This window comes from Grimontia sp. AD028, assembly GCF_000973155.1.
In the GTDB taxonomy this organism is placed as follows: domain Bacteria; phylum Pseudomonadota; class Gammaproteobacteria; order Enterobacterales; family Vibrionaceae; genus Enterovibrio; species Enterovibrio indicus.
Map to the genome: position 1 here is coordinate 1 of NZ_LASY01000043.1, position 56985 is coordinate 56985.

Annotated in this window: 55 protein-coding genes and 1 pseudogene; 30 read left to right on the top strand and 26 right to left on the bottom strand. The window is 48.0% G+C overall.

Annotation, left to right across the window (positions count from 1 at the left end; all coding sequences use genetic code 11):
• Nucleotides 1-77: 77 nt before the first annotated feature.
• Nucleotides 78-722 (bottom strand): hypothetical protein, encoded by a 645-nt coding sequence (locus RN22_RS10445; protein ID WP_046304229.1) that lies wholly within the window; start codon nt 720-722, stop codon nt 78-80.
• Between the two features lie 140 nt (nt 723-862).
• On the opposite strand from RN22_RS10445, the gene msrB reads away from it, so the two are divergent.
• Nucleotides 863-1306: a peptide-methionine (R)-S-oxide reductase MsrB gene (gene msrB, locus RN22_RS10450; protein ID WP_002542438.1), complete on the top strand. Its 444-nt coding sequence runs from the start codon at nt 863-865 to the stop codon at nt 1304-1306.
• A gap of 256 nt (nt 1307-1562) precedes the next feature.
• A complete protein-coding gene (locus RN22_RS10455; RefSeq protein ID WP_046304230.1) occupies nt 1563-2942 on the top strand; it encodes a sensor domain-containing diguanylate cyclase in 1380 nt (459 codons plus the stop codon).
• Between the two features lie 7 nt (nt 2943-2949).
• Here the strand turns inward: RN22_RS10455 and RN22_RS10460 are convergent, their stop codons facing one another.
• Nucleotides 2950-4341, bottom strand: a complete 1392-nt coding sequence (locus tag RN22_RS10460; protein ID WP_046304231.1) for a lyase family protein — start codon at nt 4339-4341, stop codon at nt 2950-2952.
• A gap of 188 nt (nt 4342-4529) precedes the next feature.
• On the opposite strand from RN22_RS10460, the gene RN22_RS10465 reads away from it, so the two are divergent.
• Entirely contained in the window at nt 4530-4802 is a 273-nt protein-coding gene (locus RN22_RS10465; protein ID WP_002542441.1) for a hypothetical protein, read from the top strand.
• Between the two features lie 82 nt (nt 4803-4884).
• On the opposite strand, the gene RN22_RS10470 is transcribed toward RN22_RS10465, so the two are convergent.
• A complete protein-coding gene (locus RN22_RS10470; RefSeq protein WP_046304232.1) occupies nt 4885-5349 on the bottom strand; it encodes a DUF3429 domain-containing protein in 465 nt (154 codons plus the stop codon).
• Nucleotides 5350-5406: 57 nt separating this feature from the next.
• A complete protein-coding gene (locus tag RN22_RS10475) occupies nt 5407-5670 on the bottom strand; it encodes a DUF5062 family protein (protein ID WP_039850626.1) in 264 nt (87 codons plus the stop codon).
• Between the two features lie 147 nt (nt 5671-5817).
• Between RN22_RS10475 and RN22_RS10480 the strand changes: the two genes are divergently transcribed.
• A complete protein-coding gene (locus tag RN22_RS10480; protein WP_046304233.1) occupies nt 5818-6285 on the top strand; it encodes an ASCH domain-containing protein in 468 nt (155 codons plus the stop codon).
• 80 nt (nt 6286-6365) lie between these two features.
• Here the strand turns inward: RN22_RS10480 and RN22_RS10485 are convergent, their stop codons facing one another.
• Nucleotides 6366-7583, bottom strand: coding sequence for a diguanylate cyclase (locus RN22_RS10485; RefSeq protein ID WP_046304234.1), 1218 nt, complete (start codon nt 7581-7583; stop codon nt 6366-6368).
• A gap of 477 nt (nt 7584-8060) precedes the next feature.
• Between RN22_RS10485 and RN22_RS25130 the strand changes: the two genes are divergently transcribed.
• The gene (locus tag RN22_RS25130) at nt 8061-8225 is read left to right on the top strand and encodes a hypothetical protein (protein WP_197076283.1); all 165 of its coding nucleotides are present in this window, start codon (nt 8061-8063) and stop codon (nt 8223-8225) included.
• A gap of 54 nt (nt 8226-8279) precedes the next feature.
• Here the strand turns inward: RN22_RS25130 and pepT are convergent, their stop codons facing one another.
• Both pepT and dcuC read right to left on the bottom strand, forming a co-directional pair.
• Complete coding sequence (pepT, locus tag RN22_RS10490) at nt 8280-9527, bottom strand: peptidase T (protein WP_046304235.1); 1248 nt, start codon at nt 9525-9527, stop codon at nt 8280-8282.
• A gap of 85 nt (nt 9528-9612) precedes the next feature.
• Nucleotides 9613-10974, bottom strand: coding sequence for a C4-dicarboxylate transporter DcuC (gene dcuC / locus RN22_RS10495; RefSeq protein WP_046304236.1), 1362 nt, complete (start codon nt 10972-10974; stop codon nt 9613-9615).
• A gap of 472 nt (nt 10975-11446) precedes the next feature.
• Here dcuC and RN22_RS10500 point away from each other — a divergent pair, with 472 nt between their 5' ends.
• Entirely contained in the window at nt 11447-12040 is a 594-nt protein-coding gene (locus RN22_RS10500) for a LysE family translocator (protein WP_046304237.1), read from the top strand.
• Nucleotides 12041-12053: 13 nt separating this feature from the next.
• Nucleotides 12054-12884, top strand: coding sequence for an AraC family transcriptional regulator (locus RN22_RS10505; RefSeq protein ID WP_046304238.1), 831 nt, complete (start codon nt 12054-12056; stop codon nt 12882-12884).
• Here the strand turns inward: RN22_RS10505 and RN22_RS10510 are convergent, their stop codons facing one another.
• Entirely contained in the window at nt 12885-13673 is a 789-nt protein-coding gene (locus RN22_RS10510; protein ID WP_046304239.1) for a class III extradiol ring-cleavage dioxygenase, read from the bottom strand.
• Nucleotides 13674-13822: 149 nt separating this feature from the next.
• Between RN22_RS10510 and RN22_RS10515 the strand changes: the two genes are divergently transcribed.
• The 3 genes from RN22_RS10515 (at nt 13823) to RN22_RS10525 (ending at nt 16528) form a co-directional block, all read left to right on the top strand.
• On the top strand, nt 13823-14452 hold the full coding sequence (locus RN22_RS10515; protein WP_046304240.1) for a LysE family translocator: 630 nt from the start codon (nt 13823-13825) through the stop codon (nt 14450-14452).
• Nucleotides 14453-14538: 86 nt separating this feature from the next.
• Complete coding sequence (locus RN22_RS10520) at nt 14539-15198, top strand: response regulator transcription factor (protein WP_046304241.1); 660 nt, start codon at nt 14539-14541, stop codon at nt 15196-15198.
• Nucleotides 15188-16528, top strand: a complete 1341-nt coding sequence (locus tag RN22_RS10525) for an ATP-binding protein (RefSeq protein WP_046304242.1) — start codon at nt 15188-15190, stop codon at nt 16526-16528. Before RN22_RS10520 ends, RN22_RS10525 begins: the two co-directional genes overlap by 11 nt.
• Nucleotides 16529-16615: 87 nt before the next feature.
• Here RN22_RS10525 and RN22_RS10530 read toward each other — a convergent pair whose 3' ends face one another.
• Together RN22_RS10530 and RN22_RS10535 are read right to left on the bottom strand one after the other, a co-directional pair.
• On the bottom strand, nt 16616-17893 hold the full coding sequence (locus RN22_RS10530) for an LssY C-terminal domain-containing protein (RefSeq protein ID WP_046304243.1): 1278 nt from the start codon (nt 17891-17893) through the stop codon (nt 16616-16618).
• Between the two features lie 41 nt (nt 17894-17934).
• Nucleotides 17935-18666, bottom strand: coding sequence for a glycosyltransferase family 2 protein (locus RN22_RS10535; protein ID WP_046304244.1), 732 nt, complete (start codon nt 18664-18666; stop codon nt 17935-17937).
• A 214-nt stretch (nt 18667-18880) separates the two neighbouring features.
• On the opposite strand from RN22_RS10535, the gene RN22_RS10540 reads away from it, so the two are divergent.
• The 3 genes from RN22_RS10540 (at nt 18881) to gltS (ending at nt 21468) form a co-directional block, all read left to right on the top strand.
• On the top strand, nt 18881-19663 hold the full coding sequence (locus RN22_RS10540; RefSeq protein ID WP_082111394.1) for a bifunctional 2-polyprenyl-6-hydroxyphenol methylase/3-demethylubiquinol 3-O-methyltransferase UbiG: 783 nt from the start codon (nt 18881-18883) through the stop codon (nt 19661-19663).
• Nucleotides 19664-19741: 78 nt separating this feature from the next.
• Nucleotides 19742-20074, top strand: coding sequence for a DUF4144 family protein (locus tag RN22_RS10545; protein ID WP_046304245.1), 333 nt, complete (start codon nt 19742-19744; stop codon nt 20072-20074).
• Between the two features lie 164 nt (nt 20075-20238).
• Nucleotides 20239-21468 (top strand): sodium/glutamate symporter, encoded by a 1230-nt coding sequence (gene gltS / locus RN22_RS10550; protein WP_046304246.1) that lies wholly within the window; start codon nt 20239-20241, stop codon nt 21466-21468.
• Nucleotides 21469-21545: 77 nt separating this feature from the next.
• Here gltS and RN22_RS10555 read toward each other — a convergent pair whose 3' ends face one another.
• Nucleotides 21546-22094, bottom strand: coding sequence for a YbhB/YbcL family Raf kinase inhibitor-like protein (locus RN22_RS10555; protein ID WP_046304247.1), 549 nt, complete (start codon nt 22092-22094; stop codon nt 21546-21548).
• A 127-nt stretch (nt 22095-22221) separates the two neighbouring features.
• Between RN22_RS10555 and yqfB the strand changes: the two genes are divergently transcribed.
• On the top strand, nt 22222-22542 hold the full coding sequence (gene yqfB, locus RN22_RS10560) for a N(4)-acetylcytidine aminohydrolase (protein ID WP_046304275.1): 321 nt from the start codon (nt 22222-22224) through the stop codon (nt 22540-22542).
• A 57-nt stretch (nt 22543-22599) separates the two neighbouring features.
• Here yqfB and RN22_RS10565 read toward each other — a convergent pair whose 3' ends face one another.
• Both RN22_RS10565 and RN22_RS10570 read right to left on the bottom strand, forming a co-directional pair.
• Nucleotides 22600-23838, bottom strand: coding sequence for a cysteine desulfurase-like protein (locus RN22_RS10565; protein ID WP_046304248.1), 1239 nt, complete (start codon nt 23836-23838; stop codon nt 22600-22602).
• Complete coding sequence (locus RN22_RS10570; RefSeq protein WP_046304249.1) at nt 23816-24451, bottom strand: 2OG-Fe dioxygenase family protein; 636 nt, start codon at nt 24449-24451, stop codon at nt 23816-23818. Before RN22_RS10570 ends, RN22_RS10565 begins: the two co-directional genes overlap by 23 nt.
• Before the next feature lie 324 nt (nt 24452-24775).
• Between RN22_RS10570 and RN22_RS10575 the strand changes: the two genes are divergently transcribed.
• Together RN22_RS10575 and RN22_RS10580 are read left to right on the top strand one after the other, a co-directional pair.
• On the top strand, nt 24776-25930 hold the full coding sequence (locus RN22_RS10575; protein ID WP_046304250.1) for a GNAT family N-acetyltransferase: 1155 nt from the start codon (nt 24776-24778) through the stop codon (nt 25928-25930).
• A gap of 45 nt (nt 25931-25975) precedes the next feature.
• Entirely contained in the window at nt 25976-26551 is a 576-nt protein-coding gene (locus RN22_RS10580) for a DUF6151 family protein (RefSeq protein WP_046304251.1), read from the top strand.
• Between the two features lie 6 nt (nt 26552-26557).
• On the opposite strand, the gene RN22_RS10585 is transcribed toward RN22_RS10580, so the two are convergent.
• The 3 genes from RN22_RS10585 to RN22_RS10595 form a co-directional block, all read right to left on the bottom strand.
• Nucleotides 26558-28084, bottom strand: coding sequence for a diguanylate cyclase (locus RN22_RS10585; RefSeq protein WP_046304276.1), 1527 nt, complete (start codon nt 28082-28084; stop codon nt 26558-26560).
• A gap of 180 nt (nt 28085-28264) precedes the next feature.
• Nucleotides 28265-28633, bottom strand: a complete 369-nt coding sequence (locus tag RN22_RS10590; RefSeq protein ID WP_046304252.1) for a hypothetical protein — start codon at nt 28631-28633, stop codon at nt 28265-28267.
• A gap of 411 nt (nt 28634-29044) precedes the next feature.
• Entirely contained in the window at nt 29045-29392 is a 348-nt protein-coding gene (locus RN22_RS10595; protein WP_039849896.1) for a hypothetical protein, read from the bottom strand.
• A 1025-nt stretch (nt 29393-30417) separates the two neighbouring features.
• Between RN22_RS10595 and RN22_RS10600 the strand changes: the two genes are divergently transcribed.
• The 3 genes from RN22_RS10600 to RN22_RS10610 all read left to right on the top strand — a co-directional run bounded on the left by RN22_RS10600 (nt 30418) and on the right by RN22_RS10610 (nt 34199).
• Complete coding sequence (locus RN22_RS10600) at nt 30418-32265, top strand: diguanylate cyclase domain-containing protein (protein ID WP_046304253.1); 1848 nt, start codon at nt 30418-30420, stop codon at nt 32263-32265.
• A 184-nt stretch (nt 32266-32449) separates the two neighbouring features.
• Nucleotides 32450-33664 carry a glycosyltransferase family 4 protein gene (locus RN22_RS10605; protein ID WP_046304254.1) on the top strand — a complete coding sequence of 405 codons (1215 nt, stop codon included), beginning with the start codon at nt 32450-32452 and terminating at the stop codon, nt 33662-33664.
• A gap of 115 nt (nt 33665-33779) precedes the next feature.
• Nucleotides 33780-34199, top strand: coding sequence for a response regulator (locus tag RN22_RS10610; RefSeq protein WP_046304255.1), 420 nt, complete (start codon nt 33780-33782; stop codon nt 34197-34199).
• On the opposite strand, the gene RN22_RS10615 is transcribed toward RN22_RS10610, so the two are convergent.
• From RN22_RS10615 to RN22_RS10635, 4 genes are all read right to left on the bottom strand, one after another.
• Nucleotides 34186-34893 carry a UTRA domain-containing protein gene (locus tag RN22_RS10615; protein WP_046304256.1) on the bottom strand — a complete coding sequence of 236 codons (708 nt, stop codon included), beginning with the start codon at nt 34891-34893 and terminating at the stop codon, nt 34186-34188. The genes RN22_RS10610 and RN22_RS10615 overlap by 14 nt on opposite strands.
• A gap of 112 nt (nt 34894-35005) precedes the next feature.
• The gene (locus RN22_RS10620; RefSeq protein ID WP_046304257.1) at nt 35006-35320 is read right to left on the bottom strand and encodes a hypothetical protein; all 315 of its coding nucleotides are present in this window, start codon (nt 35318-35320) and stop codon (nt 35006-35008) included.
• A gap of 248 nt (nt 35321-35568) precedes the next feature.
• Complete coding sequence (locus tag RN22_RS10625) at nt 35569-36924, bottom strand: sigma-54-dependent Fis family transcriptional regulator (RefSeq protein ID WP_046304258.1); 1356 nt, start codon at nt 36922-36924, stop codon at nt 35569-35571.
• 530 nt (nt 36925-37454) lie between these two features.
• Nucleotides 37455-37925, bottom strand: coding sequence for an NADAR family protein (locus RN22_RS10635; RefSeq protein ID WP_046304260.1), 471 nt, complete (start codon nt 37923-37925; stop codon nt 37455-37457).
• A 208-nt stretch (nt 37926-38133) separates the two neighbouring features.
• Here RN22_RS10635 and RN22_RS10640 point away from each other — a divergent pair, with 208 nt between their 5' ends.
• Complete coding sequence (locus RN22_RS10640; protein WP_046304261.1) at nt 38134-38649, top strand: M23 family metallopeptidase; 516 nt, start codon at nt 38134-38136, stop codon at nt 38647-38649.
• Here RN22_RS10640 and RN22_RS10645 read toward each other — a convergent pair.
• Nucleotides 38639-40108: a PLP-dependent aminotransferase family protein gene (locus RN22_RS10645; protein ID WP_046304262.1), complete on the bottom strand. Its 1470-nt coding sequence runs from the start codon at nt 40106-40108 to the stop codon at nt 38639-38641. The genes RN22_RS10640 and RN22_RS10645 overlap by 11 nt on opposite strands.
• Before the next feature lie 106 nt (nt 40109-40214).
• On the opposite strand from RN22_RS10645, the gene RN22_RS10650 reads away from it, so the two are divergent.
• Together RN22_RS10650 and RN22_RS10655 are read left to right on the top strand one after the other, a co-directional pair.
• A complete protein-coding gene (locus tag RN22_RS10650) occupies nt 40215-40871 on the top strand; it encodes a pyridoxamine 5'-phosphate oxidase family protein (protein WP_046304263.1) in 657 nt (218 codons plus the stop codon).
• Nucleotides 40872-40957: 86 nt separating this feature from the next.
• The gene (locus RN22_RS10655; RefSeq protein WP_046304264.1) at nt 40958-41848 is read left to right on the top strand and encodes an aspartoacylase; all 891 of its coding nucleotides are present in this window, start codon (nt 40958-40960) and stop codon (nt 41846-41848) included.
• Nucleotides 41849-41930: 82 nt separating this feature from the next.
• On the opposite strand, the gene RN22_RS10660 is transcribed toward RN22_RS10655, so the two are convergent.
• Nucleotides 41931-44117 carry a hypothetical protein gene (locus RN22_RS10660; RefSeq protein ID WP_046304265.1) on the bottom strand — a complete coding sequence of 729 codons (2187 nt, stop codon included), beginning with the start codon at nt 44115-44117 and terminating at the stop codon, nt 41931-41933.
• Between the two features lie 585 nt (nt 44118-44702).
• Between RN22_RS10660 and RN22_RS10665 the strand changes: the two genes are divergently transcribed.
• Nucleotides 44703-44873 (top strand): XapX domain-containing protein, encoded by a 171-nt coding sequence (locus tag RN22_RS10665; protein WP_002538364.1) that lies wholly within the window; start codon nt 44703-44705, stop codon nt 44871-44873.
• A gap of 90 nt (nt 44874-44963) precedes the next feature.
• Nucleotides 44964-46427 carry a lactate dehydrogenase gene (locus tag RN22_RS10670; protein ID WP_046304266.1) on the top strand — a complete coding sequence of 488 codons (1464 nt, stop codon included), beginning with the start codon at nt 44964-44966 and terminating at the stop codon, nt 46425-46427.
• 109 nt (nt 46428-46536) lie between these two features.
• Here the strand turns inward: RN22_RS10670 and maoP are convergent, their stop codons facing one another.
• Nucleotides 46537-46866 (bottom strand): DUF413 domain-containing protein, encoded by a 330-nt coding sequence (gene maoP, locus RN22_RS10675; RefSeq protein WP_046304267.1) that lies wholly within the window; start codon nt 46864-46866, stop codon nt 46537-46539.
• A 653-nt stretch (nt 46867-47519) separates the two neighbouring features.
• On the opposite strand from maoP, the gene RN22_RS25135 reads away from it, so the two are divergent.
• Nucleotides 47520-47681: a hypothetical protein gene (locus RN22_RS25135; RefSeq protein WP_197076285.1), complete on the top strand. Its 162-nt coding sequence runs from the start codon at nt 47520-47522 to the stop codon at nt 47679-47681.
• A gap of 56 nt (nt 47682-47737) precedes the next feature.
• Here RN22_RS25135 and RN22_RS10680 read toward each other — a convergent pair whose 3' ends face one another.
• Entirely contained in the window at nt 47738-48649 is a 912-nt protein-coding gene (locus tag RN22_RS10680) for a permease (RefSeq protein ID WP_197076286.1), read from the bottom strand.
• Between the two features lie 104 nt (nt 48650-48753).
• On the opposite strand from RN22_RS10680, the gene RN22_RS10685 reads away from it, so the two are divergent.
• The gene (locus tag RN22_RS10685; protein ID WP_046304268.1) at nt 48754-49068 is read left to right on the top strand and encodes a helix-turn-helix transcriptional regulator; all 315 of its coding nucleotides are present in this window, start codon (nt 48754-48756) and stop codon (nt 49066-49068) included.
• A gap of 36 nt (nt 49069-49104) precedes the next feature.
• Here RN22_RS10685 and nagZ read toward each other — a convergent pair whose 3' ends face one another.
• Nucleotides 49105-50109: a beta-N-acetylhexosaminidase gene (nagZ, locus tag RN22_RS10690; RefSeq protein WP_046304269.1), complete on the bottom strand. Its 1005-nt coding sequence runs from the start codon at nt 50107-50109 to the stop codon at nt 49105-49107.
• A gap of 154 nt (nt 50110-50263) precedes the next feature.
• Between nagZ and RN22_RS10695 the strand changes: the two genes are divergently transcribed.
• Nucleotides 50264-51358: an anhydro-N-acetylmuramic acid kinase gene (locus RN22_RS10695; RefSeq protein WP_046304270.1), complete on the top strand. Its 1095-nt coding sequence runs from the start codon at nt 50264-50266 to the stop codon at nt 51356-51358.
• Between the two features lie 12 nt (nt 51359-51370).
• Here the strand turns inward: RN22_RS10695 and RN22_RS10700 are convergent, their stop codons facing one another.
• The gene (locus RN22_RS10700; protein ID WP_046304271.1) at nt 51371-53941 is read right to left on the bottom strand and encodes an EAL domain-containing protein; all 2571 of its coding nucleotides are present in this window, start codon (nt 53939-53941) and stop codon (nt 51371-51373) included.
• Nucleotides 53942-54265: 324 nt separating this feature from the next.
• Between RN22_RS10700 and RN22_RS10705 the strand changes: the two genes are divergently transcribed.
• The 3 genes and pseudogenes from RN22_RS10705 to RN22_RS10715 all read left to right on the top strand — a co-directional run.
• Nucleotides 54266-55261, top strand: a complete 996-nt coding sequence (locus tag RN22_RS10705) for a sugar-binding transcriptional regulator (protein ID WP_002538354.1) — start codon at nt 54266-54268, stop codon at nt 55259-55261.
• A gap of 257 nt (nt 55262-55518) precedes the next feature.
• On the top strand, nt 55519-56469 hold the full coding sequence (gene tal, locus RN22_RS10710) for a transaldolase (protein ID WP_046304272.1): 951 nt from the start codon (nt 55519-55521) through the stop codon (nt 56467-56469).
• A gap of 107 nt (nt 56470-56576) precedes the next feature.
• Nucleotides 56577-56985: pseudogene (locus RN22_RS10715) on the top strand (transketolase); the annotation flags it as partial.

The following is a 56985-nucleotide window of genomic DNA, read 5'->3' on the forward strand; positions in this document are numbered from 1 at the left end:
GCTACACATCGAAGCCTCTGCCTTGCATAAAACCCCCACAAACTGCTGCAAAAATCATCACCAAAGGTCAACAGCCCCTAACGAAAGTAGGCTTCCTCGGCCATCAGCGAGACGCGTGGCCGAACTGATGTACCAAACCTACGTTGGAATGCCGCAACGGCTGACACGGACTCATCGACCACTTCCAATGCCACTATCTGATCAAACTCGTCCACGTAGAGCCTGAGATTGCCAATGTAAATGGCTCTGTCATCAACGCGCACCAGATACTTCATCACTTCAGGAAAGGCTAAGGGCAAGTAAGCAAGCTCATCGACTTCCCCCTTTGCGCGCTCAAGTTCCGTTACCTGCATAGTTTGCCTGGGCAACGCAAAATAGAAGGGCTGACCCCAGTCAGCCAATATGCCTATGCTTTCTCCGTTGTTTCCCACATCGGCAGAAAGCCACAAAAGTACCCTTTCGTTCGCGAAAGGCTTAAAAGTATCAGTCTCTTGCTTAAGATCTTGCGCTATCACGGCAGGGATTATCGATATTTCCCCCACTACCATCACTTGATCATCTTTGATCTGAGAAAAATCCACCAGCGTATCTGATCTAGTGTTATTCGACGCGCAGCCAGAAAGCAGGAACAAGGGAAAAGCCAGCCATACCAAGCTTCGACGGAGCAAGGTCGCCGCCATCTCAAGGTATTTGGGTTGAGGAATGTAATGTTCTAAAGCCATGGTTCAACCTTAGTACACGCACACTAAAACGCCGCCTAATTGGTGAGATGAAATTAATTTCTGGTACTTGCGGTCAATTACTCCACTAACGTGGACTTTCTCCATGTTGGTCGCTCAAAAACTACGATAAGGTAACGATTATGCTTAACTGGGATTCTGTGATTACCACTGCCAAAAATGGCAACCCTGTTCCACCCCGCCGGGTTGAAAAATCAGAGGTGGAGTGGCAGGCCGAGCTAAGCCAAGAGCAGTTTTACGTGACCCGCAAACACGGCACCGAACGCCCTTTCAGTTCTGAAATGTGCGGCCTGTTTGAACCGGGCATTTACACCTGTGTGTGCTGCGGCGAACGGCTGTTCAACGCGAATGAGAAGTTTGACTCAGGCACAGGCTGGCCTTCTTTCACTGCACCACTCGAAGACAACGTGGTGGCCTACAACATGGATATTTCTCATGGTATGACGCGGGTCGAAGTCACCTGCAATGTGTGTGACGCGCACCTTGGGCATGTGTTCCCAGATGGACCACTTCCAACCCGTTTGCGTTACTGCATCAATGCCGTGGCTCTCGCTAAAGAGAAGTAAGAATATCGGCACAAATAACGAGGCGCCCTCACTTTGGTGGGCGCCCTTTTATTACCAGACAGACTAAGCAGCTTCTGCATAACTTCCCATACACAACCTCATCAAGTTCAAATAATTCCCTACTTTTCATGATGTTTTCGCACTAAAGCCACACTTTGCGAGCTTGAAGGTTCTTATAATGAAACAATTCAATTTGATAACCATTTCCTTGCTGGGAAAGCATTGCACACTTATTAGCACGTGGAGTAGTTGATTCATGACAAGAGGTTCATCGGCATGGTCAGCGATCGTCATATTCATTTTCTTTGTTGCCACCTTTACCGGCACAACGCCATTTAATCTTCATGATGCGAATATCGCCCAGGTGAGCATTGCCTCCGGAATTGGGATGATTGGCTGCCTCTATGGCGGCATTCGCACCCTCGTCGCGTTGATTGCAGCTTCCACATTGGCTTTTGGTCTGGCGATTTACCGCTGGGATCCGAGCGCGCCTCTCGCACCTGCGCTGATCACTGGCGCCATCACGCCCATGGCCTGTTACCTTTCAGCGCAAATCTGGGAAAGGCTGTTCATAGGTAGCGGCGTTCGGTTTGAAACGCTGAAACACTACGTACTGCAAGTGTGTATTCTGCCGGGCTTTCTCGTGGCACTCGTTACTGCATCCGATTCGCTGTACGGTGGTTACACGGGTGACGGCAACTACTTTTACGACCTTTACGAACTCACATCGACCTATGCCCTTGGCATTCTGCTGGTCGCACCTTTCTATCAACTCTGGCGACTCGAAAGGAAGCCTTTGCAGCAATTTACGCGAAACGCTTTGCTGGCAATCATCTCCTATCTAGGGTTAACCGTTCTTGCTTTTGTTGGCAGCGCACCGGGACTGATATTTGTTGCACCTGTCATCCCCGTTATATTGGCCTTTAAAGGGGAAGAACTGGCGTCGTTAGCTGCCCTTTTTGGTATGGGCATCATCGTCACCACCATTGCCCCCTACAATCTCGGCCCCTTTGATTTGCCTGACAAGGTGGAAGGCCATGCTTCGTTGATGACCTATGTGCTAATGAGTGTGATCATGCCGTTAGCTATTGGCCTTCACGTGCGACGATTGAACGTGGTTTCACGTTCGCGGGATAAATGGCAAACCAAAGCCAATACTGACCAACTGACCGGACTTCCAAACCGCTATGCGTTTTTCCCTGAACTTGCGAAACAGTTTGAAGATGCTGCCCAGAATCAGGGAAAATTGGTGGTCGCCATGATCGATGTTGATCATTTCAAAGTAGTGAATGACACCTATGGGCATGCGGTGGGTGATGTGGTGTTAATGGAAATCGCCTTACTAATGCAAGAAGAAATGCGCGATTCAGATTTGGTTGCGCGGATTGGCGGTGAAGAGTTTGCCATCCTATTTCCCAGCAGCAACGAAGAGCAGGCACTCAAGGCACTCGAACGTTTACGCCTGCGCTGCGAAAACCATATTGTCAGTTATCAGGAGTTTGAACTGAGTGTCACCATCAGTATTGGCGCCGCCGTGTATCAATCACCTGAGTCTAAAGATGCCCTTCTGGGTCGCGCAGACGGCCTGCTTTACCAAGCCAAGCATGGCGGAAGAAACCGGACTGAGATCGCGTAAGTAGGCATCAACGATCAGCAATGCCGCCGCGGGTCAGAAGATAAGGATCCAATAACGCTTCAAGTTTTTCGCGCGACAACTCAGTTTCTTCTTCCGCCACATCAATAATCGGACGATTCTCGGCATACGCTTTTTTGGCAATCGCTGCCGCTTTGGCATAACCGATCACCGGGTTCAATGCCGTTACCAAAATCGGGTTTCTCGCCAATACGGCTTCTACTTCATTCTCTCTGACTTTGAAGCTAGAAATCGCTTTTGTAGCAAGCATGGTTAAGCCATTTGAAAGCAGGTTGATGCTCTCTAACAGCTTATCTGCCACCAGCGGTAGCATGACGTTCAGCTCGAAATGCCCTGACTGGCCAGCCAGACCCAATGTTGTGTCATTCCCCATCACCTGTGCAGCCACCATAGCGGTTGACTCAGGAATGACTGGGTTTACTTTCCCCGGCATGATAGACGAACCAGGTTGCAAGCCTTCAAGCTCAATTTCTCCCAGCCCAGCCAAGGGGCCAGAGTTCATCCAGCGTAAGTCATTACTCACTTTCATCAACGCCACTGCCAGATTCCTCAGCTGACCCGAAAGTGCCATGGTCGCATCCAGACTTCCCATGGCGTTAAAGGGGTGCGGGTTGGCTTCAAACCGGATACCGGTGAGCGCAGACACTTCGGTTGCAAACAGCGCAGCAAACTGCGGGTGTGCATTCACACCAGTTCCTACTGCCGTGCCACCCTGAGCCAGTTTCTTCATCCCTTTCAGACTGAATACAACGCCTTCGTAGCAGCCTTCGAATTGATGTCGCCAAGCCTCCAGTTCTTGCCCAAAGGTGACGGGCATGGCATCCATCAAATGGGTGCGACCTGTTTTGACGATGTGCCCAATCTCATCTTCTTTCACGCTGATGGCATCCATCAATACCGAAATGGCTGGCAACAGGCGGCTTTCTACTTCAAGGACAGTGCTGATTTGAATGGCGGTCGGAACGGAATCATTACTGCTTTGACTCATGTTCACATGATCATTCGGTGACACCGCCATCCCACATTTAATGGCTGACAGTGTGGCAACGACTTCATTCATGTTCATGTTGGAACTGGTGCCTGAGCCAGTCTGGAACACGTCGACCGGAAAATGCTGCAGGTGATCACCCGCGATGACTTCATCACAACTCTCGGTTATCGCCTCAGCGATCTGTGGGTCAAGCAACCCCAGACTGCTGTTGATACTGGCAGCACAGTATTTCACCATCGCCAGTGCTTGGATAAATGGCACCGGCATGGTGCGTCCGCTAACGTTGAAATTATCCACTGCACGTTGAGTCTGCGCTTGATAGAGCGCATTCTGCGGCACATCGACCACACCCATACTGTCCCGCTCGGTGCGGGTAGCGTTGTTCTTCATCGCGTTATCCCTGCTAACTGGATCTCAATGCCTGTATGACCCCTAACTTCCAGTATGACCCCAATACTGAAATTTACTGTCTCACTGGCGCATGGCACTTTCTTTCTGACATTGGAAAGCCCTGTGAAAGACACATTATTTCGCTTAACATACGCCGTAATCTCGACTCTAACGCAAGGCGTAAAAACATGAATGATGACGATATCCTGACCAGTGAGAATCTGATTGAGATCGTTGAAAACCAATTGGCTGACAACAACCCGAAGAAAGTGAAAGAAACGCTGATGCGTCTTCGCATGACGGGCTCAACACAAGAGGAAGCGCTGGAATACATCGCCTGCGCACTGATGGTTGAGATTTATGACGTGGCAAAAGGCGAAGGGGAATTCAATCTCAAGCGCTACGAAGAACACTTGGATATGCTGCCAGAAATGCCTTGGCAGGATGATCTGGAAGACTAAGGTCTTTACATTCTTCACCTCCAACACTAAAAAAAGCGCCCCAGGGCGCTTTTTTTGTATTCGAGCTTCACGATTGATGCGATTAAACCTGCTCCATCGGCACTGACATCACGCTAAGATCGTTGAGCCAATAAAGTAGGAAGATGTGGCAAACCACCACCACTGCCGTCAACAAGGCTCGCATCATGGTGTACCAGAAGGGATAAACCCCTTTGAACATCAGCACCACTTCCAGAATAAACAGCACGGCAAACGACACAATCAATAAATAGATGGAATAAGGCAACGGCATCAGCAATGCACCGACTGCCACCAGTGAAAATACGATACCTACCGTTAAGCCGTTGGTTGGTTTGTCCGGTCTTGCGCCGCTGATGGTCATACCCCACACGGCCCCCGAAAGGAATGCCAGAATCATTGCACTGTAGCTATTGAAGGCATACACCAGCCCATGCTGCCAGGCATCCGGCCAGACAGGGAGTAAAATGCCGAAAGCAATGAACGGGATAAGTCCCAATGCACCGTATATCAACGCTGTTTTCTTCATAACTAGCTCGCTTTTTTATTCCTTATTTCTCGCTACGCAATCTGAGAAGTCAACCGATCAGTCCTGAAGTAAAGGATGCCCTTCAGGAAGCTGCTTATGGATCCAAAGCACCAGTTTATGCTTCATGTTTGGCCCATCTTCTTTGTCTGACGCGAGAGGCGTTAACACCTTATCTTCGACTAACAACCTGTAAATGCACTCAATTTTTATTTTATTCGACGTCCCCTCATCGAAGGTAGCGAAGCCACGTTTACGGGCGTATTGCTCACCAATCTGGAGCGCTTTTTTGAGCAACTGTGCCTCATGCTTAATCTTTTTCATGGTGTTACTCCGGCTGTTGTTTTCGCCAGCATAGCAGACGATAAGAGGGAACAGTGTGACCATTACCGAGAGAAGCTCAAACACAGCATGACTTATCAATACCCTAGCCGCAAAATAGTGTCTCTAACGACTCAAGATACAGATGAAATGGACACTCGCTCTCAACACTACCTTAACGCATTCCTAGATACTCTTTCCCCGGAACAACGTGCCAACTACATCAGCTTTTCAGCAGACTATTTCTGCGCCGACGAACACAACGCCAATACGTGTGCGGAACTGATTAAGAAAGGCGAAAAACGCGCAAGTTGTAGCATGGAGCTTTGGTACAGCCAAGAAGGTGAAGAACGCCCACAAGTCGGTCACCTGCATGTTGTGACCGATTGGTATGGCAATCCACACTGCATTATCGAAATCACTGACGTTTCCGATTGCCCGTTTAATGAAGTCACCGCGGAATTTGCTGCTTCAGAAGGTGAGGGAGACAAAAGCTACGCGTGGTGGCGGGAAGCCCATTGGAACTTCTTCAGCAAGGAATGCGAAGAACTGGGTATCGAAATGAAAGAGGATATGCTGTTGGTGTTAGAGAGGTTTGAGGTGGTTTACCCGCGCTGAGCAAACCACTTCTTTTTCGTATCCCAAATGACCTGAAGATAAAGCTCTCCGCAGGCTTGGCAGTTGTTAAAGCCTTGAGTTTATTGGTACACCACTTGGTTACGCCCATTACCCTTCGCTTCATACAGTCGGTCATCGGCGACTTTGATTTGTTGGTCAAGATTCCCCATCACATTTGAAACGCCAATACTGATGGTCACCTGTATATTTTCCTGTTGGTGCGGTATTGGCGTTCTCTCAATGCGTTGGCGCATTTTTTCTAAACTGGCGACAAAGTCTTCGAATTGACCATCAGCCTGAATACAAAACTCCTCCCCTCCAAATCGCGCCACCACCTCATTCGGAAAATAAATTTTTAGAATGTTTGCCACCATGACAATCGTGGCATCGCCGACATCATGACCATAGTTATCGTTGACCTTCTTAAAGAAATCGATATCCAACATGGCGATGTTACGTATTCTCTCGTTACAGCCAGACGCTTCTCCAAATAGAAACCTACGGTTCCACAACCCAGTTAACGCATCCTGATTTGCCATTCGGAATAGGTCTGAATTGGCCTCTTTCATCTCAAGAACCTGATGAACACGGCAGTAGAACTCTTCTTGGTTAAAAGGCTTTTTAAGGAAGTCATTGGCACCCGCTTTTAGAAAGCGGGCAGTGAGAGTGTTGGCATCGCTTCCGGAAATTCCAAGTATCGCCAATTGGTTTTTATCAATCTTTTGGCGGACTTCATGAATCATGGAGATCCCGTCTTTAACGGGCATATCGTGATCAGTGAGTACCAAGGTAATATCCGGATGCTGTTGAATAAGTTCAAGCGCTTGTAGTCCATTCTCCGCTTGCAACGTTTGAATATACTGGTGCTCTAACAAGTGCACCAAGTGATGGCGAACCGTCATCGAATCATCCACGACCAGGCATTTATGTCGTTGATTGTTCGTCAGGCGCTGAATCAGTGGCAATAGATAAGAGACTGACACCATGCTGTCTTTCAGAATGTAGTCCAGCACCCCTTTCGCCAGCATTTTCTCACGGATGTCATCCTGAAACATGGCCGTAAGAACAATGACTCTCTCATTTTTCTCCAACAAGAGGTCAATAATTTCACCGTCTTGGGCGTCTGGTAAACAATAATCCAACACGGCGCATAATAGGTTTGGTTCTGATTTTAAGATCGTTTCTGCGGCGTCGTAACTTTCAGCCAAAAGAATCTCATAACCTGCATGAGTTAAGATTTGATTCAAATAATTTCTAAAAGCGCGACTGTCCTCTACGACCAGTATTTTTCTGCTCAAGGTCGTACCCTTATTCCCCCACAAGTAACATTTTTAACAATAGCCAACAATTCATACAGGGTTATTAAAATTTTCGACTACGACAATGCAAATCGCGCTTCCACATTCATACACTATTCAAATAGACATCACCGTTGCTCTTTAGCTGTCTATCGGCCTCATGATTTGATTCGGTTTAAAAATTATTTATAAACAATAAGTAAGAGATGAATTACTGTTTAGAAATCCGCCAAAAAACCAGCATATCCACTACGTTTCAGGGAGGTCAACACAGTGATTTTCATGGTGTAAAAAATGTTATTTTAGCGTTCTTATATATGAGAAGGCCTGTACGCATTTATTACAGAAAACGGGATATAACTTTGGAGCGATAACCTAGAGAAAATAAAAGGCAACGACAGCTTACTGGATTAATCGTTGTGGAAAACCGAAAAATCGCGAACACTGTAAAAAAAAGAAGCGAAAAAAGGTTAAGTCATGACTTTGGTTCTTACCGTGATTATTTTTCTGGCGTGTATCATTTTGCTGGCGATTGGGGTGGTATTTTCCCGCAAGCCAATCAAGAGTAGTTGCTGCGCGTCTTCTGAGCTTGATAAAGACAAACCTTCCTGCGCTGTTACTCCGCCTGATACCAAGGATTAAGAGCAATAAAAAGGCGAACCATCTGGCTCGCCTTTCTTCTAAGCTTGTGTCCGTTTAATCGTGTTCAGCTGTGATCTTGATAACTTCCACTACCACAGAACTGGCAGCTTTCAGTGACTTCACTGGCAAGTATTCGTATATCGAATGGAAATTATGCGCGCCAGTGAAAATGTTCGGGCATGGCAACCCCTTCTGGGAAAGCACTGCACCGTCATAACCGCCACGCATCGGAATAGCTTTCATCTCGATATCGTTGCGCGCGTATGCCCGCCTGGCAATATCAATCGGGAAGCCAGCATCACCTTCCAGGCTGTTTGCCACGTTCTCATAGCGATCTGCCAGCGTAATGGAAACGCTTCCTTCACCCCATAAAGCGCCACAGCTTTCAGCAAGGTTTTTCAGGAAGTTCATGCGGGTTTGATAACCATCTTTGGTAAAATCACGCACGTCCATTTTCAGTACGGTTTTCGCGCTGTTACCGGACATCTCCTTCACCCAGTAGTAACCTTCCGTGCCTTCGGTATATTGCGGCGCTTCGCCTTCCGGCAGCATGCTGATGAACTTGTGTGCCATCAAAAGCGAGTTTTTCAACTTACCCTTGGCAGACATGGGATGGGCAGACTGGCCTGTGAAGGTGACAACCACATCACCCGCATTCCAGTTTTCATGCACAAACTCGCCAATACCGCAGCAATCCAGGGTGTAGCCAAAATCAGCGCCAAATGCCTCTGCATCAAACGCTTTAGCACCACGAAGGCCTTGTTCCTCATCTGGCACGAAGGCCACTTTCACGTCACCATGCGGTATCTCAGGGTTAGCGACGAGGTAGCTTACCGCATCCATAATCGCAGCAATCGCTGCTTTGTCGTCGGCGCCCAACAGGCTTGTACCGTCTGTTACCAAGATGTCATCGCCGACATAATTCCCCAGTTCCGGAAACTCTGCCAATTTCAGGGTAATGCCCCGCGCTTCGTTCAGGCAGATGTCCCCGCCTTCGTAGCTGACAATTTTTGCTTTGGTGTCGTTGGTTTGTTCTGCACTGGTATCAAGGTGCGCAAAGAAGGATACGGTTTTAACCTTGTCTTTCTGCTCCGCGGGCAAGTTGGAAGGCAAGGTCGCGGTCAGAATGGCGGTATCACGCAGTTCGATATCCACCAAACCCAGCGCTTCAAGTTCGGATTTGATCAGGCGTGCCAGTTCCATTTGACCATCAGACGACGGCATGATGCCCGCCGCGCCTTTCTCACGGCTAGTGGTGGTATTGATGCGGGTGTATTGCAAAAATCGGTCGACGATATTCATTTTTCTCTTCATTCCATACCACTGAGGCCATGAACAATTCGCCCACAGCCTCAGTAAAATTATCGTTATTGGTTAGCGTTGATGTCTAAACAAGGAATTGCGAACAAACCAACGCCGTCACCAGACCACCCACCATTGGGATCATGGTGCGTTTAGCCAGTTCTATTGGCGACACGTTTGCGGTCGCCGCACAGGCAATGACCACACCCGCCACGGGTGATGCAGAACGCATGATGCCCGCCGCCAGCTGCATAGGCATCGCAACGTGTGCTGCGGTAGTACCCACTTGCGCTGCCACATCCGGTGCCAGGTTAGAGAAGCTAAAAAATGAAGCGTTACCCGAGCCAGACAGCATGGTCACCACAACAATAATGGCAACCAGGATCAGCACCATTGCCATGTAGCCCAAGCCAAGGTTTGCCGCGCTGCCCAACAGCAGGTCGATAAAGCCGATGGTTGTCAGACCGACCACGAATACCTGTGCGGAGATAATCAAGCTCACCACGCTGGTGAACACGTTGCCCATCCCTTCCAGATACACTTTAAGAGACGCCGCAACCTGCTTGCCATCGCGGGTGTAAATGAAGTCAGCAACCATGGCAACAAACAGCGCGATAAACATGGCCGTCACCACGTCCATTCGCACGCTCGTAACCGCAAACTTACTGAATACCAGCAACAACACCAGCGGTAAAACAGGCAGGATCGCAAACCATTTTGGCGCTTCACGCTGCTCTTTCGCATCGATGTTGAATTCATAGGTCACGCCTTTTTCCGCGTCTTTCTTATCGAAATAACGCTGGCTGAAGAAGTGCAGAACCGCAATCACAATCATGGTCACGATAGCGACGGGCAGCTGATAGCTTGCAAAGTAGGTCGCCACATCGATACCAGACACTTCTGCGGCTTTGTTCGCCGCCGAAGACGCCGGACCCAAGTCCAGACAGCCTGTGGTTGCAACAACCGCCGCCGCTGCCGCCGGGTTACAGCCCACGCCGACCAAGACAGGGTACATCGCCACCAACAGCAAGAGCGCCAAACCGGTTGCACTGGGAATGAAGATGTTGATGAGCTGGCCGATAACGTAAGCCATCGCCAATACCAGATAAGGGTTTTTAATGTGCGAAAGCGGTTTGGTGGCGATTTGTACCATGGCATTGGCAGCGCCAATATGGCCCATGTACTTAGAGAAACCGCCAACAGCCATGATGATAAGACCCAGCTTCGCCAGCGTGGAAGAAGAAAGTACCTTGATGACTTCGAAGAAGTCGACAATCACCGAGCCGGTTGGTTTACCCCCCTTCGGAATAAAGTCAGTCGCACCGTCCATGACGCCGAGTGCAATCATTAACAAACCGGCAAGAAATAAAACAGCTTGGGTATTATATTTTTTAACAATGAAGTAGCCGACACCAAATATTATTGGCAAGGCGAGAGAAGTAACCATTTAGACCCTCATCTGATACTGCAAAATGTCATTATTTCAAAACGAGAATTTCTAAAGACACTGAGATAGTGGCAATTTATCAGAACACCAAAAAAGCACTAAGGCAATGAAAATAAAACAATTAATTAACAATGTTTAATGAGAGATTTTCGTATCTAGTGCAGAAAAACCCCTCAAAAGCATACTTCCACTGCCACTGGGGGAGTTCAAGGGAAATGGAATTCTGGTGATAGGTTCTGTGATTAGAATTAGTTATTTAAAAATGAGTCAGACCAATAATTATATTTCCATCAATTAATTGATTAATGTCTATTCTTCGAATCGGGAAATAATATTGGCACACCAATATTTGTATATAATTTATCCCACTTGTGGTTATTGCTTGTCCTCTCTTCCATGAATCGCTGCAATATCGTTCAATAACTTCCCTTCTGGCTTTGCTAACGTCTTCTTCATTAGAAAGGAGAAAGCAATGAACAGTCTGATTCTGGCGATGACCACCTTTGCCTTTGTCGGTGCGGTAACACCCGGCCCAGTGAATATTCTCGCCACCAGCACTGCAATTACCCAAGGGCTAAAAGAAGCCATTAAACATGTTATCGCGGCTTCGCTGGCGTATGCCTTGGTAGTGATTCTGTGTGGCGGAGTGATGCAAAGTTTGCTGTCGTTGATCCCTTCGCTGGAAACCGCCATGCAGCTCCTTGGCAGCGCATTTCTTTTGTATCTTGCCTACAAAATTTTCACGGCACCTGTCTCCGCCATTGAAAAAAACGCACAGACGCAATCAGGTTGGTGGACAGGTTCCATCACCCAACTTCTCAATCCAAAGGCGTGGCTATATGCCTTTTCCGGCGTGAGTATTTATGTGATTGGCAGGGAAAACGAAGTGTATTGGCTGGGGATGTATACTTTCGTTTCTTTGCTGGTGTGTCTGATTAGCATCGGCTTTTGGGCTGTACTTGGACATATTTTGTCCAGCAAGCTTGAAAACCCTGCTCATCAGCGCCAATTTAATAGAGTGATGGCGATTGTATTGGCATTGTCTGTCGCGGCTATATGGGTTTAATCAGGGACGAGCAATGAAAAAGGACACCACCACACAGTTCAAACAAAGCACGCTGTTGCCTTGGGTGGAGATGCGCGTCGCCAATCAAAGTCGCGCCTGTTATGAAGCCCACTCCCATGATGAGTTTTCATTCGGCATTATTGAGCAAGGCCATTCTGACTATAAAAACCGCCATCGTGTCAACGATGTTCGCGTCGGCGACATCGTCACCATTAATCCCGCCGATGTGCATTCCTGCAATCCAAAGGGCAACACCTGGTCATACAGCATGTTGTTCGTCGATACGCTGAAAATGGGCGAAATCCAACGGGACATTCTCCAACATGCACACCGTGGTTACAGTCAGGACTACACGCCTTTCAAAAACGATTTGGAACGCAGTCCGCTCATTCAAACCCGTTTTCTAGCGTTATTGGAAGCATTGATAGATGACAACAGTCCACTAAAGGCGCAGGTGGCGTTTTATGACTTTATTGAATCCAGTTTTTGGCAGCACGGCTTGAGCGCAGAGAAAACTCAACGTGAGGGCGATGTTCTGAGAGTCAGGGAAAAAATGCTGGATGAGCTCACCGAGATCCATCAACTCGACAGTTTGGCAGAAGAAGCGGGGATGAGCCGCTATCAGTTAATTCGTGCATTCAGACAGCGTTTTGGCCTGCCGCCCCATGCTTACCTGATGGATGAAAAAATCAAACGCGCGAAAGTGCTGCTTCGTGAAGGCAAAGAAATTTCAGCAGTGGCTTTCGAACTTGGCTTTTCCGATCAGGCGCATTTTCAGCGTCACTTCAAAAAGAAACTGGCAGTGACACCTAAGTACTACCAGTCCCATTTTACCAGCGACTAATCAGCCGAATCGGTACGCATCCATCGCCAGCAGTTTGTCATCTTGCCAGCTCTGGTGAATGCGTACCGCGTTATCTTCCCCGCTTGCACCAAGCGCCGCAAGCAATGGCAGGAAATGGTCATCCGTTGGGTGATTAAAGCGAGCATTCGGTGCGTCAGTCAGATAATTCACTACCGCTTCGTGGTCTTTGTTTACCAGCTTTTGTGCAATCCAATCCGTAAATGCTTCTGCCATCGCTGAGCCATTCGGCGTTTTCTGACGGCTGAAAATTTCACGAAGGTTGTGGGTTATCGCCCCTGAACCAATCAGCAAAATGTTTTCTTCTCTTAGCGGCGCGAGCACTTTGCCGAGCTCGTAGTTCATCTTTGCGCCTTGCTTACTGCTGATAGATACCTGCACCACCGGAATGTCCGCATCGGGATAAATCAGTCGTAGCGGGATCCAAACACCGTGGTCCCAGCCCAAATCCTCATCTAAAACAGCCTTGTAGCCTGATGCTGACACCATATCTGCAATTTTGTTGGCCAGATCAGGTGCGCCCGGCGCAGGATAGGTCAGTTCATAAAGCGGTTTCGGAAAGCCATAAAAGTCGTAGATCACCGAAGGCGAGGCACCGGAATTAATCACGACATCATCATCGCTGTCGAGATGACCTGAAAAAATGACGATCGCTTTAGGTTTGTCGAGTGTGCCACCCAGCGATTTCATAAACCGGGAAGCATCACTGTTATCAATCGCCAGCGTTGGACCACCGTGCGATAAAAACAGAACTGGTTGAGTCTTATTCATTGATGTGTCTCCTTTTTCTAACCTCCCGCGAAGTTTCTCGTTTCTGTGTCTCAGCGGTATCGATATCTAACGTTACAGCAGATATAGTCGAAGAATTAACCGCTTGAATTTGACAATCTTGTTCAGAAAAATCGAACAGAGGCGCTGATATGGAAATCCAAACCTTATTACTGTTTGTGGTGGCTTCACTTTCTATCAATCTGATCCCCGGGCAGGATGTGGTTTATATTGTGTCCAACACCATGGCAGGAAAACTAAAGATGGGGCTTCGTGCCGCGACAGGCTTAGGTGTAGGGTACTTCGTGCATACCTTCGCAGCGGTGTTTGGCCTTTCGGCGATTATCGTCAATTCCGCTGTCGCCTTTATGGCGGTGAAGTATTTGGGAGCCGCTTACCTTTTGTATTTAGGTATTTGTGCGCTGAGAAACTTCTTTTCGGGCAACTCGAAGATCAATATCAGAGCTTCCGATGCGGGTAATAACATTAACGTTTTCAAACAAGGCGTGATGGTGGCGGTGTTGAATCCCAAAGTCGCATTGTTCTTCCTGTCATTCCTTCCCCAGTTTATTGACCCGACAGCAGCCTCCCCCGAATATCAACTTCTGGTTCTTGGCGTCGTCTTTTGCATCACTGCCACGCTTTGCAACCTCGCTTATGCCATTGTGGGAAGCTGGTTGTTCTCGTCGGCAAAATCCCAACGATTCTCGCGTGTGATTGAAGGGACTTCAGGTGTTCTCTTAATCGGTTTGGCAGGAAAAATCGCCTTGAGCAGAGAGTAGACTCTTATTTATAGCTCGCTGTTTTACCTAAATTTCACTTTTCCTCGACCATACTTCTGATAGTTCGAGATCAAACAGGATAAGAAATGAAAATATTAGTGGTAGAAGACGAACCACAGTTAAGTGAACAAATACTCGATACCTTAGAAAAGAATGGATGGGTGCCAGAGCTCTCTGAAGATGGTATCGATGCTCTGTATCGCGCTACCTCAGAGCCTTGGGATGCCATTGTGCTCGATTTAGGCCTACCGAAAATCGATGGCCTGACAGTGCTGAAAAGCATCCGCGACGAGAATATCAACACCCCGGTTATCATCCTCAGCGCGCGCGATACCCTTTCGCAACGCGTTGAAGGTTTGAATGCTGGCGCCGACGACTACCTCACCAAGCCGTTCGAAATGCTCGAACTCATTGCCAGACTTCGTGCTCATTTAAGACGTGCTTCCGGCACTGCATCGCCTGTTTTACAAATGGGCGACTTGAGCCTGGATACCCGAACGTCGACCGTGCTTTGGCAAGGTCAGGCAGTCACGCTGACCGCGCTGGAATACAAAGTGGTTGCTTACTTCATGCATAACCCTGAGAAGATGATTTCCAAAACAGAGCTGGTTGAGCACATCTACAAACAGGATTTCGAGCGCGACTCTAACACCGTCGAAGTTTTCATTGGGCGAATACGCAAGAAGATAGCGCCAGACATTATCAAAACCGTGCGCGGGTTGGGGTATCAACTCAATGCGCAGTAGAGTCAGCTATATCGGCAAACTGAGCCTGAAAAGCCGCCTGCTTTTGGCAACCGTGATTTGGGCAACCGTCATGATTTCTATTGCCGGGATCGGAATCCCAGTGCTGATGAATGATTATCTCGTAACGGCGACCAAAGAGCGCTTGCAGCTGTCGATGGATGAAATCTCCAACAACTTGCAGCTTGATGAAAACCAGCAGTTGGTGTTGGCACAACCTCTGTCAGACGCCCGTTTTGAACGTCCTTTCAGTGGGCTGTATTGGCGTATTACTCAGGGAACGACGGTGTTGCGTTCACCGTCACTGGCGGACAAAGATTTCAAACTCTCCGACGGGCCAATAAAGGAAATGCTTGGTGCGAGGAAAGAGCCTCTCATCACCATTACCCAGACCTTCGTACCCAAAGGCGGAACAACGCCAGTCACCGTCAAAATTGGTATCGACGAAGATCCCACCGAAGACGTATTGCAAAGCCTCTCCAGTAAGCTTTGGGTGATTTTATCCATGCTATTTGTGGGCGTGATTGTGTTGGTTGGCTTGCAAGTCGCATGGTCGCTGCTACCGCTTAATGACATGCAACGGGAGTTGGTGAAACTTAAAGAGGGTAAGCAAGATGCCCTCAGCACTAACTACCCGCAGGAAGTGTCGCCGCTGGTATCCGATCTCAATGCCCTACTGTTCCATTATCATGAGTTACTTTCCCGTGCCCGACAACATGCGGGGAATCTTTCCCACGCGCTCAAAACGCCTTTATCTGTGCTCAAAAATGACGTGCTTTCACTGGATGAGGAAAGCCAGAAAAAGCTGCTTCCCTCAATTGAGCGGATCCAGAACCAGATTGACTACCACCTTGGTCGCGCCCGGGTCGCAGGCTCAATGAATATACTCGCGGTGAAGTCCAATCCCAGCGCTCGGGTGGATGCCATCACGCTGGCATTCGACAAGGTTTATGCTTCCCGTGAAGTCATTGTCATTAACGAGCTTGATGATGAATTTGACGTTGCCGTCGACCCTGCTGATTTGGATGAAATGTTGGGGAACCTCATCGAGAACGCTTATAAATGGGCAAACAACTTGGTGCGGATTTACGCTATTGATGCGGGAAAAGAAACGGTTCAAATCTGTGTTGAAGATGACGGAGAAGGCATTCCCGACGAAGAGCTAACCAACGTGCTAAAACGCAGTGTCCGACTCGATGAATCCACGCCCGGCACGGGCCTTGGACTCAATATCGTCAATGAAATTGCCCACAGTTATCGTGGGAGTCTCGAGTTAACGAAAGGAAGCATGGGCGGATTGAAAGCGGTGCTGACAGTGAAACTTGCTCGCTAGGGTCTGTTGACCTTAAGGGAAGAAGAATTTGGACTATATAGAGCCGCCAATCATGGCGGCTCTTTTTCATCTAAGGGTTAACTTCATCTAAGGGCTAACATTCGCCAGCGATATCTCGTTGTCGCTAATCACCAACACCCTACCATCGCTGTAATAATCGTGCTGGTCATCCACCGCTAGCGGGGTCAATGCCTGATAGTACTCTGTTGAAAGCTGAGGAAGCTGCGTATTGATCATGTTCGCCAGTTCATCGCGCTCTGCGTCGATATTCGGGTCAATGCTGTGTAGTACGGTGATGATCCCTGAATACATGGTCAGCTTTAGCCCATCGTCATAGCTAATGGCACCTACCCACAGTGGCTGATTCAAATCTTTATCAATCCCGGCCTGCCACCAGCGTATATGTGAGCGTTTCAGTAAATCGCCTGGCAATTGGAACGCCATATCCTGAGGACGTTCATTCCAGAATAAATCGGATACAGGTGGTGTCTGACCTTTCAGCAGATCAACATAGTCAGCCCAATCAATATCGTTACGAGAGAAGGTTTGATTCTCCAGCCAACCTAACTCGTTCATCATTGTTCTTGGCGACTCGCCGACATAGAGCACATTTACACCTTGCGCATCAAAGAATGGCGATTTGCCGGGGTAAACTTTGTAGTTCAGTGAAACTGGCGTTACCGTCTCTGTCGGCACTGTGTCGACAAAGTTGTCTGCGTACCAGAAGTAATGGCTGTAATTTACGCCAAGCGTAGCGACCAGGAAGAACGCACTGACTTTGGGTACTAACTTCTTCCATTGGAAGGCATAGCCTACCCATGCAAGAATCGCGGTCGCCGCGATGGCCATTAAGCTATATTGGTGCTCGCCGACCATCGAGACAATCGTGTCCAACAGAGGAAATTGCTCAACGCCTGCGGCCAACAAATAACCCCAAAGGATGAACTGTCCTGCGCCCAGAATCAGACCGATTGTCGAGTAGAACGTGAAACGTCCCCATGAGACCTTCTGTGAACCAGCCATAAAGGGAACCACCCAGGCAACCGGCCCCAACAGTCGGGCGAAGGTCATCGCATAGGCTCCTCTTGTCGCCATCAAACGTCGGCAACGTGCAAATGCTCTGCGGGTTTTTGGCTGCCACTTCATCAGTTTTTGCTGCGCAGGTTTACCGAATTTCCGTCCTGCCAGATAGCTGAGTTGGTCGCCGAGAAAACCACCCAGCAAGACCATGATCACGCCTGTGATAATACCGTCATACAGCTGGTAACCCGCGGCCAGCAGGAAGGGCTCTGCTGGCACAAATAAGTTGGGGCCTATCAACGCATCGAAAAAAGCGCCTAGAAATAAACCGATAGACTCAAACATGATGACCTCTTAGTCCTTTGCTTTCATTCATTCCGTTGGGCTTACTTTTGGTCCTGATAATGACCAAAGCGGTATTCCATTTCGTTGTTACGCATCTCACCGAAGAAGAAGCGTCGGAAGTTGGCCTTCAGGTATACAAAGCCTGTTGCAACCATGCCGTCTTGATCCAATCGGCGCGGGTCGAACTGGAAAGCCTGATTAATGAAGCGGAAGCGCATTAGCTTGCTCGCACGGCGAACGTAATCACAGTCTTCGCACAGTGTGATTTTCTCATCAAAGCCTTCAAGCTGTTTGTGTGCCGTGCGGGTTGAGAAAATACATGCGCCCACGGCTGTCGGGAAGAAAAACTGTGTGGCAAACATGCCGCCATTAAATGCTGCGTAGCACACCTTCTGGACCGCTGGCAGCGCCTTGGCACCCATGTAAACACCAGCTACCTGAAGGTTCTTTTCATTCAGTTCTTTCAGTGATTTTTCGAGGAACTCTGGTTCCAAACGCACATCAGCATCCATAAACAACACGCGCTCATGGTTAGCAATGGAAGCGCCCGTATTACGGCCAAGACTGACACCACGGCTTTCCATGCGATGCACAGTCAATGCTGGCAGGTGTTTTTCAAATGAGCGGGCAACATCGCGGGTCGCATCGTCGCTGTTTGAATCCACCAGCACTACTTCGAAGTCTTGATGAGTCTGGTTGACCAAGTCATCCAGCAGTCGGCCGATACGCTTTTCTTCATTGAGAGTAATAATGACTACGCTGATAGGTTCCATTTCTTTCTCCTTCATTTGATTGATGGAGAGAGAATAAAGAACCCACACTTAACGTCCGGTGAGCACTGCGTTCAGATTCAGTTCATGTTGGAACCTGGAAAAGAAAAAGAGAGAAGCATATCCAGTTTATAGATGAATCTCTGGAGCTGCTTGGCAATGGGATATAGGGTCAGTCCAGATTTGTTTTCGAAAGCCACATTAACGGTGAATAGCGATGGAACTGGATTATTTGAGCCTCAACAAAGAAGCCTGGAACAAGCGAACGGCAGTTCACATTGAATCAAAGTTCTATGATGTTGAAGCGTTCAAACGGGGGAAGTCTTCACTCAATCCCATCGAGCTCGAACAAGTCGGAAACGTAGAAGGTAAATCCTTGCTTCATCTCCAATGTCACTTTGGTCAGGATACCCTTTCCTGGGCGCGTTTAGGCGCAAAAGTCACTGGCGTAGATCTATCTACCACTGCGATTGAACAAGCCCAATGCCTCAGTCGCGACTTGGGTCTCGAAGCAAGGTTTATTGAAAGCGATATCTACGAATTTGGAGAGAGCAACACAGAGCAATACGATGTCGTTTTCACCTCTTACGGTGTGCTTTGTTGGCTACCGGATCTGTCGCGCTGGGCAAAGACAGTCGCAGGTGCACTGAAAGTGGGTGGGGAATTCCACATCGTCGAGTTCCATACGTTTAATGACTTACTCTACGGTTACTCCTACTTTCCAAGTGAGGAACCGGATATTGAAGAGGAAGGCACTTACACAGAAAACTGCGATGGCACCACATCGACCATGGCTACCTGGCCACATCCACTCAGCGAAGTTATCAATGCGCTGATTCAGGCAGGCCTTCGAATTGATGTTTTTGCCGAGTATCCATATAGCCCTTATAACTGCTTCGAAGGTTTGGAGTATGTAGAGCGAAAAGGCTATCAATTACTTCACAAAGGTCAGCAAGTGCCATTGCTATATGCCATCAAAGCCTCGAAAGACACTCGCTGATTACCAAGAAACAGTTGTCAGAGAACCAATTGTGGATGTTTAATTCGCTGGTCATTATAAATTCAAAGAGAAACAACAATGTCTTCCACTCCAGTTTGGCCAGCCATATTAAAACTCGATGGTGATGACGAACTGCTTTTTATTGCCAGTCAAAGCCAGTTTGAAGATGAAGCAACAGACATGATTTTCAGTGATGAAGATATTCTGATTGATTCTGAAGGGATCTGCTTTTTACTGTCGATGGAAAGCCGACAAATTTCACTCGCTCCACACACTAAGCAATTCGATGCCATCGAGGTTTCTGCGCTGATTCAAACCCATGAGTTTTGCAAAGCAGAGGTCTGTCTGACCAAAATTTATTTCCCCACGGTCAAGGAGGCCATCGCAGCGTTAGCGCCATTCAAACAATGAATACTCTCGATGAAAAACAGACATGCCCTGTGTGAGATCCACCGCAATTGATCTGCGTATCTTCAGTCATTTACGCTTACAACCCCATCACTACTGTTCCTTGTCATAACCCTATGTTTAGCTAGCCTCACACGACGCTAAAAACAACTAATGGGTGAGATAACGTGGAATTCCTGCTTGAACAAAACCTGATTCAGGTAAGCTCTTTTTTCGCCGTAACACTCGGCATTTTGGTTCTGTTTATCGGACGTAGATTGAACCAAGCCGTTCCTGTATTAAAAGAGTTCAGCATTCCTGAACCTGTTACTGGCGGCATCCTATTCTCCGTGTTGTTTTCACTTTTTTATGCCTTCACAAGTATCGAAATCTCCTTCAATCTCGTCGCAAGGGACATATTGCTGGTCTATTTCTTTACTACTATCGGAATCAACTCTAGCCTCGGTGATTTGATGAAAGGCGGACGCCCACTGGTGGTTCTCCTGCTCATCACAATTGGCTATATGGTGGTGCAGAATCTGACGGGGATTACCGTTGCAGGGCTGTTTGGTCTTGAATCGCCTGTTGGTTTGTTGGGCGGCAGCGTTTCCCTGATTGGTGGGCACGGCACAGCGATCGCTTGGTCGCCAAGAATTGCTGAGGAATACGGTATTTCCAATGCGATGGAAATTGGAATCGCCAGCGCCACCTTTGGGCTAATCCTCGCCAGCTTAATGGGGGGCCCCATCGCTAAATTCCTCATTCAAAAGCACCAGCTAAAACCGCAAACGGTTGAACCTTTAGATATCGGCTCAGAAGAAAACCAAGCGCCAAAGCAAATCAACAGCTTCGATTTCCTTGATGCTGTTCTGGCGATTCATATCTGTATCATTCTGGGTTTTGTTATTAATGAAGGGATATCGGAGCTTGGTCTGCAACTGCCGTTGTTCGTCAGTTGTTTGTTTGCAGGCATCATCATGACCAATCTCGTCCCCAAGTCTTTCCCAAGACTTACGGGCACGCAATGGCCCTCGCGCAAGCCTGCCGTTGCTTTGCTGGCAGACATTTCACTCGGTACGTTTCTGGCGATGTCTTTGATGAGCATGCAACTTTGGACGCTCATCGATTTGGCAGGCCCGATATTTACCATTCTTGCCGCGCAATTCCTTGTTGCTGTGTTGATCAATATTTATGTGGTGTTCCCAGCCATGGGTAAGAATTTTGATGCCGCGGTGATTTGTAGTGGCTTTGGTGGCATCTCGTTGGGTTCCACACCAACTGCAATGGCGAATATGTCAGCCGTATCTCAGCGCTACGGTAACTCGCATTTGGCGTTCATTATCGTGCCTTTGGTGTGCGCTTTCTTTATCGATTTGGTCAACGCGCTGATGATTCCTTTCTTCTTGGCGAACTTCTGATCGACTTGCATTGGCACTTGGTTCCTGCATCAAGTGCCAATCCTCATCATCTCGTGTTTTCTCTCGTTACCCTCTTTTCAGTCTCTGGCATTCGTTGGTGCAATGAGTTGCGCTTCTCCAATTCGGTGTTGGAGGATGTTATACCCAGCCAATGCTGGAGAGCCTTCAGCAGGAACATCCAGTTTTTCCACATCTAACGCAAAGACCGTGATCTCGTAGTTATGCTTGGATGCTTTGGGTGGAGGACATGCCCCGCCAAAACCAACAACACCAAAATCGTTGCGCTGCATTTGCGCGCCTTTTGGCATGAGGCTTCCCCCCTCTTTTCCGGCATTAAGTTTTAGATATTGCACATCGGCAGGGATGTTAATCATCACCCAGTGCCACCAGCCGCTGCCAGTTGGTGCATCCGGGTCGTACATAGTCACCGCATAACTTTTGGTGCCTTCAGGTGGATCGACCCATTTCAGCTCTGGCGAATGATTCTTTCCCGTGCAGCCCCAGCCATTAAATATTTGACCTTTCTTGAGGGATTCCCCTTCTGTAACCTGCGGGCTTGTCAGCGTCATGCCAGATGCACTCGTCGCTACAAACAACGAAAAAGCCGCCATCAATTTAGGATTCATTATGGTGTCCTTCTTTATGGGTGAACCCCAAGTATTGTCGGGTATAGCGTGACTCAATGTTTTCTTTGTGAGATGCAAAAACGCGAATATACTCGCGCTCTGTTATCAGCTAAATGCAGGTATGACTGTGAATCAGGCACCAACAAAAATCACTTTCTTTGAATGGCTGACGCCGCTTGTCGCATTAGGAAAGAAAACCATCACCATTCGCGATGAATCAGAAAGTCACTATGTGCCGGGAACGCGCGTCGACGTTCACACGCTGGAGAAGGACGAGTTCGTCTGCCAGATTGATATCGTGTCAGTAGAAAAAATTGGTTTTGATGACATCAACGAAGAGCACGCCGCTCAGGAATTCATTCCGCTGGAAGAATTAAAGCCGTTGATACGCGAAATCTACCCAAACGATGAAGATTTCTACGTGATCACCTATACGCTGGTCGCCTAACTTCTGGCAGACGATGATATGCAAAGGCCACCTGAAGAGGTGGCCTTTCTGTTTCTGCTACAGAATGCTTTTCAACGCATCAAAGAAGCGGTCGATTTCCTCGAAGGTGTTGTAGTGCATCAGCCCGACACGGAGGATGCCGCCTTTCTCTGTCACGCCAAACGCATCGGTCAGTTTGTCTGCGTAGAGATGGCCACTCCAGACATAGATTTGCTGCTTGCCCAAAGCTTCTGCAATTTCCAATGGATCACGGTCGCCGAACCGCAAGGCAAATGTCGCCGTTCGTCCTTCCACTCCATCAATGCCATAGAGTTCTGCGCTCTCGACGCTCTGAAGCTTTTCAAGGAAGTAAGCCGAAAGTACGGACTCGTATTGATGGAGGTTGTCATAGCCCTTCGCCAATCGGCTGCGTAAGGTGTCACCGTCCCCCAAGGACGCCAAATACGCAACAGACGCGACAAAGGCACTCAGTGCTTCGAAGTTCAACGTACCGGTTTCAAAACAATTTGGGGCAAAGCTTGGGGCTGGCTCCACTTTGTAAGGCGTCACATCCGAAAGCAGGTCGAATTTTCCGTAAAGAAAGCCAAGGTGAGGCCCGTAAAACTTGTAGGCAGACCCCGCGAGAAAATCAACATCCAGCGATTTCACATCCACCAGTTGGTGAGGAAGCAAATGCACGGCATCAACAAACACTTTTGCACCCACTGCATGACTTTTGGCAATCACGGCTTCTAGGTCAGTAATGGTGCCCGTAATATTGCTGGCTGCCGTCACAGCCACCAGCTTGGTTTTTTCGCTAAGTAGGGTCTCAAGCGTATTTAAATCCAGCGCCCCGGAACGATCTTTGATCGGCAGATGATGCACCGTCACACCACGATCTTGGGCGGCCATGATCCAGCTTGATCGGTTAGCACCATGATCCGCGACTGACACGATCACTTCATCGCCTTCCTCCCATTGCTGGCTCAATGCGCGGCTAAAGCTGAACGTCACTGAGGTCATGTTCGCCCCGAAAAAAACTTCATTTGGCGCTGAACCCAGCAAAGCTGCGGCGCTTTCCCTGGCTTGTGTGACCAAATCCACCGTTTCCTGACTGACCTGGAATTTCCCGCCAAGGTTTGAGTTGCCGCCTTTCAGGTACGCGCTGAACGCATCAATAACGGAATCAGGCATTTGTGTGCCACCGGGACCATCAAGGTAAACAGGAGTGACGCCCTTTACTTCTCGCTGCAACGCAGGAAATTGGGCTCTTAATGCTTGGATATTGTTGCTGTTAAGCGGTGAATACGAAGACATCGCGCACTCCCTCCTCGCCTCGGTTGCTCGACAGTGTTTCTGAGATGTGGTGATAGTAACGCTGGTCATCCAGAATGATGAATTGGTTTGGTTCCAGCACCGTATTCAGGTGCGGGTGTTGATCCACTGGAGAGGAATAGATCTGGGTAAATCCGCCTGCAATGTTCTTCCGCTGCACACAGAAAATGCCTACAAAGCGGAAGCCATCCTGATGAATACCTTCCGGTGCCGGCGCACTGGTATCGCTTGCCGAACAGGTCACACGGATCTGATGCACGTCGATGTTAGCGCCAGTGTGTTCAAGCCCAGTGGCACTGGCAAAGGACTTCAGCAAGTGCTGGAACTCGGGCACATCGATCATATCATCGGACATTGGTTCAAAGTGTCGTTCAATATCGCCCACTACCCGGTTTACCTCTGATGACTGCATGAACGGCGCGTGGGGTAAACGGACAATATCGCCTTTGTATGAGAGCGAAAAACGGGCGTAGCTTCGGAAACGGACATCGCTATCGACATAAGGGTCTTTGCGTAGCTCACCAAAGTAAGGGAGCAAGGTCGAAGCAACATTCTCGGGGGTTTGGAAGGCTTCAATCAGAAACTTGTTTTGCATATCTCATTCCTTGTGGATTGGTCTGACAAAACCCAATCTGTTACTAGATTGTTAAAAGAATCTTATGCCACCCAAATACATTTCATCAATAGCAAAAACCAAATAAAGTTCGATATTCCAGTATTAAATCTCGCCACTTTCCGAATTTAGAATATCTGATTGCATTTGATGAACAGCATGGAATTAATCTCCGTGATCTAGATCGTCCATAGTGAATAAAGACTGTCTATGTGTGTGAAGCGTAATCACCTAATGTGTGTGGGTTGATCTTTCATTAGGGTCAGTCACTATTTATTCCATCACTTAAAGGAAGTTAGAGAATCCATGACATTGGAATGCCGTGTTGTCGCCCACATTGAAGAGTTTGGTGAAAAAGCCTGGGATGCGCTGCTCTCTGACGACTACCCTTTTCTTCGCTATGCCTTTCTGAAAACGTTTGAAACCAGTCAAACCATCAGTGGGAAAAGCGGCTGGTACGCCCAATATATTGGTGTTTTCCGCAGCAATGAACTGATTGGTGCGGCACCTTGCTACCTAAAAACTCACCCTTATGGCGAATATGTCTTTGACTGGTCGTGGGCGGAAGCTTACGAAGATGCGGGCTTGGAATACTACCCTAAGGTTATCTGTGCTGTGCCATTTACTCCGGCATCAGGCCCGCGCCTTTTGGTTTCAAAAGCTGAAGATGACGTGGAAATTCGCCGATACCTAATGGGGGCTATGCATTCACTCGCCGAACAACTTGAATGTTCCGGTATTCACATTCTTTTCCCGCCAAAAACCTTGATTGAAGAGCGCCACGCTGGCGGCTTTCTCGAGCGGCGCGCAGTCCAGTTCCATTGGTTCAACCGCGACTACAGAACATTTGATGACTTTCTGAATGCCCTCACTTCCCGCAAACGCAAGAACATCCGAAAAGAGCGCAAAAGCATTGCCAAGCAAGGTGTTTCAGTGGAAGTTGTTGATGGGGCTGAGGTGACACCAGAACATCTGAGTCGGTTCTATCAATTCTACCAACGCACTTATCTCAAGCGCTCCAGCCATACAGGCTATCTGAACCAGGACTTCTTTGAACAGCTGATGATCGCAATACCCGGCGCATTGGTATTGGTGTTTGCTTTGGTCGACGGAGAACGTGTTGCTGGCGCGTTGTATTTTCGTTCTGAAGAAACCTTGTATGGGCGTTACTGGGGGTGTCTATCGGAGTTTGAAAACCTTCACTTTGAGCTTTGCTATTACCAAGGTATTGAGTATTGCATTGCCAATCAGATAGCCCGTTTCGATGCAGGCGCACAAGGCGAACACAAACTGCTTAGGGGATTTGAGCCCGTCATCACCCATTCACTCCATCATTTGCGTCACCAAGGCTTCCATCAAGCAATCGAAGATTATCTGCAACGAGAGCACGGATTGATTCAGGGTTACTACGAGGATGCGCTGGCCCACCTGCCTTTCAAACAAATCTCAGACTCACAATGAGTTAGATGGTGCTTAAATAAAAGAATAATGGCATGAGGGATTATTATGACCCAACTGACTTTGCGCTGTGAATGTGGTGCCCTTGAAGGCACGTTAAAACACGTATCACCTCAATCTGGTAACCACATGGTCTGCTATTGCGATGACTGCCAAGGTTTCGCAAAACATGTTGGCAATGAAGATAAATGGTTGGATGAATGGGGCGGAACCGACATATTCCAACTTGCTCCTGCTGATGTCGATATTCACAAAGGTGCTGACCAACTCCGCTGCGTGCGAATGAAACCCGGTGGTATTTACCGATTCTATACTGCATGCTGTCGCTCACCTATTGCTAACACCATTAGTCGGAAACATCCGTTTGTCGGTATTCCTGCTGCAGTCATTCATGGCATTGATAAAGAGCAGGCTTTAGGACCGGTGAAGTGCTACGTCATGGGAAAGTTCGCAAAAGGAACACCGCCAACTAAACCACATCCGAAATTCTCAATGAAATCTATGTTTGAAGTAATAGTGTTTATGTTGAAAAACAAAATCAAGGGTACCAATGTACCGACCCCGTTTTTCAAAGAGGATGGTAAGTCTGTCGCGGTACCGGACCAAACGGTGAATCGGGGCTGAGTAGTTTCATTTAATGCGCTTCGGGCGCCTTAGATCAGCGAAATGCTCAACGCGATTTCTTCCGCGCTCTTTGGCGCTGTATAAAGCCTTATCAGCCTCATCAAAAAGGTTTTGCGTGGTGACATTGGCGGAGTTGGTTTGAAGTGTCGAAATGCCAATGCTCATGGTCACATCACATCCCCAAGGGAAATGGATTTCTTCGAAACGTCTGCGTATACGATCCGCAATTTCTGTCGCGTCACCCTGACTGATCTCTGGGCATACCACCAAAAACTCATCGCCGCCCCAACGGCCGACAAAGTCGTGTTTTCTCAACTGCTGACGAAGGTGTTCTGCCGCTACGACTAGCCCCCTATCACCCGCTCTGTGGCCTTCAGTGTCGTTCAGTCTTTTGAAATTATCCAGATCGACAAGAAGTACCGAAAGCTCACGTCCATAGCGTTTTGCTCGCTTCACTTCCTCATCCAGTTTCGCTTCAATATAACGTCGGTTATAGACGGTAGTCAGTGCATCGTGCGACGAGTCTAACTCCATTTGCTTTAGCGCCGTCATATCACGGGCGATGGCAATCACCCCTTTATGGGGACCAAAAACGAACGAAGAAATGGCAACATTAAGCGGAACCAGCCTGCCGGACTTCGTCTGCCCTTTGATCTCGGCATTATTACCGCCCATCACACGACTGCCTTTGTTGGCGATAAATCGTTCTCTGAGCTTAACATGGCGATTTCTGACGGCCGGGTCGACGAGGTCTTCAATCTTCATTTCCTTCAACTCGGATTCGCTGTAGCCGAATACTTTCGACGCCATCACATTGGCTCTCAGAATTTTCCCATCCGTATCTGAGTAGATGAAAACATCAGGAGAAGCATTGAAAATTGTGTCGATTTCCTTGGCTCGCATTAACACTTTTCTGCTCACGAAAGAGATCGTAAAAGCAAAGGCCAAGATGATAAACAGAGGGTAGGTACTGCTGACGAGGGTCCAAAAAGCATTGGTTTGATTGCTGGTCAGCGTTTCGTTGTATTGCTCAAGAGGACTCGGAATCAGATCTGCACGCAGCCTGACCAGCGCTGCACGGGCTTGACTGTCATCCACCCTGACCAATCTATCAGCCTCCTCGGCGGGCAGATGTGCGTGATGAAGGTACAGGTCATTTAGATTACGAAAGTATTCGTTTAGGGTTGCCTGAACTATCAGCAAATCCTGTTGGTCGTATTCAGGCAATTCCGAAGACATGACTCGCTTCAAAGCATCCGTGGTTTCCCAATAGCTTTCGGTGGCATCTCTGTAGTCAACATCTTCACGACGAATCACATAGTTTTTGAAGTGGTGAATGAAACCAACATAGCCAAATGCCCTTTCCAGTTCAGCTAAGTCCAGAGCGATCTGAATGTTTTGTACTGACGCCTTATTCCATGACTCATTCATCTCGTTCAAGTACTCAGCCTGACGAAGATTATGAAACACCAAAATGGCGCAGACAGAGAGAGTCAACGCACTCAGAAGTATGTTTAGCTTCCGGAATGTCATGGCCATGTTGCCTGATAAGAAGATCACCTGTCTTCTAGTTTAGACATCACTAACAGTTGTGATTCATTACATCAACGATATGTGAAATTGAACGAGTATTTGAGGTGCCTGACGACAAATACTTTTTACCCAAAAAAAGAAAAAAGCAGCCGAAGCTGCCTTTTATCGAATTCTAGCGTGTTAGGTTGTCTGCAGTTTTGCTTTAACGGCGTCCATACGCTTGTTCCAAAATTCTCTGTACTTGAAGTAGCCGTATGTCGCGACCAAAGAGAAGAACAAGTAAGACAATGCAAAGATAAAGGGTGAAGTAATCAACTCCCTTTCCAGACTCCACATGACACCAAACACCGTGATACCCAGCTTAACTGCGAATCCAGAGATCAACAGCAGAAGAGCAAGTTGAGGGTACTTAGTGTGTCGGAAGCTTAGCCAGTAACAACACCCTACAGCTATCGTCGCTAACGAAAAGCCCACCATGTATGAGTGGAAGTGATCGCCAGCCAGGATGCCACCAACAACTGAAAGAAAAATAACCGCGAAAAAGGCCATTTCTACTCCAATAAGCAAGGTTAATGAAAAGATTGAGCGATTTTTGCTCACTTGCGGCTATTTTCACATACTTCGTTTTAAAGTGCTAAAAATTAAAATATTACAATTCTGTAACATATAAGCGTTAAATCAGAGAGTTAGAGCACTTAAATTAACGATATTTCCATCACTTAGCAAGAGAGCAGCAGGTTAAAAACTTGTTGTTTTGTTACCAATGGAAATATTTCGTTACGAATTAGATGTAAAAATATGCGAAGTGAATTTGATTAGGTGGTGGTGTCAGGCCATTTAACACTGATTTATTTGTGAGCAGTAGATATGCGGTATGGCAGACAGGGCCTATTTAAGGAAAATTGGATCGCCAAACATAAAAAAGCCGGGCAAAAACGTCCGGCTTTTTTCGAGTCGGTTTTACGCAACAGATGAAAACTTTTCTTCCAGCAGTTTCTTGTCGAGATAGGCTTGGTTCAACGCACCGACTTCTACTACCGGACCCAACATTTTTACGCGCATCAGCGTACCGTGGGATCCAGCAACTTCCGCAATACGACCTTCTGAGTAGTCATTCACGTATTGGAACGTTTCAATAGCCAAATGCAGCAAGTTGAAGTCCTGACGGCGGACAGAAAGGTAAGAGCGCCACATTAGCGCATCGAAAACTTCAGCCGCACTGTAAGCTCTGATAACAAACCGCCAACCTCTATCTTCTCCATAGAAGTCCAATGGGAAAAACTTGCGGATTCGTTTTGTCGTTTTCAATGTGATTTCTCTTATTCCATGTGAAAACCCGTTGCACTTGAATGGCACTGCCACATCAAGCACATACAGATTGAGTATAGAAGCTGATTTCATAGCTGCCACAGCAAAAAATGAAATAAATTGCTGTTTTTATTTTTGTTTTTTTTGAAAACAGGTCTAAGCAATAACTCGCTAATGCTGCGCTCTTACCGTTATTCAGAATATTGTTCTGGGCAAGGTCTAGGGGCTGTTGACCCAGACTGACACAAAACCTAAAAATCTGTGCAGACCCTTGGGTTCATATCAGTAATAACGCAACACAATCGAGCAGCCTAAACTACGCTTATAGGTCGTTTTCAAGGGCGGGCAGTTTACATGAAATTGAAGATTTTCCGATGGATAATCGTTGTTGTGATGATAATTGGTGCTTTTATATTCGGCGTGGAGTATCAAAAGTTCACCTACCTCGATGCCTGCCTGGATATGGGTCAACAAACTAACGTGGGGAGCCACCGTGTGTGTGTCAGCAGGCACGATTAGGGAAACAACCGCCAGAAACGATCCGCTATACCCAAACAACCTAAAGACGCATGATTCATGCGAGTTTGACTTACGTGCTACATCTCTTTTTCATTTGACTGATTTATATCCAAACGGCATTCAATAGCAGTAACAGGCTATTGTTTGCGCTATTTTTGAGTCACTTTTCCTGTAAAATGCACACAACTGACAAATTTATTGATAAACCAATGAAACGTCGGTCTGGGAATGAGAAGCAGAACAAGCAGACTTATCCACTTGATATTCAGGCTCATTGACTTCTAAGAGCACGGTGGAATGCTGTTTGTCTCTTCCTCGCAATGCGTGCTGTCTTACGCTTTTATCAAGACCGCTCTCGCAGTTTGCTTTTGTTTAACAAAACCATGACATGTTCATTCACTATCTTTGAACATGTTGTCATATTTTGTGTCATATATGCTAAGACGCATCCTATTCGAGAATGTCGTCTTACTCATTAAGAGCCGTCGAAACGATAAGAGCCTTGAATGCTAAAAAGTTTTCATAAATCACGTCAGAGCATACAGACCAAACTTTCCGCCATTGTACTTGGCATCAGTCTTATCTTTGCTTTCGTGTCTGTGACAGTTCAACTTGGCATCAATTACAGCAACACGGTTGAGTGGACGACAAAATCTCTCGAAAAACGCATCAAGAGCACCATCAGCACAATTGGCTATTCCCTCAAGCAGGATGATCTCACCCTACTCGTTCGCCAAATGCAGCAACTGGCTGATATGCCTTATGTCAGCAACGTCTACCTGGTGGGTGATGACGGCCAACAGTATTGGGCAGACAACGCTTCTATGAACAAAACTGATGAGCATTTCATGCGGCAGGATTTGTTCTATCAGGGAAAAGATATTGGTGATCTTGAGATCTATCTGGATTTCGAAGCCATTAAACAAGACGCTTTCAAGAGCGCGACACCCTCAGCATTCGTTTATCTCTTCGAAGCGCTGTTGGTCGCTTTCCTGTTGATTGTGATTGTTCGCAGAACCTTCACCCGCAGAATCCGATCATTGGTCGACACTGTCGATCGTATCGACCTGAATACGGTAAGAAAATTTGCGATTCCAGAAAAACTGACCCGAAGCGAAGATGAGCTTGGGCAGGTTGCCCGCTCAATCCAAGAGCTGTACATGCGAATCCGCGGCGATTTTATCCAAAACAAACTCAAAGAAAGGACGCTAAAGCAACACAAAACCTTGCTGGCAGAAGAAGTGACCGTGCGCGCCCAGGAGCTTGAATGGCAAAGTCTGGCAAACAAACTTCTCGCCGATCTTTCTCTTCGTCTGCTGAAAGGCCACAAAACCAACGTTGAACATGACGTTCGTATTTGTATGCCGACACTCGCCAAGTTGTTCGAGTCAGACCATGTGTTCTGGCTATCTATCGACCAGGAAAAAGTCTCATACCGCGCTTCCTATCCTGTCGACAGCGATGAACCGTCTATCGATTTTAGCGACAATTACAAAGTGAAACGTTGGTTGATGGAAGCGCAGGATGTCGCCACCGTAGACATCAACAACCTCGACGAAAATGCCATTACCGAGCGCGATTTCCTCGAACATCTGAGGGTACATAGCCTTGCCATGTTCCCGTTGACGGATGGCCGCAAGAGTTTTGGTTTGGTCGCCGCCACCACGAATCACCGCTCTATACGCTGGAACGAGAATAAAAGTCTTCTGCTCAAACGCTTCGCTACCATGCTGAGTGAATTGACGATTCGAGAGCGCGATCATCTGGCGATGACTGAACTCCAAGAAGAGCTCATCATGGCTAACGAACGACTGCGCTTGGAAGCAGAAACCGATGAGTTAACCCGCTTATTAAACCGTCGCCCATTTAGCCGTCTATTCAGCACCGCTCTGTATGATGCTGTTGATGATGACACCGCCGTCACCATCATGATGATCGACATTGACCACTTTAAAGCCTACAACGATATTTACGGGCACCTGCAAGGCGACAAGGTACTCAGTTACGTCGCACGCGCCATGAACAAAGTGGCGAATGAATACTCTGCGCCTCTGGCACGGTTCGGTGGGGAGGAGTTTGCCCTTCTATTGCCAAAAGCCGATTTCGACTTCGCCCAGCAAGTCGCATGGGAACTTTGCCAAACCGTACGTGACCTTTGTATTCCTCATCAGGGGAGTGCGAACAGCGGCATTATTACTATCAGTATCGGCGGTATTATCTGTAAACCAACACCGGATACCCAACCAAACCAATTGCTTGAATCGGCCGATCAATGCCTCTACAAAGCCAAGCGCGCAGGCAGAAACCGCGCCGAACTTAAGCGCTACAGTGTATCCACCGAAGAAATAATGTAGCGTCAAGCAATCGTGATTCACGGGCAGCCGTTCACTGCCTTTTTCTAATTATTTCAGATTCTTATTCCATCACGCCACGTCTTCTTGACGCTTTTTCATGCTTTGTCTCTTAAATCAGAAACTCTGAATTTCCCAACTATGCAAACATTAGTCATCGACAAACCGCATGTGCAAGGGGTTCAGTATGGTGCCTGTCAAATCACCCAGACAAATTTGCCATATCGTCAGTTCACTGAACGATACTGCGCAGAATGATCTGGTTTTTGCCAACATCCGTCAGTTTCCCCTTCCTCACTATGAGCACACGTTGGTTGTTTTGAAGAAGTCAAAAGTGCAACCGGTCAAACTGCCGCGTCAGGTCAGCTGTTTGGAATTGGCCTTGAAAGGCTCATTGCCCCGCCGCCTTCGTACGTGCAATAAAGCGCTCACTGCGCTCAAACCGGATATTTGCCAAACCTATGGTGACACGACGTTTCCGATACAGTGGTTGGCACACCGTCTCGATATTCCAGTAAAACTGCATATTCACAGTAACAGTGGCAGCCATTGTGGTTTTTGGCGTGAGCTTCTGCGACCTTGGAAATACCGTTTACTCGCTCACTCAGCCGATTTTGTCATTACACCTGAAGATGAAAGCCTGAATTGGCTTGAGGAAAAGGTAGGACTGGAATCAGGTAAGGCGCACCTTATCCGCACGGGTATTGATAACCGTCATTACTGCCCGCCCCTACGCGAAATAGACCCCAACATCACTAATCATTTTATTGGCACCGTCCCTATCCCAACACAACGTTTTGTTGTCGGTGTTCCGGTTACCGGTTTCTGCAAATCGACCGTGCTGGCCTTTCTTTATGAATACATGGCAGCGAGAAAACAGTCACCGGCATTTGCCCGTGATTGTCTACTCTTGTTGCTGGGTAATAGTCCAAACCTTCGTGCTTATCGTAACGTTTTGGACAGTTTCAAGATCACCGAGGAGAGTGTTCGGTTTTACAGCCATCTTTCAGACAATGAGCGTTTCTATAGCCATATTGATGCCATTGTCAGCTTGAATGATGACACCCACACTCCGGCCTCTTTGCTGGAAGCGATGTCGATGGGTCTCCCGGTGATCACCCATCGTTCTGACACTAACAATTCAGATGAGGAACATCCGCTTCGCTGGCAAGTGGCGAACAGCGAACCGCTGATTCAGCATCAACTCCTCACCCTGTTTTCCGATAGCCATTTGCGCCTCAAACTCGGCCAGGCTTCCCGGTCCTATGTGATGCACAAACATAACCACCACGAACACAGAATCCGCTACCGCGCGCTCTACGAAATGGCTCAACGTAAGGTTGTTCACGAAGAAGATATGCCAGCAGCGCCTACAATCGCTCCCTCTCAACTCAATCGCTGAACGATCATCTTCAGGTTATTTGGGGTATAACAACCACGACGCATTCATTGTCGCAAAATCAAGAATATGTGAACTATTATTTAGTCAGGCTCGTGATTAAAGGCAGCGACTGACGATGAAAATTTTGGTTGTCGACGACATGACTTCCATGCGACATGTAATGCTGAACCTGCTTCGAAGCATTGGGTATTTGGATTTGGAGGAAGCCACCAACGGTTGGCAAGCCTTCCAAATGCTGCAAAAAACACCCTACGATTTACTGATCACTGACCTCAATATGCCAAAAATGGATGGCCGTGAGCTGCTGCAAGAAGTACGTGGCAACGAAAAGCTCGCCAAAACCCCCGTATTGATTGTCTCTTGCGAACAAGACAAAGATAAGGTGAAAGAGCTAATCCAACACGGCGTCAATGGCTTTGTGGTCAAGCCTTTCAACGGCGTCACCCTGCAAAAACAAATCAATCGCATCGAACGCCGACAGGAGATGCAAAAAGAAAAAACAGACGAAAAGAAGAGTTGGATTAACGGAGAGTAAACGCTGCTTCCATTTCCAGCTCAATCGCACTGCATCGCCAATACTCAAATACCACTTCCTGCGCCACACCCGACTCATCAACATTCACTTTGGTGATCTTTATTGCCGGAGAACCCGTTGTTGAGCGGGTAGCGAGTGCAACATCTTGATCAAAAGTGGTCGACACAACACGGTACTTTGCCTCTGTGACGTTGAGTTGCCATTCGCTTTGATAAAGCTCAGACAAATCTCCCTCCAAAGCATGCTGCAACAGGTTAGGCACACGTTCTGCGCGAATCACATGTTCTGCATACATTACCGGCCTGCCGTCCAGGCTGTGGACTCTTTCAAATCGAAATACGTCAGAGAATGGAGGAAGGGAAAGGGCTTCGGTGCTTTCTTTGTTCGCCATCATGCTTTCGCTGGAAAGCACTTCTGTGGTGGGTTTTCGCCCTAGAGACAAAGCGACTGATGAGAACTCATAAGGCTTGGACAGATTGATCACCAGAGGCCGCTGGGAAATAAACCAGCCGCGACGATCTTCGCGGAAAATCAGTCCATCCGCTTCCAGCAATGACAGTGCCTCTCTCAAGGTCACACGGGTTGTCTTGAATGCTTCTGCCAGCTTTCTTTCTGATGGGAGTTTAGTGCCAGCAGCAAGCTGGCCACTTTGAATTTGTTCGCGGATAGCGTCAGTGATTTTGATGTATTGCAAGTGTGGCCATTCGAAAGCAATCAGAGATAAACCTCAGCATACCGCACTAACTATGAGAATACAGCCAGTTATCCCCAAACGACCTGAAGATACGCTTACGAATACTTTCAAGTTAGCGCCAGCGAACCCCTGCCAAAGAGATAATTTCCATACGCTCCAGCTCTCGCAGCAGGTTACGGGCATATTCAGGTTCACAGACAGAGAGCGCTGACAGTGCAGCACCGAGTGGCAGGTTTTTTTCAAGCAAAGAAAGGAACACACTGGTCGCACTGTCGCAGACCATTACGTCGCCATTGGAAGGGCTGAAAAGTACCATCTGGTCGCCAGATTCGTAGCTACATACATCCAACGAGAATCCTTCTGCAAGACAGACTTCGACATCCGCTTTCAGCACCAGATTATTATCAATTAGCTCGGTCATTCTCATCGTAACTACTCCACTGCATATACCCAAGCTATCTATCCGAACACGAGATAATGCAGATAGCTTGGGTATAGTCGCTCTCTGTGCCGTATCACACGTAATGATGGTCAAGCGACAATTTAACTGTATATGCAGAAGGCCTATTCCCGCAGGTCATTCAGGGGTATTTTTTGTCGGGTCGCAATATTGATACAAAGCAACGACCGCTGCACCACGAGGGCGCAGCGGGCTTTTCATTGCTTCATACAGCGTTAACGCTGGAGAGAGTATTTTTCGATGAGGGTATAAAGGGTCGGACGTGACACACCGAGTAGATTGGCGGTTTGAGACATGTTGCCTTCCGCTCGTGCCAACGCTCTTGTCACTGCATGGCGTTCAGCTTCTTCACGCACCTGACGAAGATTGAGCGGTAAACCGCTGTCTTTGCGGTGCTCCTTCGTCAAAGCAAGATCCATGGCTGTAATTTGAGTGCCATCAGCCATGATCACAGCAGAGTGAACCTTGTTTTGAAGCTCTCTGACATTTCCCGGCCATGAATAAGACATCAGTGCTTCCACCGAATCTTCCGTAAAGCCTACCAAGTTACGGTTCATGGTTTGGTTGAACTGTAACAGGAACGTCTTAGCCAACAACAGGGTGTCGTCTTCCCTTTCGCGAAGTGGTGGGATGGTAATTGTCACTTCACCGAGTTGGTGGATCAGATCTTCGCGGAATTTGCGATCACCCGAGCGATGATTCAGATCCTGATGCGTCGCAGCAACCACTTTCACATCCACTGCAATGGCTCGCTGACCGGCGATTCTATCTACCATTCTCTCCTGCAAAAAGCGCAGAACTTTGGCTTGAATCGAAGGCGGCATATCCCCGATTTCGTCAAGAAAGAGTGTGCCGCCATTCGCCGCTTCGATTTTGCCAATTTTCACCTGACGGGAATCAAAGTTACCTTTCTCTACACCAAAGAGTTCACTGTCGAGCAGATCTTCAGGTATCGACGCACAGTTGACGGTAATAAAAGGACCATTGCTTCGAGGGCTGCGATCATGAATCGCACGTGCCAGCAGCGCTTTACCCGTGCCGCTTTCACCATAAATCAGGGTATTCACTTCAGTGTTGGCGACGCGATCAACCATGCGCAAGGTTTGTACCATTGGTGGACTGCCGCCGAGGATAGATTGTTGCTGACGCTCATACGCCCTCAAACGCTCGACTTCATGCTCTAGCTTGGCAGTATGTCTAGCTCGCTTGACCATCATGCGAAGCAGTTCATCACTGAAGGGGCGTTCTATCACATCGGTTGCGCCGGCCTTGAGAGCAAGGATGGCATCGCCGTCATTTTCGCTGTTTACAATAACCAGAATTTTCGTTCGGGGAGCAAAAGCGTGGATTTCCCTGACCAAGTTAATCGCGACAGCATCACTGCTGCCCATTACGACCACAGAGGTCAGCATTTGATTCAGTGCTGTTGCCACGCTTTGCATGGGCGCAGCCACCACGGAGGTAATGTCCTCCAAAATTTGGCTAAGTTGTCTTTGAGACGTTGGATCGTCATCAATAATGAGCAGTGCGTCCTGACGTTTCGTGGTCAGGCTTGGTGCGGTATCAACCATGTATCTCCCCTTTGGGTATTCACACCGTGTATTGAACATGCCTCAGGCCATCAACGAGTGGAAACCCACCCGTTCCGGAAGCAACACGGAAATCCGTGTTTTTTGCCTTTTTGGCGCTACAGATCCAACGGATACCAGTAAAGATGTTGTTGTTTAGGGCACTGATTTTTCAGTCAACAACTGTCTTTTACCAACCGGAATCTTTAAAAGTCACGGTGCTTTCGAACGTACTTACGCAGCATTCACTAACCCAAATGAGGCAAGGCCCTGTCTCGCAATCCAATTTGCTGCGCGTCGATAAATCACGGCAATTCATGAAAACACACGGTGACGACACGTATTGAGGAAAATCAGTCAGGCGGGGGGAGCCAAGCTATTGTTATTAGGATCGGTTCAACGTCTCTTCGATACAGATTCAAATCCACAAAGACAGACATCGGGCGTCCCGAACTGTTTCTTTTCGCTCGTGAGTTACTCTAGCAGCGCGATTTGGAAACGTTTCCGATAAAGGTAGGAATTGCATTTAATTCTTATTTTGTAGGCACATTCTCTGAATTTAACAGGATAAATTGCGCTCGTACTGACATAAGTATGAGCCCCATTTTGTTCTCTCCCTTGTTGTTTTCCCCTGCTCCCCAATAGCTATCGCAGGGCGAGTTTTCAATCAAAATAGCCGGTGCAGTTTCTATTAAACGTTGACGCAAATTTGGGTGCTGCAAAAACTTCTCCATCACCACGAAATGCATGATGTCGTAACGCACAAGCGCCCAGTCCTTGCGGACATGAGCCTCCAGCTCACGGCTGAGTTTGAAAGCATCACACGGCGTTTTGGCGGATAAAATTTTCTGTTGTAAGGCCACATCAGCAAACTTTTGCGCGTGGTATGCGTGTTCAGTCGATGACCAGTATTCACCATCAATGACAATAGATGCTGGAAAGAAATTAGACAGGAAGCCATATGACTCGTCAGGTTCATAAAAACGAATTTCATTCACTGACATTTGGCGAGACCTTTATTGACCATGTTGAGATCATCTTAGTCAAAAGACTGAATTTTGGCTTAGTCAACAGACTGATTTTACGTTAAACCTCCGGAATTCAGCCCCCCATTTGCCTGCCTTGCGTAACTTCTGTCTTCCGGCTGACAGTTTCCTATCATAAGATTGTTTCATTAGCATGAAGGGAAAACGCGTTCGACGGAGTGAAAATATGAAATTGGCTGCGATGCTTGCCATTGCCATGATCTGTGCGGTGTTGTTTGTCCCTGTTCATGCCGTCATTCCTGTCAAAGGCGCGGACTGCAATGACTGGAATGCAAAGACCTTCTGGTTTGAGCCTTGGGGAAGCTCTGGCGTGCATAAAGGCATCGACATTTTTGCCCCATCAGGGACACCGGTAATGTCGGCCACTGGCGGGCTAGTGCTGTACACCGGAGAGCTAGCCAAAGGTGGTAAAGTGGTCGCCATTCTCGGACCAAAATGGCGTTTACACTACTATGCCCATTTGGATGACATCGCATCGGACACGTCAGGATGGCTTACCCATGGGGAAACAATTGGCACGGTCGGCAGCACGGGTAACGCCATTAACAAACCTGCTCATCTTCACTATTCCGTCATGTCACTGCTCCCTTATCCTTGGCTGTTCAGCACCGAAACTCAGGGATGGAAAAAGATGTTCTATCTCGACCCAGCCGCACAGTTTTCCCAATGCATCAGCGGATAATCAGAGAGCCAAGTAACGCGACGCCCTCTCGGATTTCGTTGAGGGAGCTATTACCGAAACCAGCCACTAATGCGCGATCTATCTCTACTGAACGATGACTGTTATCTTCCTGATAGCAATAGTAATCCAACGTTCGAATGGTATATCCCTCCGCTTCAAACGCCGATTTGACCTCTACTGCTGTCGGTCCCCCTTTCCAGCTAAAGGTCACATGTAACCCCGCGGCCTGACTCAGTATCTCCACCTGATCGCTACAAGCATGGGTTAGCAATTCGACAAAAAGCCTCTGTTTCTCCTGATAAAGGCTGCGCATTTTACGGATATGTCTAAGGTAATCGCCTTCAGTAATAAAGGCCGCCAACGCTTCTTCTATATGTATTGGGGTATCGCCGCCAATAGCATCCTTAATTTGTAAGCAAGACTCCACCAAAGCTTCCGGTACGACAAGGTAACCAACACGCACAGAGGGCAGAAATGCCTTACTGAATGTCCCGATATAAATCACCCGCGCATCTTCGCCATGCAATTGCGTCGCGAGTCCCTGAAGCGAAGGATATGGCCGGTTGGCAAACTGGAATTCACTGTCGTAATCATCTTCGATGATCCAACGATCTTTCTGGCTTGCCCACTCAATGCAGCGCATTCGCTGAGAAGTATTCAGGCTGGTGCCCATGGGATATTGGTTGCTCGGTGTCAGATAAACAGCTTGGCCTTCGAACTGCTCAATCTTGTCGACATCCGCGCCGGACTTCGGCAAAACCGGCAGCTCCTCAATATTCATTCTGCTTCGCTTAAGCACCTTCCGCATTTGTACATAGCCAGGGTTCTCCATCATGACGCTATCACCGGCCTTCAAAATGGCATTCGACGCGATGTAAAGCGCTTGCTGCGCGCCAGAAGTGACAATAATCCGGTGTGCAGGCGCGGAAACAGATCGGCTGACAGAAAGGTATTCACTCAGGGCTTTTCGGAAAGTCAGGCTGCCCTGAATGTCATTTTGCCCAGCAATAAAACTTCGCTGAAACTGCAGCTGCATCGCTCTCGCCCATTTCTTGTAGGGAAAATGGGCAAGGTCAGGCACACCGGGTGCAAAGGCGCGGTTTCTTTTTTGGGTGTCGAAAGCTTCTGGTACTGCTGCCACGTCATCAGAGTGCAATGGTATGACTGACGATTGGCTATCTTCCGCCTGAAGGAATTGCTCAGGTGTCGACACATTCACAAAGTAGCCAGCGCCGCGTCGGCTTTCCAAATACCCTTCGGCTTTCAGCTGCTCATAAACCGCTGTCACCGTGTTTCGGCTCAATCCTAATTCCTTCGCCATAAAACGGGTAGCAGGAAGTCTGCCATGATGAGGCCAACGGCGGTTCAGGATCTTTTCCTGAATCGCGGCATAAAGTGCGCTTTGTTTGGAACTTTTTTCACTGGCGAGCTGCAAATCACCAATGTCGATCGGCTGCATATTGGATCCATTCACTTATCTAAACTGGCTCTATTTGTGGAGCCATTTATCACTACACTACAGGAATGAACGACGAAGAAGCAATGAACAAACAAGGAAGACGTTTATGACGCTAGGCAACACCCAACGGACAACAGTAAAAAAAGCCGCTCACAAAGCAGTTAAAGACAAAGAAGCGCTTTACAGCATTATTGATGAATCCAAACTTGCCCACGTTGCTTTCAGTGATGAGCGCGGCCCAACAGTGATTCCAATGCTGGCATGGCGTGAAGGTGACAACATTTACATTCACGGCGCCAGAAACAGCAAGATGCTTAAGCACTTGAAAAACGGTGCGGATTGCTGCGTGACCTTTACCATTCTGGATGCTTGGGTGTTAGCGCGTTCCGCTTTCCACCACAGCGCACATTACCGCTGTGCGATGGCATTTGGTCGCTTTGAAGTCGTCGAAGATAACGCCAAAAAAGCGGCGGCTTTTGATGAGTTCCTGGAGCAAATCGCACCGGGAAGAAGCAAAGAAGCTCGCCCCGGTAATGAAAAGGAACTGACAGCAACAGAACTTTTAGTGATGCCACTCGCTGAAGCTTCAGTCAAGATTGGCCGTCATGGCGTGAACGACGATTTGGCAGATATGGATTTACCCGTTTGGGCGGGAATTCTTCCTTTCCGCACAGTAGCAGGGCCTTTGGAGCCAACCGCTGATAATAGTGTCGATAAAACACCGGACTATTCATCTGCCTACCCGGGCCGCTGGTGCGAATAAAAATTCATTCCCCAAGGGGCTTTGTCTCTTGGGGATTGTGTAGCTCCCTGATATATTGAATTTTCGTCTATCAGGAGAGGACAAGGATGAGCACATTCAATCGGGTAGCCATTGTTGGCGGTACCCACGGGAACGAATTCAGCGGTATTTATCTTCTTAAAAAGTGGCAGGAAAGCCCTGCACTTATCAGCCGCCCCACCTTTGAAACAGAAACCCTTTTTGGCAACCCAAATGCATTCCGCGATAACAAACGTTATCTGGATTGTGATTTGAACCGCCAGTTCATCCCTGCCGATCTTGCAAACCCAGAACTGGGTAATTACGAGCAAAGCCGAGCTAAAGCCATCAACCTTCAATTAGGGCCAAAAGGCAACGCACGCACCGATCTCATCATCGACCTGCACAACACCACGAGCAACATGGGGCCAACCCTGATACTGCTGAAAAACGATGCTTTCAATACTCAGCTCGCCGCTTACGTGGCCGAGCGTATGAGCAATGCAGTGATTCTGTTCGAAGACCACTGCTCAATGGAAGAGCACTATTTCCTTTGTTCCATCGCTGATCAGGGCATCATTATTGAAGTGGGTCCTCAGCCGCAGTCTGTTATTCGTCAAGACGTGCTGGAGTGGATGGATGATATGACACGCCACATTCTCGATTTTGTCGAGCTGTTTAATAAAGACGAGGTGCCGACGCTACCAGAGACTGTTTCGGCATACCGCTATGTGGAAACCTTGAAGCTGCCTGAAAACGAACAGGGCGAACGTATCGGCATGGTGCATAAAAATGTGCAGGACGCTGACTTCACACCACTTCGAAACGGCGACCCTATCTTCACCAAGTTCGATGGCACAGAAGTGTATTGGGATGGCGACTACGAGGCTTACCCGCACTTTATCAATGAAGCCGCTTACTACGATAATAACCTTGCCATGTCATTGGGTGAGAAGGTTGATATCTCTGTGATTAAATAATCGCATATACCCAAACCAGCGGTTACCGATCAAAAACGCCCTCAAATTGAGGGCGTTTTCACACACAATACAACTCTACTTGTCAGGATTGTGTTTCCCCTGCAATCACAGAAGGGTCACCTTCGACCACCGGCATATCGCCGATATCAGCCGAGCCTGAAACCTGCGTAGGCACTGGGACGCTGGGGTCTGCCAAAGTCAAGCTACTGCACTGCCCTGTCGCGGATTGCATAGTCTGTTCAATCTCTCGCGCTTTGATCACATACTGGTTGGAACTTCCCATGACAACGCCATCGTTGAGAGAAAATGCTGGCGTGTACTTGCCGCTATCCTGCTCATAAGGAATCCCCCAAAAGTCACCGTTTCCGCCATAGTTGAACAGGAACGTTTGTCCCGCGTATGTGCCCGCGGAGCCAGAGCGATCATTGGCATTGCTGTGGCTGTAAGTGAACTGCAAAGGACGATCGAAACTCACCACATCCCCGCTACCATTTTTAACTGCCGAAAGCTGATTCCATGACTGGATCCCCGTTTCCCAGACATAAAATTCAGTCACAATGGATGAGTCATAAATGTCATAAGGATTGGTTACCGTCGATGTCACCATAGGCCCGCTTCGTACACCCCAACTGTGTGGCGTTGCATCTATATCGTTCTGTGTGAGTGAAGCGTTGTATCGGACAGGCTCAGAGCTATTCACACTCACCAGTGTTAACGCATTACCACCTGAGGTACTGAAAGTGAAATTGTGCGGACCACTCGTCGTTTCAAACGGGCTGCTGGCGCCACTCCAATTCACTAAATCACCACTATCCAATGTACCAATCGGACAGTTGTCATAGCAGTACAGCGTGACTGAACCACCATTCAGCAGTTCACCAGAACCCGTTTCGCTTCCGTTAATAAAGCTTTGCTCGTAGTAGGTCAGCGACGTTTTCCCTTCCAGATATTTTACTTCGCCCCCCAATTGCTCGGAGTACATATAGAGCGATTCATTTGTGCTAAGGGTAATTTGCACTGGGCTGATCGTCGCCACAGAAGGACCGTTCTCACCCCAGCTCAACTTACCGGTTTTATAAAAACCGTCTGAGCCCACACTGTCCTGTGCAGCTGTGAGGTAATTCACCACCCACTGGTCAAAAGAACCATCGCTAAAGACGGTGCTATCCCAGTAGCCGAACTGAATGCCTCTGGCCTGTGAAAGGCTGAGCGTTTTCACTTCGTTTTTGATCAAGCGCCCCGGCGCATTCACGTAGGTATACTCGGTTTGAGCACTGCCGTCGTTTCTGACAACGGTTTCGCCATTGGTTACAGCACCTTCAACCTCAGTCCAAAGACCCCAGTAACCCACATATCCGTAGCTATCATAGTTACTGTTATTGGCACTTGAATAGAGGATTGGAAAACCCGCATTTACACTGACTTCTGCACCTGATGACGCGTTATATAGGTCATATCGGTGCACGTAGCTGTCAAACTGGGTTCGGCTCAAACACGTGCCCGCATTGCTGCCAGACTTGTAGGGCAAGCTGTCGAAATCTGACGCGTTTTGCAGCAAAACGTTATCGCTATTAAACGCCAAAGCATAAGCTCCCGATTGGTCAGAAGAGGTCAGTGCCACACCCGTGGATCGATCACTACTCATTACCACACTGGCACTTTGTGTATAGCTGCTGGCACCCTGCTGGCTGGACTCATAAAGCGTAAAACCTATCGAACCAGGTTCGCTGTCCAAAGTGATCACTTCACCTCCCCCCAATTGGTTGAGGTTGGTGAAATTGTCATAGAAATCAAAATTGAACGTAAACTGTCCGAAAGGGTTAGAATCAGAAGCACCTTCGCTAATCACAGCCTGGAATTTTATCGCCTGATTGCCGCCCCCCCCTTCCATTTCAGGGATCCACACGTTGACGATCAAGGGATCAAGATCAGAGGCCCGGGTGACGTTTGCCACTGCTTTCAAATAAGACGGTGTATTCGCAGCACCAGATGACTGCCCTGAAGACCCATCATCTTCTGAGTCAAAACAAGCGGCTTCATCCGCCAATACTAAATAAGGACCGGCGTTAGCAAACTCCGTAACATTGAACTGTGCCGTGAAACAGAGAATGCTGTTCACCAATTCGATGGGTTGTAACGCCTCATTCCAAACATAAGATTTGGTCTGCGCGTTTGAGTAGTCTGTACCAGCGTCGTTGAAAGCAGCATGAGCAACACCCGAAGATAAAGCCATCGATGACAACAGCCATACAGTTTTAGTCATTTTCATTCGTCACGACCTCCAACTGTTGGGGAAGTTGTAAACTACTGGTAGAAGTCGCAGATCCTGCACCGTCGCTATCACTGCATCCCAAAAGACCGAAAGAAAACAGGCATATACAGCCCAATTTTATTAACCCTTTCATTACACCCTCACCTCATCATCCGTTTCTAAAGAGATAAAAGTCTCAACTTCAAGACCTCATATACACATAGTTTTAGTGTGGAAAATAACCGTTGTCAGTTTTGTGCCTAAATCAAAGGCGAGGGGCATATCCCATTGAAATCATTTACTTAAATCCGGTATGACGTACTGACAGAAAGAGGGAATCACGTTGGAAAATAAGGAGTTAAACGCAAGCTGAGACAAATTTCCGGTTGGATGCTCATAAACATACAATGTGATAAAAATCACTTTTTCAACACTTTTGGTAATCAATAAGCAAAAACCGAAATAGAAACGTGGTGAATGTGATCTCGATCTGCTGAAGGGTGTTGAAGGTTCCCTAGACTGGAGCCAGAAACATTAACAGTAATGACACATAAATTAAAAAAATATTGCTGTTTTTCAATGCAAACACAGAGGGATACATTAATGAGCGAAGTTTTATTAGCAGTTTTTGCTGGTGCAATTGTTGGTTTTTTCTTTAGCGCCGTGAAGTTGCCTCTCCCTGCCCCACCAGTGATATCTGGAATCATGGGTATCGTTGGGATCTATCTTGGCGGCATGGCCTATCAGACAATTGTCACGAGATTCTTTTCATAGTCTCTCCCACATTCTTTACCCCAAGCGCAGAAATTTAACGCGCTGGAATTTCATATTTTATTTACGACGTAGAAAATTCGAGGAGGACTGGTGTCTACAGGGAAGCTACCGCCGGCGGCAGATGGATTACAACTCAACTTCTGTAAAACATTGGCGTGTCGAAACTTTGGATTGAGTGATGAGAAGTATTATTTGCTTCAAGATTCGGATCCGTCTCGTCCCGGTTTGGTGTGCCGAGAGTGTGGTGCCTTTCCTCCTCTCCTTAACAACAGGGGCGTTATTGAAGAACTGAGTCGTCTAAAACAGCAAGACTCAGGTAATCTCGCCGCGTGCAATACCGAAGGCTGTGAGGCATTTGGTAAGCCTGTGCTCACCCATCGTGAGCATTATCATGCGTTTGGATACAGTGGTGAGCGTCAGCGCTACCGTTGTAAGCATTGCCAAGCGACTTTCGTGGATAAATGGTCGAATGCCAACCCTAAGTTGGATGTTCAGCAACGTCTGCTGGGTTTGCTTTTCACCGGACATCCGGTTCGGGAGATTTGCAGAAAACTGCATATCAACCCAAAGACTTTTTACGATCACCTCGAGCAAATCGCTGCGCGCTGTCGCAACAAACTGGCAAGCGTGGATGCTCGATTCCTGCAATTAGCGAAGGAAAATCCGTTGGCTTCATCGCTCACGACGTTGCAGCCACGCAGCGACAATGGCGTGATGTGGCTAACCACAGGTGATGCAGAGCATGGCTACGTATTACTGCAAAACATTAACTACTCATCTGACGAAGAAAAGCCGGATGAAGTGGGTGATGTGTACGCTGAAAAAGCGAGGTTGATGCCAGATAATTTCATCCACTTCACAGACTCCTTTGAAGCGAATCCCGAAGGCTTACTGAATCAGGTCAACGAGAAATACAAAGAAGTCCTTTCACGTAGCAATGTGGAGGACCTCTATACACGGCCGATACATGTTGATTACCCATCAAAAGGTTGTTTGATTCGACCCCAGTACGCGGCGTATGCGCAGTATCTTCGTTTGAAAGAGTTGACTGAAGAGTGGCAAGACCTCACGGTTTATCTCCCTCAAGAGCCATTGCTACGCTCTGCGATCATCAGTGTGTTTAGGGAACGCCTTCAAGAGAAACAATGCCACCCAATCTACGTGGTACAGAATGCGCATTGGATGGAACGTGATAGTGCCGATAACATCGACATTATGCTCTTGAGTTGGTGGCGTGACCGCTGGGCATTTACCCAGAAGGGACAAGCAGAGAAAGCCATCTGTCACTTAGGGAAACAAACAGGTCTGGAAGCTGCGTGGTTGGAAAGAGCAACGACAACAGCACTGGAAGATTATCAGGATCGCTTTCACCTGCATTTTCGCTCCCTGATCGATGAGCCAAGACGCCGGTTGCGCCCAGGTGGCCTGCTTCCATTACTGGATATTTTCCGGGCATGGAACAACCTCTGCCATCAAAACAGCGAAGGGATTACCCCTGCGCAGGCTTTGGGACTGGCGCGCCACCCTTACACATTGGCGAATTTATTGGCTTAACCGTTAGAGGTCGTTCTATTTTTCTGGCCACTTCTCACCGGAATACCAGATTCTAGACAACAAAAAAGCGAGCTCAAAGCTCGCTTTTTTTATTGAATGCAAAACCAGATTACTCGTCGGCTTCAGCTTCTGAGTAGTCTTCACTTGCGCCGCCACGGGAAGTGGAGCACAAGTTGTAAACGACATGCTTGTGGTTGATTTCTTTCAGGTATTTCAACCAGCAAAGAGCATATGATGATTCAGCTGCACGACGGCCATTCACTTCATCAACAAATTTCTGCTGCTCTTCATCTTGTGGAACCATTGCACCTTCAAATAGTGCTTTCATGGTGCGCCCACTGGTTTCCAAAAGTTGTGCTTCTTTGATGGTGAAATAGCCTGATCGAGCAAAACCTTTTGGAAAATGCTTGTCATCAAAAAACTTTTGACCACTAAACATTATTTAGCTCCTTAACAAATTTGCGCAATATTCTTCATTAAACCATTAAGGTGTAAAGCAAAATATTGTTGATCTGACGATTAAGAAAATTAATTCTTACTGCGGTTTATAGCGGTGATTTCGTATTCTGTCGAGAGTTTAACGATAATTTCATGATGAATTTTTCACGTAACTTATCCGAGAAGTAGCTCTAGGTCGAGACCACCGAAAGTAAGCCTTTGTAACAATGTGAAAAACGTCAAAAATTAAGAAAAACTTTTATCAACTGCCCAGAAACATTCACCATGCTTGCAGAAAAATCTCACAAAATAACTGGGCTTCACCTCACATATCTACTGCGCTGTAGCGATGTCAGCTCACAGTCAGGAACAGAATCGCTTTCCTTTTTCATTAACCATAATCTACTGATAAGATTCTTTTCGTAACAATCGAAATTTCTAATTGATGACAGCGAATTTTTTCGTTTTATTTAATCAATCTGCTGGATTTATGCTTGGGTGGAATTGGTGTCACAGTTATGCCAAGGAAACTTCATCAATAAGTCACATAACTTCGTCTATATTTGATGAGACAAAGGCTTAGCAGGAAACGCAATGTCCTTTGATGCAATGAAAATAATTCCGAAGTATTGTTAAACGAACAGGGTAAATAAAATGGCCAAGTGGGAACAGTGGCTGAAAAACGACACAAACCGTAAAGAGAAGTTTAATTCCAAATTCAATGACGAATTTGACGATCGACCTCAACGCGACAAGAAGGCTCGCCGCAGGGCAAAGCCAAGCCGCTCATCTCAAGAGGATTACCCGTTCGATTGATGAAAAAAAGCCAGCGTCTCAGCGCTGGCTTTCTCAATGAGGAGCTTAAGGTTCCATCAGAAAAACATTTGGTAGGTGTAACCCGTCAGTATCGCCATCCCCAATACCACCGCCAAAAAGGCCAGAATCATCTGGTTGCGGAACATGGACTTGAGCATGATAACTTCAGTAAGGCTCGCTCCCGCACTGCCAATAACCAGCGCCATTACCGTACCCACGCCCATGCCTTTTGCCATTAAAGGTGCACTCAGCAGAATCACTGCCTCGGCACGGATGTATAGCGGAATACCAATCACAGCCGCCAAAGGTATCGCGAACGGGTTATCTTCACCGGCAATGGATGCAATCCATTCCGCGGGCATTGCACCGTAAATCAATGAGCCCACACCGACACCGATGAAGATGTATGGCATCGCCGTTTTAAAGTCTTTCCACACGCCACGCCAAATCTTCAGCCACTTATTCTCTTCTACCGGTTTCGTACCACACGTGGTGCCACAGCAACTCTTTGCCGGTTCTTCATAAGTCGATGGTTTGAGGTACTTCTCGAAACCCAACTTTTCCAGCAGGTAACCCGCCACCACCGAAATAACCAGTGCCGAAGCAAAGTAGTACGCAGTGACTTCCAAACCAAAGGTCACTGCAAACAAACCAATGATCATAGGGTTAAGCAAAGGGCTTGCGAACAGAAACACCATCATGGTGCCAAAGCCTGCCTGTGCGCGAATCAGACCTTTTAAGAAAGGTATTGTCGAGCACGAACAAAATGGCGTGATGGCGCCTAAAAACGCAGCCATGACGTAACCTTTGCCGTTTTTGCTGCTCAGAATGCTGCGAATCTTTTCTGGCGGTATGTATTGCTGCAATACGCCAACCAGATAACTGATCACTAGGAACAGCACAGTGATTTCGGCGGCAAGGAAGGCAAACATGCCCAGCGTTGACTGGAGGGTCTCCATGGTCATCATTAATTTCTCTATATTTCTAGAATATTCGAAATATAGAGTTTTGATTTCTCCTCTGCAAGATATTTCTGGTAATATCGAAATATTATTTTTATCCAGGAAGCGCTATGGAACTCGAAACTGTCGCTAAAGCATTGAAAGAACTGGGACACCCAACCCGGCTAGCGATATTCAAGAGACTGGTCAAAGGTGGACATGCTGGTATCGCAGTGGGTGTGGTTCAGGAGGAACTGAAGATTCCTGGCTCAACCCTTTCCCATCATTTGTCGAGTTTAATGTCTGCGAACCTGATTGAGCAGCGGCGTGAAGGACGAACTCTTTACTGTATCCCCAAGTATGAACAACTCGATGGTGTTTTATCCTTTTTGCGCGAAGAGTGCTGTGCGGACGAATCCCTCGACGAGACAAAGACTCATGGGTAAAGAAAAAGCAGGGCGATTGCCCTGCTTCTGATTTGATTAGCTTTGCTTTTCCTGCCACTCGGCGTGTCTTTGTTCCACACGCTTTTTCACGTCTCGCCACTTTTCAGCGCTTTGCAGGTCGCGCACCGAGAACTGATGCTTCTTCGCCAGTGATGCAGCCTGCGGTACGTCAATGATTGGCAGGTTGTCTAAGGCCTCAATTGATGACTGGCGGTTGTTGCATAGCAGTAGCATATCACAGCCAGCAGCCAGTGCTTGCTGACAGCGCTCTGCCGGGCCGCCCATGACCGTCGCCCCCTCCATGCTCAAGTCATCAGAGAACACAATGCCTTTAAAGCCCAGTTGTTCCCTAAGCACTTTCTTCAGCCAGTAAGGCGACCCACTGGCTGGCACGTCATCATAGTGCGGATAGATAACATGCGCTGGCATCATAGCATCCAATACGCCTGCTTCGATTTGCGCGGTAAATATTGCCATGTCCTGTTCGAAAAGATTGTCACGCTCATCTTTCGGGCTTTCGAAATGTGAATCGGCAAGCACGGCACCATGGCCTGGGAAGTGTTTACCCGTTGTGGCCATACCCGCGTCTTTCATACCAGCCATAAACGCGGTTGAGAACTGGATTACCGTATCATTGTCGTCGCCGAATGCGCGGCTGCCAATCGCTTTGCAGTCAAAGCCACGATCCAACACTGGCGCAAAACTCAGGTCAATGTCATGGGCCATCAGTTCGGCAGCCATCAACCAGCCAGCTTCCTTCGCCAAAGTCAGGCCATCTTCCATCTGTGCGTAAGACTGCGCAGGTGGAATGATGGTGAACTGCTCGCGAAATCGCTGAACACGGCCACCTTCCTGATCAACACCAATCAAAATAGGGCGTTTAGCCGCTTTACGAACGGACTCTGTCAGTGCTGCCAGCTGGCGACTGTCGTGGTAATTACGAGCGAAAAGGATCAAGCCACCAACGCTTGGGTGTTGTAATAACTCACGCTCTTCCGCGTCCAGCTCACACCCTTCAAGATCAAGCCACAATGGCCCCATGGGTCACTCCTGTTTGAATTTCGTTTTAAGCTGGCAACATATTACGCTGACACGCACACTCTAGAAAGCCTGACACCAAATTTTGGTGCTGGGAATTGCAATCCTATGAGAAACTTAGCGATTGAAACCGTTAAAAAAGAGAGGCGAGTAAATCATGTACATCGGCATAATGTCTGGCACCAGTTTGGACGGTATTGATATGGTCGCCGCCTCTTTTTCTGACCAGAGCGTCACCTTGCATCATCAGGCTGAGTATCCCTTTCCTGAAACGCTCAAGGAAAAGCTCATCGCACTGAGCCAAGGCGTACCAGTCACGCTGGAAGAAATTGGCACCATCGACCATTTCCTTGGTAAAACGTATGCCGAAGCGGTCAATCGCTTTCTAACCGAAAACACGTTGAAATCAGAAGACATCACAGCCATTGGTTGTCATGGCCAGACGGTATTTCATAAACCCACAGGGCCAATGCCATTCACCATGCAGCTTGGCGATGCCAATATCATTGCAGCGCTGACAGGCATTACGACGGTTGCTGATTTCCGCCGCAAAGACATGGCGCTTGGTGGTCAAGGCGCACCTCTTGTTCCTGCCTTTCACCAGTTTCTGTTTGGCACAGACTCCACTACCAAAGTGGTGCTGAACATTGGTGGCATCGCCAATATCTCAGTGCTTGCACCTAACCAAAGCGTCGTGGGTTATGACACGGGGCCAGGCAACATGCTGATGGATAGTTGGATAAGCGAACACCAAGGCAAACCTTATGATAAAGACGGCGCTTGGGCGGCGAGTGGAGCCGTCAATCCGGCGCTGCTGAATCAAATGCTCAGCGAAGGATATTTTGCTCAGCCTGCCCCAAAAAGCACAGGGCGGGAGCTATTCCATCGGGGATGGCTGGAGGCTCAACTCAACGCTTTCTCTCAACCAGTGAGTCCTGAAGATGTGCAAGCGACGCTACTCGCTTTTACGGTGCAATCTATCGCCAATGACGTGGCTCGCTATGGACAAGGTGAACTTCTGGTTTGCGGTGGTGGTGCCAGAAACAGAGCCTTGATGAAAGGCCTTCAAGTGGCATTACCTGATTGGCAGGTTATGACAACGGACGATAAGGGCGTTAATGGCGATTCGCTGGAAGCATTGGCTTTTGGCTGGTTGGCACACCAAGCCTTAGAAGGAAAAGCGGGGAACTTACCCGATGTAACTGGCGCGAGCCGACCTTGCCGACTTGGCGCGATTTACTATCCCGATTAGGGTCTGTTAACCCTACCCCGGCTGGGTACCAAACTTGTTCGGACGTTTGACCGACACAGGCATATTCAGGCTGGTGCGTTTCAGATAAAGCAGGTATTGGCTGAAACTGAGTGGTCTCGAGTAGTGGTAACCCTGTGCGATGTCGACACCGTACCGCTTCAATACCGAAGCGGTTTCCAAATCCTCCACCCCTTCAGCGACCACCATTAACCCAAGCGACTTTGCCATTTCCGTGGTCGCACGGACAATGTTCTGTTTGCGAGGGCTATTAGTCAGTGAGTTGATGAAGCTGCGGTCAATCTTAAGCTCCGTAAACGGTAGCTGAGAAAGATAAGTCAATGACGAGTAGCCTGTACCGTAATCATCAATCGAGACTTCAATGTCGTATTGGGACAGACGATCAATCACTTCATGCAATCTGTCATAGTCTGACACCATGGTAGATTCTGTCAGCTCCAGAGACAGCGTGCCCGTTGGTACACGGTATTGCTCTGCTATATCTGCAATTTTGTCGACCAAATTGGGAATCGCAATATCAGATGCACTCACGTTGATTGAGAGACGTCGGCTAAAACCCAGCTCGATCAGTTTGCTCTGCTGATAGAACGCCCGTTTAATCACCCAAAGCGTTAGGTTGTTGATAAGCCCCACTTCTTCAGCCAGTTTCACAAACACTTCCGGCGATACCTGACCAAACTTGGGATGCTCCCAACGCAAAAGCACTTCTGAACCATGTATGGACCCCGTGCGAAGATCAATCTGAGGCTGGTGATACAAATCCAGCTCGTCGTTTTCGATGGCGCGCTTCAAATCAGACACCAGCGACATATTCATGGTGCGGTTAAAGCTATTAAGCGAGTCATAAGCGTTGAATCGCTTGTCGGAAGGAGAAGTCTCCGCCACTGCCTGCATCGCTTTACGTAGCAACACATCTGTCGTCGCACCGTCTTTTGGAAACTCACTGGAACCTATCGTTCCTTGTGTGCGGATGCTGAGGTCGCTCAATTCGACGTAATGATCCACCTCATCCATCGCGCTCGACAGTAACAGATCGATCTTTTCCTTGTTGGTCGATAGCACCACAAAGCCAAACAATCCTTCTTTGATACAGGCAATTCTGTGTTTGTCTCTATACCTCCCTTCCAGCACTTTAACAGCGTCACAGTTAAGCGCTGCATGTAAGCGGTTACACACTTCGCCAACAAAATACTGTTTTTGCTTCACGGACATGTAAGGAGAAAGAGAATTAAAGCGATCAATTTGGAAGCAGCAAAGCGTGAACTCATTATTGCGATCGATAAGTTGATCGACCACAAGCGACAAGACGTTCACGTTTGGCGAGGATGAGAGCGTGTCATGGGTGAGCTGATAAACTGACTCTTCTCTCTGTTGGCGAAAACGCTCGGCTAGCGCCATCGCCATCAACATGGCAGTCAGTACATGTCCCATCATAAAGGCATATCGGTTTGCCAACGTGTATTCAATATTCCCCGTTACCAGCAACGGCGGAAAGACCCCGGCAATCACCAAAGGTATCCAAGAAAAAGTAAACATCGGGCTCCATTTCTTTGCCACCGCCCAACGTCGCCACACCAGCACACCAATCAGCGCATAAAAGACAGGTTGTATAGCAATCAAAAACGTCGCCGATACGTGCTCAGGGATGACAAACGAAATCATCGTCAAACCCAACAGCACCATCAATGCGTAGTTCACAACCTGCCTCAACAGGCTCTGTACTTTGTGAACACGCAAATAAAGATGCGAAAACAATAGAGAAAGTAAGAACAAACAGAACGTCAGTCCCACCGTGTTATTGCTGAAGAAAATCTGTATTGCCGGAGGAAAAAGGTAAATACCGAAACCATGAACTGCGCCCAGCATTACCATGCTCACACCAACATATCCGGCATAAACCAGATAGACCCGCTCTCGCAGTGAAACATATACAGCAAAGGTGTATACACCCACAGCCAACATGATCGCGGCAAAGCCCCCCCAAACTGTATGAAGAAGTTGGGTCAGGGTATGATAATCATGTTGCTCCATCAACCAGATTGGCATCGCTGGAAACCCTTCGGAGTAGACGTGCAAATACAACTCTGAACGTTCAAAACCGTCCATCATAAAGTTAACGGCAGGTGGCATGTCACCAAGGGTATAACCTCGTTCTATACTGTCACCCAATCGCCAGCGGTTAATCTCTTGACCTTTGTTATTGAACTGGTAAATGTTGAGACGGTCGATCATCGGCGTATCGAAATAAAGCGTGAGGTGGCGGTGTTCAGAATCCAGATTCTGCACATCGACTTTTACCCAATAAGATTTATTCCCAAGCTCCCAAGGGATCTGATTGGGATTCTCAACATGACGGAAGATAGCCGATTCATGAACATAACTGAGAATGTGGCTATTTGTATCGTCAACGAAGTAGCCATAGCTGACATCAACACCGTCCGGATTAGATGTCAGGGTCGGAAAAAGACCTGCAAAGCGAGAGCCACTGAGCATGCCGAGAATGACGATAAAAAGCGTCGCCGCAACCCACAACGTGCGGTTAGGGATTAGGGGCTGAAATTTCATTCATTCTCCCGGCTACATTGAATTCTTGATAGATAAGTGGAATTCGAGAAAGCAAGAGAGCTTCGTTCTAGTCATACGCCAACCAATATGCAGCCCTTCTTATCATGTGAGGCTGCTGAAAATTCCCACAATGACATGTTTCAATCTAGATACAGATGACTACTTTTTCAAACATCAGAGTGCTTTAAAGCATAAATATTATTGATAATTTGCTGTTGAACGATGCAAGTGTGATTTTGAGCAAATGAATGACACTCGAACATTTGTTCAAAGAGAGAAAACTTCGTAGACTCTGAGGTTGAATTTCCGCCGCAGGATGACGTCATGACCACGACACGAACGCTAAGCAGCAACTTTGAGAGCTTGCTTGACGACACTAACCTCCTCACTGAGATTGCCATTCTCTATTACCAACAGAATACGACGCAGGAAGAGATCTCAAAGAAATTTGGTATCAGCCGTGCCAAAGTCAGCCGTCTGCTCCGTCGTGCACGTGAAGAAGGCATCGTAGAAATTTCTGTTAAGTTCCACCCGGTACACAGTGCACAACTGGAACAAAGGCTGATGGAAAAGTTCAGCCTCAAGCGCGCCCTGATTGCTCTTGATCAGCCAAGCGTTCAGGAGCAACGCAACCAAGTCGCAACGCTGGTTTCTTCCTTTATTGATGGTAACTTGCAAGAAGGTATGGTTGTCGCGGTAGGGCAAGGACAAAACGTCGCTGCCGTTGCAGATCATCCCGGCATTGTCTCTCATCGTAACGCCCGATTTGTCTGCGCAATTGGTGGCACCCATCGCAGCGGCGATATCATCAATGCAGACCATATCTGCCGTCGTCTCGCCAAGAAGTTTGGCGGCAGCAGCGAAACCCTCTATGCACCGGCTTATGTTGATACCCCGGAAATCCGTGATGTCTTCCTAAGTCACCCAAATATCAATGAGACGCTAAACCAGGCACGCAAAGCCGAATTTGCTTTGGTGGGTATCGGTGACATGGACGAGAACAGCCACATGGTGAAACTGGGCTGCTTCTCTGCACGTGAATTCGTTGAAGCACGTGTGAACGATGGTATTGTCGGTGATATTGGTGGATTTGATTTCTTCAAACTAGATGGAAGCCGCGCCAACACCCTGATGCGTGACCGTGTTGTCGGGCTTGAAATGCGGGACTTGAGACTGATTCCAAATGTCATTGCCATGGCTAGTGAAAGCCGCAAAGCTTTGTCTATTCTCGGTGCATTGAAAACTGGCACGATAGATGTGCTGGCAACCAGCGCAAGCTGTGCCATGGCACTGTTGAACATGGTCGATAATGAAGGATGATTTTGACGCACCAAAATCAACACAGGTCAAGGATCCAACAGCACATCAACAGATCTCGTTATAAGCAAACGTTTCTATGAGATCCCAGTGAGGTTTATCAGATCTGAGCGTTGACTTTATCGCACAAAAACACAAATATGACCCAATCATTTGCTCAGGTGTGTTGCATTTGTTCATTCAACGTCTACCCCGATGCATTGAATGGCCAGTAAAGGCACTTCTGAGCCCCCTACTAGATACAACAAAAGGTTTAAAAGATGAGCACTAAATTGGAACAATTACGCAAGCTCACAACCGTGGTTGCTGACACGGGTGATATCGATGCGATCGCCAAATACCAGCCGCAAGACGCGACAACAAACCCATCTCTTATCCTGAAAGCTGCTGAAATCCCGCAATATGCTCCGCTGATTGAAGAAGCGATTGCCTATGCAAAAGCGAAAAGCCAAGACGTTGAACAACAACTGGCTGATGCGGGCGACCGTCTGGCAGTCAACATTGGTAAAGAAATCCTGAAAGTGATTCCTGGCCGCATCTCTACAGAAGTAGATGCCCGCCTTTCTTACGATTTCGAAGGCAGCGTAGCGAAAGCACGCAAACTGATCAGCATGTACAACGAAGCAGGTATTAGCAACGACCGCATCCTGATCAAACTGGCCTCTACCTGGGAAGGTATCCGCGCTGCAGAAGTGCTGGAAAAAGAAGGCATCAACTGCAACCTGACCCTGTTGTTCTCTTTCGCACAGGCGCGTGCATGTGCTGAAGCGGGTGTATACCTGATCTCACCTTTCGTTGGTCGCATTATGGACTGGTACAAAGCGAAAGAAGGCCGTGATTTCGAACCAGCAGAAGACCCAGGCGTATTGTCAGTATCCAGCATCTACAACTACTACAAAGAGCATGGCTACGAAACCGTGGTAATGGGTGCAAGCTTCCGCAACACAGGCGAAATCCTGGAACTGGCTGGCTGTGACCGTCTGACTATCAGCCCGCAATTGCTGCAAGAGCTGTCTGACGCAGAAGGCGAAGTGGTTCAGAAACTACACGACGACGTGGAAGTGAAAGATCGCCCAGCTCCAATGACTCATGCTGAGTACCTGTGGGATCATAACCAAGATGCCATGGCAGTTGAAAAACTGGCCGAAGGTATCCGCAATTTCGCGGTTGACCAAGGCAAACTGGAAGACATGATTCGCGGTATGCTGTAACCGACAAAACAGAATTACTCAGAGCGGCTATTGCCGCTCTCTTATTTCCTATATCATTCGCTTGATTGAAATCCGCTCTGAACATAATTCAACAAGGTAAGCCCAAGATGGAACGTAAAACCCTTGCCAATGCGATCCGTGCCCTCAGCATGGACGGCGTACAACAAGCCAACTCTGGTCACCCAGGTGCCCCAATGGGCATGGCGGACATCGCCGAAGTCCTGTGGCGCGACCACATGAACCACAACCCACAAAACCCTGAGTGGGCAGACCGCGACCGCTTCGTGCTGTCAAACGGTCACGGCTCTATGCTGATCTACTCTCTGCTGCACCTGACCGGTTACGATCTGTCTATCGACGATCTGAAAAACTTCCGTCAACTGCACTCGAAAACCCCAGGCCACCCTGAGTATGGTTACGCGCCAGGGGTCGAGACCACTACGGGCCCACTGGGTCAGGGGATCACTAACGCTGTCGGTATGGCGATTGCGGAAAGAGCACTGGCTGCTCAGTTCA

Coding starts and splice junctions, on each gene's coding strand:
- RN22_RS10445 (WP_046304229.1), bottom strand. CDS start 722: ATGGCTTTAGAACATTACATTCCTCAACCCAAATACCTTGAGATGGCG.
- msrB (WP_002542438.1), top strand. CDS start 863: ATGCTTAACTGGGATTCTGTGATTACCACTGCCAAAAATGGCAACCCT.
- RN22_RS10455 (WP_046304230.1), top strand. CDS start 1,563: ATGACAAGAGGTTCATCGGCATGGTCAGCGATCGTCATATTCATTTTC.
- RN22_RS10460 (WP_046304231.1), bottom strand. CDS start 4,341: ATGAAGAACAACGCTACCCGCACCGAGCGGGACAGTATGGGTGTGGTC.
- RN22_RS10465 (WP_002542441.1), top strand. CDS start 4,530: ATGAATGATGACGATATCCTGACCAGTGAGAATCTGATTGAGATCGTT.
- RN22_RS10470 (WP_046304232.1), bottom strand. CDS start 5,349: ATGAAGAAAACAGCGTTGATATACGGTGCATTGGGACTTATCCCGTTC.
- RN22_RS10475 (WP_039850626.1), bottom strand. CDS start 5,670: ATGAAAAAGATTAAGCATGAGGCACAGTTGCTCAAAAAAGCGCTCCAG.
- RN22_RS10480 (WP_046304233.1), top strand. CDS start 5,818: ATGGACACTCGCTCTCAACACTACCTTAACGCATTCCTAGATACTCTT.
- RN22_RS25130 (WP_197076283.1), top strand. CDS start 8,061: ATGACTTTGGTTCTTACCGTGATTATTTTTCTGGCGTGTATCATTTTG.
- pepT (WP_046304235.1), bottom strand. CDS start 9,527: ATGAATATCGTCGACCGATTTTTGCAATACACCCGCATCAATACCACC.
- dcuC (WP_046304236.1), bottom strand. CDS start 10,974: ATGGTTACTTCTCTCGCCTTGCCAATAATATTTGGTGTCGGCTACTTC.
- RN22_RS10500 (WP_046304237.1), top strand. CDS start 11,447: ATGAACAGTCTGATTCTGGCGATGACCACCTTTGCCTTTGTCGGTGCG.
- RN22_RS10505 (WP_046304238.1), top strand. CDS start 12,054: ATGAAAAAGGACACCACCACACAGTTCAAACAAAGCACGCTGTTGCCT.
- RN22_RS10510 (WP_046304239.1), bottom strand. CDS start 13,673: ATGAATAAGACTCAACCAGTTCTGTTTTTATCGCACGGTGGTCCAACG.
- RN22_RS10515 (WP_046304240.1), top strand. CDS start 13,823: ATGGAAATCCAAACCTTATTACTGTTTGTGGTGGCTTCACTTTCTATC.
- RN22_RS10520 (WP_046304241.1), top strand. CDS start 14,539: ATGAAAATATTAGTGGTAGAAGACGAACCACAGTTAAGTGAACAAATA.
- RN22_RS10525 (WP_046304242.1), top strand. CDS start 15,188: ATGCGCAGTAGAGTCAGCTATATCGGCAAACTGAGCCTGAAAAGCCGC.
- RN22_RS10530 (WP_046304243.1), bottom strand. CDS start 17,893: ATGTTTGAGTCTATCGGTTTATTTCTAGGCGCTTTTTTCGATGCGTTG.
- RN22_RS10535 (WP_046304244.1), bottom strand. CDS start 18,666: ATGGAACCTATCAGCGTAGTCATTATTACTCTCAATGAAGAAAAGCGT.
- RN22_RS10540 (WP_082111394.1), top strand. CDS start 18,881: ATGGAACTGGATTATTTGAGCCTCAACAAAGAAGCCTGGAACAAGCGA.
- RN22_RS10545 (WP_046304245.1), top strand. CDS start 19,742: ATGTCTTCCACTCCAGTTTGGCCAGCCATATTAAAACTCGATGGTGAT.
- RN22_RS10555 (WP_046304247.1), bottom strand. CDS start 22,094: ATGAATCCTAAATTGATGGCGGCTTTTTCGTTGTTTGTAGCGACGAGT.
- RN22_RS10565 (WP_046304248.1), bottom strand. CDS start 23,838: ATGTCTTCGTATTCACCGCTTAACAGCAACAATATCCAAGCATTAAGA.
- RN22_RS10570 (WP_046304249.1), bottom strand. CDS start 24,451: ATGCAAAACAAGTTTCTGATTGAAGCCTTCCAAACCCCCGAGAATGTT.
- RN22_RS10575 (WP_046304250.1), top strand. CDS start 24,776: ATGACATTGGAATGCCGTGTTGTCGCCCACATTGAAGAGTTTGGTGAA.
- RN22_RS10580 (WP_046304251.1), top strand. CDS start 25,976: ATGACCCAACTGACTTTGCGCTGTGAATGTGGTGCCCTTGAAGGCACG.
- RN22_RS10585 (WP_046304276.1), bottom strand. CDS start 28,084: ATGACATTCCGGAAGCTAAACATACTTCTGAGTGCGTTGACTCTCTCT.
- RN22_RS10590 (WP_046304252.1), bottom strand. CDS start 28,633: ATGGCCTTTTTCGCGGTTATTTTTCTTTCAGTTGTTGGTGGCATCCTG.
- RN22_RS10600 (WP_046304253.1), top strand. CDS start 30,418: ATGCTAAAAAGTTTTCATAAATCACGTCAGAGCATACAGACCAAACTT.
- RN22_RS10605 (WP_046304254.1), top strand. CDS start 32,450: ATGGTGCCTGTCAAATCACCCAGACAAATTTGCCATATCGTCAGTTCA.
- RN22_RS10610 (WP_046304255.1), top strand. CDS start 33,780: ATGAAAATTTTGGTTGTCGACGACATGACTTCCATGCGACATGTAATG.
- RN22_RS10620 (WP_046304257.1), bottom strand. CDS start 35,320: ATGAGAATGACCGAGCTAATTGATAATAATCTGGTGCTGAAAGCGGAT.
- RN22_RS10625 (WP_046304258.1), bottom strand. CDS start 36,924: ATGGTTGATACCGCACCAAGCCTGACCACGAAACGTCAGGACGCACTG.
- RN22_RS10635 (WP_046304260.1), bottom strand. CDS start 37,925: ATGTCAGTGAATGAAATTCGTTTTTATGAACCTGACGAGTCATATGGC.
- RN22_RS10640 (WP_046304261.1), top strand. CDS start 38,134: ATGAAATTGGCTGCGATGCTTGCCATTGCCATGATCTGTGCGGTGTTG.
- RN22_RS10645 (WP_046304262.1), bottom strand. CDS start 40,108: ATGCAGCCGATCGACATTGGTGATTTGCAGCTCGCCAGTGAAAAAAGT.
- RN22_RS10650 (WP_046304263.1), top strand. CDS start 40,215: ATGACGCTAGGCAACACCCAACGGACAACAGTAAAAAAAGCCGCTCAC.
- RN22_RS10655 (WP_046304264.1), top strand. CDS start 40,958: ATGAGCACATTCAATCGGGTAGCCATTGTTGGCGGTACCCACGGGAAC.
- RN22_RS10660 (WP_046304265.1), bottom strand. CDS start 44,117: ATGAAAATGACTAAAACTGTATGGCTGTTGTCATCGATGGCTTTATCT.
- RN22_RS10665 (WP_002538364.1), top strand. CDS start 44,703: ATGAGCGAAGTTTTATTAGCAGTTTTTGCTGGTGCAATTGTTGGTTTT.
- maoP (WP_046304267.1), bottom strand. CDS start 46,866: ATGTTTAGTGGTCAAAAGTTTTTTGATGACAAGCATTTTCCAAAAGGT.
- RN22_RS25135 (WP_197076285.1), top strand. CDS start 47,520: ATGGCCAAGTGGGAACAGTGGCTGAAAAACGACACAAACCGTAAAGAG.
- RN22_RS10680 (WP_197076286.1), bottom strand. CDS start 48,649: ATGATGACCATGGAGACCCTCCAGTCAACGCTGGGCATGTTTGCCTTC.
- RN22_RS10685 (WP_046304268.1), top strand. CDS start 48,754: ATGGAACTCGAAACTGTCGCTAAAGCATTGAAAGAACTGGGACACCCA.
- nagZ (WP_046304269.1), bottom strand. CDS start 50,109: ATGGGGCCATTGTGGCTTGATCTTGAAGGGTGTGAGCTGGACGCGGAA.
- RN22_RS10695 (WP_046304270.1), top strand. CDS start 50,264: ATGTACATCGGCATAATGTCTGGCACCAGTTTGGACGGTATTGATATG.
- RN22_RS10700 (WP_046304271.1), bottom strand. CDS start 53,941: ATGAAATTTCAGCCCCTAATCCCTAACCGCACGTTGTGGGTTGCGGCG.
- RN22_RS10705 (WP_002538354.1), top strand. CDS start 54,266: ATGACCACGACACGAACGCTAAGCAGCAACTTTGAGAGCTTGCTTGAC.
- tal (WP_046304272.1), top strand. CDS start 55,519: ATGAGCACTAAATTGGAACAATTACGCAAGCTCACAACCGTGGTTGCT.